This window comes from Streptomyces sp. RB17, assembly GCF_009604455.1.
Classification (GTDB): Bacteria; Actinomycetota; Actinomycetes; order Streptomycetales; family Streptomycetaceae; genus Streptomyces.
The window spans coordinates 677901-721720 of record NZ_WEGL01000006.1; the positions used below are offsets into that span (position 1 = coordinate 677901).

Genomic DNA, 43820 nt, shown 5'->3' on the forward strand with positions numbered 1-43820 from the left:
AACGCCCGGCCCGGTACAGGACGTTGCCGCGCATCTTGTGGTTGTAGGCGAGCGCGCTGGAGAGGTCCATCGCCCGGCAGGAGGCCTCCGCACGGGACAGCAGCTCCAGCGCCCGCTCGGTGTCCTTGTCGCGCACCGAGAGGATGTCGGCGAGGCCGCGCAGCGCCCAGGCGTGTCCGCGCCGGTCCTCCGCCCGCTCGGCTATCTCCGCCGCCTCCTCGAACAGCGCGTACGCCCGGTCGTGGTCACCGGTGTTGCGGTGCATCTGCGCGATCCCCTCCAGCGCCCACACCGTGTGCCGGGCCTCGCCGCGCCGACGGGCCTCGGCCAGCAGCTGCTCGTGCAGCCGGCCGACCGCCGCGTAGTCGCCCTGGATCCGGCCGGTCTCCGCGAGGCCGGCCAGCGAGTAGCCGCGGACAACGATGTCGCCGCCGCGCTCGCCGACTTCGGCCGCGAGCCCCAGCAGCCGCCAGGCCAGCGGGAAGGCCCCGCGCTGCCGGGCGAGGGTGCCGCCGCTCCACAGCGCCCACGCCATCGCGGCGGTGTCACCGGCCGCGCGGGCGGCGCGGTAACTCGCCTTCCAGGCCCGGTCCGCGTCCGCCGTGTGGCCGAGCCGCCGGTGCGCCTCGGCGACGGCGATCCCGCAGCGGGCCGCCTCCGCGGGGAGCCCGGACCGCTCGGCCTCGCGCAGCTTCTCGGTGCCCTCCGTCAGCACATCGATCAGCGAGGAATTCACGGACAGGGTGGTCAGGGCGCCCTGGTACTCCGGGGCGAAAGCCTTGCCGTACATGCGTAGCGTGCCTTTCTATACACGGTATGTATACATCGCGTGTATAGGGTCTCGAAAATGCGCCCCGGCCTGAGGGGACCGGGGCGTGTCGGTCTGTTGCCGGTCAAGACGCGGGTACGGCGACGGGGGTTGCCCGTGCGACGTGGATCACCCTGTGAAGGTTCAGTGCTGCTGGGCCTTCTGCGGGGTCAGCTCGCTCGGGCGCACCACGACGAAGCCCTCGCCCTGGAGCATCAGCTGCACGGCCTCGCCGGAACCGCCGCGCAGCATCGAGCCGATGGACTGGGAGCGGTGCAGCGAGGTCTGCAGATGTGCGGTCCAGCCGACCACCGCGTCGGTGTCGACGTACACGGGGGACTGCGCGGAGACCGGGATGACCAGCGGGTTGCCCTCGCAGACCAGACCGAGCCGGCCCTGCCCGCTGAACACGCTGTTGAACAGGCCGCCGCCGGCGATGCCCGACCCCTTCACCGTCTTGATGTCGTACGACAACGAGGCGTCGAAACACAGCACGTTGCGGCCGTTGACCGTGAACTGGTCGCCGGGCTCGACCTCGACGAGGAAACAGTTCTGCGCCTCGTGCGCGAACCAGGCCTCACCCTGCCCGCGCACCGCCATGAGGGGCAGCCCCTCGCCGGTGACCGCACGCTTCAGCATGCCGCCGACGCCCTGCCCCTTGCGCTCGAACTTCAGGTCCCCCCGATAGGCGACCATCGCGCCCTGGCGGGCGTACATCTCGCCGTCCACGGCGTACTTGATGCACTTGGCGTTCTCGACGGACATGCCCGGCTCCACGGCCGGCTGGACCACGTGCGCACTGGAAAAGAGATCACCCTTCATGCGGGGCATGGTGTCCCGGAGGATGTTGTTCCGCCAAGATCGGGGAAAGAAACCGCTCAGCCACCGAACAGCTGGGCCCAGTACGTGCCCGCCCGGCCGCCGCCCGCGAAGCCGACGCCGATGTGGCCGAACTCCCGCTTGAGGATGTTCGCGCGGTGCCCCGGACTGTTCATCCAGCCGTCCACGACCTCGGCGGGGGAGCGCTGGCCGCAGGCGATGTTCTCGCCGATCGTGCGCCTGCGGTACCCCGCCGCGGCGGCCCGGTCCCAGGGCCGCGAGCCGTCCGGCGCGACGTGGTCGTAGAAGTCGCGGGCCACCATGTCCGCGCAGTGTGCCTGAGCGGCGGCCGTGAGTTGGAGGTCCGCCGCCAGCGGGGGCAGACCGGCCCGGCCCCGCTCGGCGTTGGTGAGCGCGACGACCTCGGCGGCCGCACGCGACAGCGCGTCCGGGGTGAGCGGAGCGGCCCACAGGGCGGTCCAGTACCGGTGGCCGGCGTCGGCGTGGGCCAGGGCGGCATGCCGGAAGGCCGGGTCGAGCAGGGTGCGCCGGGAACGAGCCGATTCCAGGCAGTACTCCACGAACTCCGCCGGGCTGCGCGGCCCGGAGACGAGGTGTTCGCCGACTGTGATGTACGCGTATCCGGCGGCGCTGATCCGCTGGTGCACCGAAACCCCGTCCCGCCCCTCACCCGCGAGCCGCCCGGCCTCCGCCATGGCCCGGGCATGGGAGCGGGCGGCGGAGTCGAGCCGCGGATCGGGGGCGACCGGCGGCGAACCGGCTTGCGTGCGCACCGAGTTGACGAGACGGAGGAAGTCGCCGATTCCGGCGCCTCCGACGAACCGACGGGAGGGCACCTCGGGGCCGGTCGTGGTGGGCGGGACGGAGGGTGTGGCCGGGCCGGCGACAGTGGGGCCGAGGGACGGTGCTGGTGGGCTGGTGATGGTGGGCCGAGGGGTTGGTCCTGGTGTGCCGGTGGCGGTGGGCCGACGGAGCGCTCCTCGTGTCCCGACACCGGGTCGGCCGGACGGTGCGCGGGGGCCGGTCGTGGTGGGCGGGACGGAGGGTGTGGCCGGGCCGGTGATGGCGGGCCGCGGGGGCGCTCCTGGAGGGCCGGTGATGGTGGGGCGGCGGGGCGGTGGTGGGCCGGTGGTGGTCGGGTGGGTGGACGGTCTGGTCGGGTCGGTCGTGGTGGGCCCCGTGGCGGGGCCGTGAGATGCCGGGTGGTTCGGGGGCGTCGCGGTGGCCGTCGTGTGTCCGCCGTCGTCCGTGACCTGCACTCCGAAGTCCCGGGCGAGTCCGGCCAGCCCGTCCGCGTACCCCTGCCCGATCGCCCGCAGCTTCCAGCCGGCGCCTGGCCGCAGATACACCTCGGCGAGCAGCAGCATCGTCTCCGGGCCGGGGCGGGGCGGCGTGAACCGGGCCACCGTACGCCCGGAGCCGTCCGTGACCGCCAGCCGGGGAGCGGGCAGCCGCCCGAGCGGCGTGCCGGGCTCGGCCGCGCTCACCACGACGGTGACCCGGGAGGCGCCACCGCGCAGCCGGGCCGGTTCGACGGTCAACGTGTCTCCGCGCAGTCGTATGCCCGCTGCCCGAGGCTGGTTGTAGAACACGAAGTCGGCGTCCGACCCGACCTTGCCCTCCGCCCCGGTGACGAGCGCGGACACGTCGAAGGCACCGGCCACCCGGAGCAGCGCCACGCCACCGGGCAGCGGCACATTACCGCCAGGCGCCAATTCGCTCGTCACACAAGGGACAACGCCCGACACGTCTGAGAAGGTTCCGGGTCGTACCCGGCAACGACGAGCAAGCCCCTAGCCCTTGTCCGTCTTCCCCCCTTTCCCGCAGAACGCAGAATCCAGCGCTCCTGCCAACGCATCCGACGCCTTCCCGTTGTTGGACGTGTCGGCCATGGCCGTAAGACTCCGCGTTCCGTCCTTCGACGCGAAGGCATACGTGGAGTACCCCTGCACCACCCCCGTGTGCCCGTACACCGAGACCCCGCACGCGAGATCACGCCGCCGCAGCCCCAGCCCGTACCACGTCGTGCCGTCGACCCGCGTGAAGCGTTCCATCTCCTCCAGCCGCGCCGCGGACAGCAGTCTGCCTTCGAGCAGCGCGCCGTAGAACACGTCGAGATCCCGCGCACTGGAGATGATCGCCCCGGCGCTCTGCGCCCAGGACACCGTCTGCTCGGTGGAGTCGACCAGCGGCTCGCCCGCCTTGTCCGGGGTGAGGTATCCGCGGGCGTACCGGCCCGGGATCCCCGTCTCGGGATGCACATAGAACGTGTCCCGCAGCTTCAGCGGCTTGACGATGCGGTCCTCGTACTCGGTCCGCACCGAGTGCCCGGTGAGCCTCTCGATGAGCATGCCGGCCACCACGAAATTGGTGTTGGAGTAGGAGTACGCGGCGCCGGGCGCGTTGGTGCGCGGCTTCTTCAGCGAGAGGGCGACCAGCTGACGGTAGGTGAAAACCTTGTTCCGCACCGCCTCGAAGCCGGACACGCTGTCGGCGAACAGGTCGTCGGTGTAGTCGTACAGGCCGCTGCGATGACTCAGCAGCTGGCGCACCGTGATGCGGTCGTCCGGCAGCAGCCTGGGCAGATAGCGGTTGACCGGCGCGTCGAGCGCCAGCAGTCGTTCGTCGGCGAGCTGCAGCAGGACGACGGCCGAGAAGGTCTTGGTGATGCTGCCGACGCGGAACCGGTCGCCGGCACCGATGGCCCGTCGTGTGCTCAGGTCGGCGAGTCCGCTGGTCGCCTCGTACGTCCGGCCGTGGTCGTCGATGCGGGCCAGGGCGCCCGGCGCGCCCCGCGCCACCGCGGACCGCAGCGCCGCGGCGAGGCCCGCGGTGTCGGGTGCCGGCAGCGCCGCCCGCGGAGCCGCGGGCCGGGCGTCCGGCCTTTCCGTCTGCTCCGTCGCGGCCCACGCCGGGCCCACGAGGAGCGACAGCGCGACCGCCCCGAGAACCGCGCCCCGCCCCGTCGTTGCCGAGACCATCCGCCACCCGCCTTCAGCGTTCCGAGGAGATACGAGGTGTGATGCGACATCGGTCACATTCCGGCCTTGGAACCTAGGGGATCGAGTCCACGTCTCCACAGCCGACACACAGTTGGTCAGTCAGTGATCACTCTGTGGCGCGCATATGTAAAGGATTGTCATAGAAGGTCGCGAAATCGATCATTCCGTCTTTACGTGGACATGACTGATCCGTAAGGGTTGCGCCTTGGGGCCCGACCAGCCCCCGTGACGCGGAACAGCGTCACGTGCCAAGGCGGTTGGTGATCCCGGCTGCCTTCGAACGAAGGAACACTGACCCTTGCGTAGACCCCACATACGCAGCGTCGCCGTCGCCATCGCGGTGACGACCGCTGCCACGGGCCTGGCCGGAACGGCCTTCGCGGGTCCCTCCACGGGGGTGGAGCGGTCCTCGGCGTCCGCCACCACGAACGCCACGGCGGTGGTCGAGGCGGCGCGCACCGCGGCCTTCGCCCACGCCTCGGCGACCGGCGTCTCCCAGGGCGACGAACTGCACGCGCAGGACGTGATGCTCGACCCCGAGGGCGCCCGGCACGTCCGGTTCGTCCGCACGCACGACGGCATGCCCGTGCTCGGCGGCGACCTCATCGTCCACCTCGACCACAAGCTGGCCTACACCGGCGTGACCCGCGCCGCCGGTCACGCCGTCGAGCCGGCCAGCACCAAGGCCAAGCTGAGCGCGGACCAGGCCGCCGCCAAGGCCGCCCAGGCCGCCAAGGGCGACGCGGGCACCGCCCAGCTCGTCGTCGACGCGCGCGGCGGGTCCTCCGCCCTCGCCTACCAGGTGACCGTGACCGACCAGAACGGCACCAGCACCGTCGTCATCGACGCCGTCACCGGCAAGGTGCGCAGCAACACGCCCGACAGCGACGAGTTCCTGTCGCCGAAGGTGCTGGAGAGCCTGCGCAGGCACGGCGAGACCATCGACCCGGCCACCGGCGCCGCCTCTGCCGCCCCCGAGTCGCTCCTCGGCTCCGGCGTCTCCGGCGCCACGCGGTACCCGTCGGCCGCCAAGGGCACCGGCAAGACCCTCTTCGTGGGCAACGTGGGCCTGACCACCACGGCGACCTCGCGCGGCCACTACCAGCTCAAGGACCCGAGCCGGTACGGCACCGAGACGCGCGACGCCAAGGGCTCGTACACGGAGAAGTTCGGCTCGGGCACGAAGTTCACCGGCACGACCAACGTGTGGGGCAACGGCACGACCGGCAACCGTGCCAGCGCCGCCGCGGACGCCCAGTACGGCATCACCAAGACCCTGGACTTCTACAAGAGCACCTTCGGGCGCAAGGGCATAGCCAACAACAGCAAGGCCGCCCAGGGCATGGTCCACTGGGGCAAGAAGGTCGCGAACGCCTTCTGGGACCCGACCTGCAACTGCATGCTGTACGGCGACGGCGACGGCCAGATGTTCAAGAAGCCGCTCGTCGTCCTCGACGTCACCGGCCACGAGCTGACCCACGGCGTGGTGGACGCCACCGCCAAGCTGGAGCCGACCTACGTCGACTCCCAGGGCAACCAGTACGGCGAGCCCGGCGCGCTGAACGAGTCGCTCGCCGACATCTTCGGCTCCAACGTGGAGTTCTACGCCAAGAACTCCAAGGACACGCCGGACTACCTGATCGGCGAGAAGCTGGGCCTCGCGCAGAAGTTCCTGCGCCGCCTCGACCACCCCTCGCTCGACAAGCTCGAGGGCACGATCGACTACTGGTCGCCGGCCGTGTACGACACCGAGGTGCACGCCGGGTCCGGTGTCTCCTCGCACGCCTACTACCTCCTCGCGGAGGGCAGCGGCAGCAAGACGATCAACGGGGTCACGTACAACTCGCCGACCTACGACCACTCCACGGTCAAGGGGATCGGCCGCACCAAGGCCACCGCGATCTTCTACCGTGCGCTCACCCGCTACATGGTCTCCACGACCGACTTCCACGACGCGCGCGTCGCGACGCTGAAGGCGGCCAAGGACCTGTACGGCGCGAACAGCACCGAGTACAAGACGGTGGACAAGGCGTGGGCCGAGGTCAACGTCACCGCCGCCAACACGCCGGCCGCCCGTCACTGACGCAGCCGCCGCACCACCGGATGCCCCGCCTCGCGCGGGGCATCCGCATGTTCCGGTGCGGCCCGGATCACCTCAACCGCCTCCGGGGCTCCCGGCCGTGCGGGCGACCGCTTCCGCCACGGAACCGGGACAGCGCCCGCGCCCGACCGCCGGCCTGATGTGCCGGTCGCCGCGTCCTACCCGCACGGATCGCCAAGCCCGGCCTTCTGGAGGAGTGGATGTGCCCCGGTCGGCCTCCCCGGCGACCGCCCGCGTCCCGCCCGCCCCTCGGCGGACGGCGATATGGGGGCGTCTGCCCGATGGCCGGGGCCGGCCCGGGCCGCTCGCCGGGCCCTGCTGCCGCCCGCACCGAACCGGACCGGCCCCGAGATGCATGTTGGCGGCGGTGGCGGGACCATGACCTGCGTGGGCTACGCAGGCACGTCCCGGACGGACCGCGTGCGACCCGGCGGGTCCGTCACGCTTCGGGGCCTCGTGTGATGACCGGCCGGTTCGGACGCGTCCGCCGCGTCGCCGCCGCCCTGCTCACGGCCGTCGTCTGCCAGTCCGCGCCCGCCCGGGCGGCCGCCCTGCCCGCCACCGCCGAGCACGCCTCCGGGGTCGTCACCTGGGCGGCGAGCGCCGACCGCATGGGCGAGGGCACCGCCGGACAGGGCTACCGGCTGATCGTGCACACCAGCGTCGGCGGCGACGACCTGCGCGTCCGGCTGAGCAACGCCTTCGGCGACCGGCCGCTCACCGTCGACAGCGTCTACGCCGGAGTGCGCGGCGCGGGAGCCGCCCTGCGGCCGGGCAGCAACCGGCGGCTGACCTTCGGTGGCGTCCCCACGGTCACCGTCCCGGCGGGCGCCACCGCCTGGAGCGACCCGCTGCACCGCCGACTGAGCGCCGGCACCGATCTGGCGGTCAGCCTGCACACCCCGGCCGCGGCAGGCCCGGCGACCGGCCACTGGCTGGCGATGCAGACCTCCTACACCGGCCGGGGCGACCACACCGCCGAGGAGAGCGGCACCAACTGGACGCAGACCACGGGCTCCTGGTGGTACCTCGACGCCGTGTCCGTACGGCCGTCCCTCGGCGCCACCGGAGCTGTCGTCGCGCTCGGCGACTCCATCACCGACGGCTGGCACTCCACCGCGGACCTGGACCGCCGCTGGACCGACTACCTGGCCCGGCGCCTGAACACGGCCCACGCGCCCGTCCGAGGCGTCGCCGACGAAGGCATCTCGGGCAACCAGGTGCTCGCCGACGGCGCCGGGCAGAGTGCCCTGAACCGGCTGGACCGGGACGTGCTGTCCCTGCCCGGTGTGCGCACCGTCTTCCTCTTCGAGGGCGTGAACGACCTCAAGGCGCACACCGGCGTCACCGCGCAGGACCTGATCGCCGGGTACCGGAGGATCGCCGAGCGGGTGCACGCGGCGGGAAAGTGCGTGGCCGCCGCCACGATCGGCCCCTTCGAGGGCCGGCCCGAATGGGACCCGGCCGCCGAGGCCGTACGCCGGGCAGTGAACCGGTTCCTCCGCACCAGCGGCGAGTTCGACGCGGTCACCGACTTCGACCGCACCCTGCGCAGCCCCCACGACTCGGCACGTCTGCTGCCGTTCCTCGACGGTGGTGACCACCTCCACCCCGACGACAAGGGCATGCGGGCGCTCGCCGACACCGTCGGCCCCGGCAGCCTCGACTGCACCCGCTGACCGGACCTTCCGGCCGCCACGGTCGGAGCAACCACCCGGGCCGTCAGCGACTCAACCCCGCAACGTCTCCGCCCAGTTGGCCGGCACCCGCCCGGCAGGGCCCGGCACCGGCTGGCCGGCGGGATGACTGACGGGCGGCGCCAGCTCCGGACCCGAGGCGTACAACTCATCCGTCGCGTAGTCCCAGAACCACTCCTCGCCCGGCTCGAAGCTACGGATCACCGGATGCCCCGTGGCGTGGTAATGCGCGGTGGCGTGCTTCGCGGGAGAGTCGTCGCAGCACCCGATGTGGCCGCACTGCGCGCACCGGCGCAGATGGAACCACCAGCCGCCGGCCTCCTCGCACTCCACACAGCCGGGGCCACTGGGCGGGACGCCCGGGTCGATCGCATGGGCCTTGTCGCTGGTGCTCATACGGCTTCCTCCGCTCGCTCGAGGGATGTGTCCGGCGTTTCGGCGGTCAACGGCAGGACGACCTGGAAACGGGTGTCACCGGGCACCGACTCCACGCGCAGGCTCCCGTGGTGCTTGTTGACGACGATCCGCCAGGAGATGTCCAGGCCCAGCCCGGTGCCCTCGCCGACCGGTTTGGTGGTGAAGAACGGATCGAAGATCCGGTCCTTGATCTCGGGCGGGACACCGGGCCCGGTGTCCCGGAACTCCACCAGCAGCCGCTCGTGGTCGAGCGCGGTCCGCACGGTCAACGTGCCCGTGCCGCCCGCGCCGTTGATGGCGGACACCGCGTTGTCGATCAGGTTCGTCCACACCTGGTTCAGCTCCGCCGGATAGGCGGGCACCGGCGGGAGCGTGCGGTCGTACTCCTTCACGACATGGACACCGGCACCGATCTTGCCGGACAGCATCAGCAGGGTGCTGTCGAGGAGTTCGTGCACGTCCACCACGCGGTACGGGGCCCGGTCCAGCTGCGAGTACTGCTTGGCTGCGTCGACGAGGTGCGAGATCCGGGTGGTGGAGTCCTCGATCTCGGTCATCAACAGCTCTGTCTCGATGGTGTAGTTGAGCCAGCCGATCGCCCCGGGAAGGATCTCCTCGTCCACGGCGGCCGCGACCTGCTCCAGCCAGTCGACGTCGAGTCCGGCCTGCACGAAGGTCGGCGCCAGCTGCCAGCCCTGGCCGATGTCGTGGTCCTCCAGCCAGTCGGTGAGCATGTCCTCCCGATCGGCCGCCTCCATCGGACTGAGCACCGGGGCCTTGGCGACGCGTTCGGCGGTGCGCTCCTGGATCTCGATCAGACTCGCCAACTGATCCCGGGAGAAGGGGCCTTCGGCGATCACGGCGAGCTTGCGCCGCATCTTGGCGACCCGCTCGCGCAGCGTGGCGGTGGCCCGGACCGCTGCCGCCGCCGGGTTGTTCAGCTCGTGCGTGAGCCCGGCCGACAGCGAGCCCAGCGCCAGCAGCCGCTCCTGCTGGCCGATCGCCGCCTGGGTGCGTTTCGACCCGAAGAACAGGCCCTCCAGCAGATGCACGGCCATCGGGAACCACTCGGTCATGACGTCCGCGAAGATGTCCGCCGGCAGCACGAAGAACCGCGTCGGCTCCGTCACCCGCATCGAGTTGTTGTAGACCTGCCGCACCCGGTCGCCGATGTACGCCTGCATCGCACCCGCGTACACCCCGCGCTGCGAGCTGCGGGTGACCTCCACGTCGTCGCCGCCGACCCGGCGGGACATCACCACCGTGCCCTCGAGCATCACGAAGAAGCAGGTGGCCGGATCGCCCTCGGTGTACACCGGGCCGGGCTGGAACAGCTCGATCCGCCCCTCGCTGCACAACCGGCCCAGCTGTTCGGGGCTCAGCTTCTCGAAGAGGAACAGCGAGCCGATCTCCTTGGGACTGCACGGCATGATCTGCCCGCTCATGACTGCTCCAGACCGTCCGACTGTGCCAAATCGTTCGACTGTTCCCGATCGTTCATGACTGTTCCAGGTACCGGTGGACGAGCATCACGGCCATGGCTCCCTCTCCGACGGCGGACGCGACCCGCTTGGCGGACTCGGCGCGGGCGTCACCCGCCACGAACACGCCGGGGACGCTGGTCTCCAGGTGGTACGGCGGCCGGTCCAGCTCCCAGCCGGCCGGCGGCCGCCCGTCGGGGGTCAGATCGGGCCCGGCGAGGATGAACCCGCGCTCGTCGCGCAGCACCGCGTCGCCCAGCCAGTCGGTCAGCGGGGCGGCACCGATGAACACGAACATCCACTGCGCTTCGACCCGTTCGCTCTCCCCCGTCACGGTGTGACGCAGCGTCAGCTGCTCCAGGTGGTCCACGCCGTGCGCCGAGTCCACCACGGTGTACGGGCGCACCGAGATGTTCGGCGCCTCGTTGATCTGCTGGATCAGGTAGTGGGACATCGACGCCGACAGGTCCGCGCCGCGCACCAGCAGTGTCACCGACTTCGCGCCCCGGGACAGGTACATCGCCGCCTGGCCCGCCGAGTTGGCGCCGCCGACGATGTAGATGTCCTGCCCCTGGCACGCGGCGGCCTCGGTCAGCGCCGAGCCGTAGAACACCCCGCAGCCGGTCAGATCGACGCAGCCGGCCGCCTCGAGCTGCCGGTACTGCACACCGGTCGCGAGGATCACGCTGTGCGCGGCGATCGCCGAGCCGTCCGCGAACCGTACGACCCGGGCGGCGCCGTTGACCTCGAGTCCCGTCACCTCGCGGGCGGTCAGGATCTCCGCGCCGAACTTGGCCGCCTGCCGGCGCGCCCGGTCGGTGAGCTGGGCGCCGGAGACCCCGTCGGGGAAGCCCAGATAGTTCTCGATCCGGGAGCTCTGGCCCGCCTGCCCGCCGGTCGCCGACCGCTCCACCAGCACGGTCCTGAGCCCCTCGGAGGCGCCGTACACCGCCGCGCCGAGCCCGGCCGGCCCGCCGCCGATCACGATCAGGTCGTAGAAGTCGGCCGTCGGCGTGGTCGCAAGACCCACCCGCGCGGCCAGTTCCGGCGCCTCGGGCTCGACCAGCGTGGTGCCGTCCGGCGTGATCACCAGCGGCAGCCGCCGCCCGTCCTGCCCGGCGGCCGCCAGCAGCCGCTGTCCCTCGGGCTCCTCCACCGAGTACCAGCGGTACGGCACCTGGTTGCGGGCGAGGAACTCGCGCACGTCCGACGACCGCGCCGACCAGCGGTGCCCGACGACCTTGGTGCTGGGCACGGGCCGGTAGGCGCTGCTGCGCCAGGCCTGGAGCAGGTCGTCCAGGACCGGGTAGAGCTTCTCCTCCGGCGGATCCCAGGGCTTGAGCAGATAGTGGTCCAGATCGACCACGTTGATCGCGTCGATCGCCGCGTTGGTGTCCGCGTACGCGGTCAGCAGCACCCTGCGCGCACCCGGGTACACGTCCAGTGCCTCTTCCAGGAACTCGATGCCGTTCATCTGCGGCATCCGGTAGTCGGCCAGGATCACCGCCACCAGGTCGCCGCGCAGCTTCAGCTCGCGCAGGGCCTGCAGCGCGGACTCGCCCGACTCCGCGCGCACGATCCGGTACGACTCGCCGTAGCGCCGCCGCAGATCGCGGGCGACGGCACGGGAGACCCCCGGGTCGTCGTCCACGGTCAGGATGACGGTCCGCGCTGCGTCGGCGGCCTGTGCCATACGTCTCCCACCCCGAGCCTCGATTCCACGGGTCGGTGTCGTGGGGACCACCGCACCGGTTCGAGGCCATCGTATGTTCGATCGCCCCGGTTCGCCCTGGGATACGGCAGGCGGCGATCAGCCGGGGCGCCGCTCCCCGAGCACGCAGAACTCGTTGCCCTCGGGATCCATGAGCACCACCCACGGCCGCTCGCCCTGTCCGACGTCCGCGTGCCGGGCGCCGAGCGCGAGCAGCCGGGCCACCTCCGCCGCCTGGTCGTCCGGGCGGAAGTCGAGGTGCAGCCGGTTCTTGACCGTCTTCCGATCCGGCACCGCTACGAACAGCAGCCCGGGCAGCCGGTCGGGCGCCGGCCGGATCTCGAACTCGTCCTCGGCGTCGTTCACCACGACCCAGCCCAGCGCCTCGACCCACCAGCGCCCGAGCGCCACCGGGTCGGCCGCGTCGACGATCACCTGCTCCCACTCCACAGCCATGCCGGAAGCGTAGCCAGCCGATCACGGTGCTCGGGGTCGGCGGCGCCCGCCGGCGCGTGGCGCGGGCGGTGTCGCCGGTGAGACCCCGCCGTCGCCGAGTACGCGGCCCACGTCCTCCGCGCCGGTCCCGCCCGCCTCGCCCTGCGCGGAGGAGTTCGTCGTGACTGTGCGCGACCGTGCCCGATAGTGGGCACCAGGATCACGAGAGCGGTGACGACGAGGAGGCCCCACGCATGACACGCCCGATCACGGCAGGGGTGGACGGCACCGAGGAGAGCCGGGCCGCGCTGGACTGGGCGGCCCGGGAGGCCGTGCGCCGTGGGCTGCCGCTGCGCGTGGTGCACGCCTGGCGGTACGCCGAGTCGCTGGCCACCGCGGACCGGAACACCCAGCAGGGATGGGTGTCGGAAGGGGTGCGGGAGGCGGTGCGGGTCGTCTCCGAGCGGCATCCGGAGCTGGAGGTGAGCGTCGACGTGGTCGAGGGCGAGCCCGTGCACGCGCTGGCACGCGCCGCTTCCGGGGCCGAGATGCTGGTGCTGGGCTCGCGCGGGCACGGACCCGTCCTCGGGTTCCTGCTGGGCTCGGTCGGCCGGCAGGTGATCGCCGAGGCGGCCCGGCCGGTGGTCCTGGTGCGAGCCGGGGACCAGCCGGCGACGGAAGCCGCCGGGCGGGACGTCGTCGTCGGCCAGCACGGCGGCCCCGAGGACAGCGCGGCCACGCTGCGGTTCGCGTTCGAGACGGCGGCGGCCCGCGGCGCGGCCGTCCTGGCCGTACGGGCGTGGACCCTGCCGCCGGTCTTCGCCTACAGCCCCGGCTCGCTCAAGCTCCTCGACGACGCGGGCGGCCTCGAACCCTACGAGAAGCAGGCGCTCACCGAGGCGCTCCGGCCGTGGCGGGAGAGATGCCCGGACGTGCCCGTGGCCGAGCACGTCGAGATGGGCAGCGCCGGGCAGGTGCTGCTGTCGGTGGCCGGCCGGGCCCAGCTGATGGTCGTCGGGCGCCGGGCCCACCGTACGGCCGTGGGCGCCCGGATCGGATCGGTCGCGCACGGGATGCTGCACCACGCCGACTGCCCGGTCGCCGTGGTCCCGCACGAGTGAGCTACTCGGAGTCGGCCGGCTCCAGGGTGGTTCGCGCCGTGGGCAGGACGTTCTCCATGTAGTCCGTGACGGCCACGTCGAGGCCTATGTCGTGCTGGGCGCGCTCGGACAGGTACCAACGGTGTTCGAGGAGTTCGTGGTAAATCTCGGCCGGGTCCATGGCACCGCGCAGCTGAAGCGGTACGGCCCGCACGGTGGGCCGGAACACGTCTCGCACCCACCGGTGGGCCAGCACTTCCGGACGGGCGGCGAGGGGATCGCCGGGCGCGTAGTCGTCCTGGGTGGCCATCCAGCTCTCCAGGTCGTTCAGCAGCCGCCGCGCCTGGTTCTCCTCGGCGTCCAGGCCGGTCAGCCGCAGCAGCTGGCGCTGGTGGTGGCCGGCGTCGACCACCTTCGGCACGAAGGTGACCGTGTCGCCGTTCGAGGAGTGCTGGATCTGCATCTCGGCCACGTCGAAGCCGAGGTCGTTCAGCCGGCGGATCCGGCGTTCGATGTAGTGGTACTTGCCCGCCGGGTACACCGAGGTGCGGGTCAGCTCCTGCCACAGGCCCTGGTACCGGGTGCAGATCTCGTGCCCGAACTCCACCGGGTCGACGGACGGGTGCAGCGCGCCGGACGCCTCCAGGTCCAGCAGCTCGCCGCTGATGTTCACCCGGGCCAGGTCCAGGTCGTACTCCCGCTGCCCGGGGCTGAGCCGCGGGTGCAGGTCGCCGGTCTCGGCGTCGACCAGATAGGCGGCGTAGGCGCCCGCGTCCCGCCGGAACAGGGTGTTGGACAGCGAGCAGTCGCCCCAGGCGAACCCGGCCAGGTGCAGCCGGACCAGCAGCACGGCGAGGGCGTCCATCAGCCGGTGCATGGTCGCCGGGCGCATGGTCGTCTCGAACATCGAGCGGTACGGCATCGAGCCGCGCAGATGCCGGGTGACCAGGACCGGCTCCAGCGGGGCGCCCGAGCGGTCGGTGCGGCCGGTGACCACGGCGAGCGGGTCGACGGCGGGGATGCCCAGCCGGTCCAGGTCGCGCAGCAGCCCGTACTCGCGCAGCGCGGGCCGCTCGGCCAGCTCCTTGACGGCGATCACCTCGTCACCGGCGTGGGCGTACCGCACGACGTGCCGGGAGATGCCCCGCGGCAGCGGCACGAGGTACTCCTCGGGCCACTCCTCCAGGGGCACGTCCCAGGGCAGGGCGAGCAGGAGCGCGGGGTGCTCCGGGTTCGTGGCGCTGATCTGCAAGGCCATGGCACGAACCCTAAGGCCCCGTGCCGGTGTTCTAGGAGGCCCGGTCCCGGGCCTGCTCGGCCGCCGCGCGCACCGGACCCCGGTGGACCGGCCCGTGACCGGGCAGCAGGGTGTCCCCGTCCAGCGCGCCGATCGTGTCGAGGGAGGCCAGGACGGCGGCGCGGTCGTGGTGGAAGAAGTCGAGCAGTATCTGCGGGCCCTTCACCCGCGAGGTCGCGTGCCCGCTGACCAGGGCGTCGCCGGAGATGACGATGCCTGCCTCGGGGAGGTGGTAGACGCAGTGGCCGTCGGTGTGGCCCGGGGTGTGCACGGGCACGGGGCGGCCGGGCAGGTCCAGCGGGCCCTCGCCCGGGAACGGCTCGGGGGCGGTGACGGGGTTGTGGTCGGTGCCGCCGACACGGATCACATGGGCCGCCCAGGGCAGGACGCCCGGCCGCCAGGCGTTGCGGATCACGTCGCCGATGGCGGCCTGCTGCAGGAACTCCCGCCGCGCGTGCGGCACTTCGGCCGGGTGCAGGTACACCGGGGTGCCGTGGGCGGCGCGCAGATACTCGGCCGAGCCCAGATGGTCGTTGTGCGCGTGGGTGATCAGCACGGCGGCGACCGCCTCCGGTGAACCGCCCACCTCGGCGAGGGATTCCAGGAGACCCTGACGGTCTCCGGGATAGCCGGTGTCCACCAGGGTGACGGCGTCCCCGTCCTTCAGGATCACCCAGTTGACGTGGTTGCCGTGCACCAGAAAGGTGCCGTCGGCGACCTGGTGTACCTCTGCGCGCATGATCTCCCCGAACCCTGTGCGGCCGACCGTCCGGGACAGCCAACCAGATGTGCCGGTGCCCCGCATCCACGGGGGCGTGTCACTGCACGCCGTGCGGCCGGAACTGGATGCTGATGCGCGGCCCCGCGGCCCGGGCCGACTTCGGTACGCAGTGCTCCCAGGTCCGCTGGCAGGAGCCGCCCATCACGATCAGGTCGCCGTGCCCGAGCGGCCGGCGCAGTGTCGTACCGCCTCCGCCCGCCGGACGCAGCAGCAGGTCACGGGGCGTGCCTACGGACAGGATCGCGACCATCGTGTCCTCCCGGGCACCCCGCCCGATCCGGTCCCCGTGCCAGGCCACGCTGTCCCGGCCGTCGCGGTAGAAGCACAGCCCGGCGGTCGTGAAGGGCTCGCCCAGCTCCTCGGCGTAATGCCGGGACAGGGCGTCACGGGCGTCGTGCAGCAGCGGATGGGGCAGTGGGTCGGGTGCCGCGTAGAAGGCCAGCAGGCGCGGTACGGCCACCACGTTGTCGTACATCTTGCGGCGCTCCGCGCGCCACGGCACGTCCGACGCCAGCTTCTCGAACAGCGCGTCGGCGCCGCTCAGCCAGCCCGGCAGGACGTCGATCCAGGCGCCGGCGGACAGTTCGGTCCGGCGCAGCCCGTCGAGTTGCCCGAGCCGCAGCTCGTCGGTCTGGTCGAACAGAGAGCCCTGGAGGTGCGTGGACATGGGTCCAGCGTACTCCTTAATCGAAAATGCGTTCCCATTGGGTCGAGGTCGGTTGTCAGGGCTTTCGATACATCGGTGTATCGGATACATTCGCGTATCGAACCGGGAGGGGCGGATGGAAGAGACACCCAAGCGCGTCCCCCGGCGCCGGGTCCACACCCGCGCCAGGCTGCTCCAGGCCGCGTTCGAGGTGTTCTCGGCCAAGGGTTTCGGGCGGGTCTCCATCGAGGAGGTCTGCGAGGCCGCGGGCTTCAGCCGCGGCGCCTTCTACTCGAACTTCGACACCCTGGACGAGCTGTTCTTCGCGCTCTACCAGGAGCGCGCCGACCTCATCGCCTCCCAGGTGGCCGAGGCGCTCGCCCAGGACGGGCCCGGACTCGACGTGCCCGCCTCCGTGGACCGGGTCACCGAGGTGCTGCTGCTCGACGTGGACTGGCTGCTGGTCAAGACCGACTTCCTGGTGCACGCCGCCCGCGACCCGGAGACCGCCCGGGCCCTCCTCGACCACCGCGCCCGGCTCCGCGAGGCGATCGCCGACCGGCTGTTCCGGGCCCGCGGCCACACCGAACTGCCCGCCGTGCTCGGGGACGCGGACGGCGCCGCGCACGCCGTGGTCGCCGCGTACGACGGCGTCACCGTCCAGCTGCTGCTGGACAAGGACGTCGAGGCCGCCCGGGCCTGGCTCAAACAGCTGCTCACCGCCCTGCTCACGGACGGCAGCCGCACCGCCGCACCACCCCGCACGACCCCCGCATGAGGACCGTCAGGAAGGACACAGTCACGATGGACGCGGACGTCATCGTCGTCGGAGCGGGCCTCGCCGGCCTGGTCGCGGCGCACGAGCTCACCAGCCGGGGCCGCCGGGTGGCCCTGGTCGACCAGGAGAACGCCGCCAACCTCGGCGGACAGGCGTTCTGGTCCTTCGGCGGGCTCTTCCTCGTCGACTCGCCCGAGCAGCGCCGCCTCGGCATCAAGGACTCCTTCGACCTCGCCTGGAACGACTGGCAGGGCAGCGCCGGGTTCGACCGGCTCGACGACGAGGACTCCTGGGCGGTGCGCTGGGCCCGCGCGTACGTCGAGTTCGCGGCAGGCGAGAAGCGGTCCTGGCTCAAGGGGCACGGCATCGAGCTGCTGCCGACCGTCGGCTGGGCCGAGCGCGGCGACCTCAGGGCGGGCGGGCACGGCAACTCCGTACCCCGCTTCCACATCGCCTGGGGCACCGGCACCGGCGTGGTCGAACCCTTCGTGCGGTACGCCCGCCAGGCCGCCCGGGACGGACTGCTGACCTTCCACCACCGCCACCGGGTCGACGAGCTGGTCATCGAGGACGGCACGGCACGCGGGGTGCGCGGCACCGTCCTCGCCGACGACCGCTCGCCGCGCGGTGTGGCCTCCAGCCGCGACCGCGTCGGCGACTTCGAACTCACCGCCCAGGCGGTCGTGGTCACCACCGGCGGCATAGGCGCCGACCACGACATCGTCCGCCGTCACTGGCCCGCCCGGCTCGGCACCCCGCCGGCCGAGATGGTCACCGGCGTGCCCGCCTACGTCGACGGCCGCATGCTCGACATCAGTGCCGAGGCGGGCGTCCGGCTGGTCAACCGGGACCGCATGTGGCACTACACCGAGGGCCTGCAGAACTGGGACCCGATCTGGCCCGGCCACGGCATCCGCATCCTGCCCGGCCCGTCCTCCATCTGGCTGGACGCCCTCGGCCGCCGGCTGCCCGACCCCTGCCTGCCGGGGTACGACACCCTCAATACCCTCAAGTACCTGCGTACCACCGAGGACATCGCGGGCTACGACCACTCGTGGTTCATCCTCACCCGGAAGATCATCGAGAAGGAGTTCGCGCTCTCCGGCTCCGAGCAGAACCCCGACATCACCGCCAAGGACCGCAAGGCCGTACTGCGCGACCGGCTCCTCGGCAGCGGCGCGCCCGCACCGGTGCAGGCCTTCCTCGACAAGGGCGCGGACTTCGTGACCGCGGGCAACCTGGAGCAGCTGGTCGGGAAGATGAACGCGCTGACCGACAAGCCACTGCTGGACGCGGCCGAGGTGCGCCGCCAGATCGAGGCCCGCGACCTGCAGATGGCCAATCCCTACAGCAAGGACTCCCAGGTCCAGGGCATCCGCAACGCCCGCCGCTACATCGGCGACCGGCTCGGCCGGGTCGCCTCCCCGCACCGCATCCTCGACCCGGCCGCGGGCCCCCTCATCGGCGTCCGGCTGCACGTGCTCACCCGCAAGACCCTCGGCGGCATCCAGACCGACCTCGACTCCCGCGCCCTGGCCGCCGGCGGCACGCCGATCGAGGGGCTGTACGCGGCGGGTGAGGTGGCCGGCTTCGGTGGCGGCGGTGTGCACGGCTACAACGCGCTGGAGGGCACCTTCCTCGGCGGCTGCCTGTTCTCCGGCCGGGCCGCGGGCCGGCACGCGGCCGGGCACACGGGCTGACCTCAGCCCTGCAGCAGCTCCAGCAGCACCTGTGCGTGGCTCTGCTGCGGCGTCCTGGACGCGGTCAGCAGGGTCACGCGCTTCCCGCGGGCCGCGCCGCGCAGGCCGTCGAGGAGTCCGGCGGCCTCCGGAGCATCGAGCTCCGCCTCGTAGCGGCTCCTGAACTCCTCGTACGAGCCGCCCGCGTGGTACCACGTGCGCAGCTCGTCGGATGGTGTGAGGGCCTTCGGCCACTCGTCCACACGGGCCGCGTCCTTGGTCAGTCCGCGCGGCCACAGCCGGTCGACGAGGACACGCAGGCCGTCGTCGGCCTCGGGCGGTTCGTAGACGCGGCGCACACGCAGGCTCACGTTCGGCACCTTCGAGTCGCGGGCGGTCCCGCGAGCGTACTGCCGCGGCCCCGGCAACCCGGCCGCGAAGTGACCTGAACATGGCAGAATTGGGGCCCTCGCCGCCCCTAGTCTGAATCACCCGGCACTTCCCTCAGGAGCCGCATGTGACGCCACCCCGCAGACAGCACCTCCGACGCCGTACCGCGGTGCTCGCCACCGTCCCCGTCGCCCTCGCGGCACTCGTCGGCGCCGCCGGAGCCACGGCGCCGGGCAGCGCCGGCACCTCCGGCGCGGGCGACCCCTACTTCCCGCTCAGCGGCAACGGCGGCTACCACGTCCGGCACTACGACCTCACGCTCCGGTACGACACCTCCTCCCGGCACCTCGACGGCAGGGCCGTCCTCACCGTCCGCGCCACCCAGCACCTCAGCCGCTTCGACCTCGACCTGAAGGGCCTGAAGGTCACCGGCGTCACCGTCGACGGCACGTCCTCGGCGTTCCGGCGCGACGGTCAGGAACTCGTCGTGACCCCACGCCGAACCCTCCGCGCGGGCCGGGACTTCCGGGTCACCGTCAGCTACGAGGGCACCCCGAAACCGGTCACCGACCCCGACGGCAGCGCGGACGGCTGGATCCCCACCGACGACGGCGCCTTCGTCGCCGGCGAGCCCCAGGGCGCGATGACCTGGTTCCCGGCGAACAGCCACCCCAAGGACAAGGCGTCGTACGACATCACCGTCACCGTCCCCCAGGGACGCACGGCCGTCGCGGGCGGCACGCTGCTCGGACAGCGCACCGAGCACGGCCGTACGACCTTCCGCTGGCGCGAGAGCCGGCCGATGGCCGCCTACCTGGCCACCGTCACCATCGGAACGTTCAAGGTCGAGCAGTACACCACCCACGACGGCATCCGCGTGTACAACGCCGTCGACCCGCGCGAGGCGAGCGCGGCCGCACCGGTGCTGAGGAAACTGCCGTCCGTGCTGGCCTGGGAGAGCAAGCTGTTCGGGCCGTACCCGTTCCGCTCCGCCGGGTCGATCGTCGACCACGCCCCGGGCGTCGGCTACGCCCTGGAGACCCAGACCCGGCCGCTCTACGACTCCGCGCCCGACATCAGCACCCTCGTCCACGAGAACGCCCACCAGTGGTTCGGCGACTCCGTCTCCCTGACCGCCTGGAAGGACATCTGGCTCAACGAGGGCTTCGCCACCTACGCCGAGTGGCTGTACGCCGAGCAGCACGGCGGCGACAGCGCCCAGAAGACCTTCGACGCCCTCTACGCCCGCCCGGCGAGCGACCACCTGTGGGCTTTTCCGCCCGGCGACCCGGGCAGCGGCGGGAACATCTTCGACACGCCCGTCTACGCGCGCGGCGCCATGACCCTGCACGAACTGCGCAAGGCCGTCGGCGACCGGGACTTCTTCCGGATCCTGCGCGCCTGGACGGCCGGACACCGCGACGGCCACGGTACGACCGCGCAGTTCACACGGCTGGCCGAGCGGATCTCGGGGAAGCGGCTGGACGGACTGTTCCACACCTGGCTGTTCGGCAAAGGCAAGCCGAACAGCGCCTGAACCCTGACCGGTTCCAAACAAGTGTCGGCCAGGGTCGGCACCATGATCCATCGCAGAACCGCCGTCGCCCTCCTCGCCTCCCCGCTGCTGCTCACCGGCTGCGGCGGCGGAGCCGAGGCGACCGAGCGGCGCACACCCCCCACCCGCCCGGCACCCACGGCCACCCGCGAAATACAGGCGAAGCAGGCGGCCCAGGGCATACCCGGCCTCGGCCCCGAACGGTCGGCGGCGATACCCGAGCGCTGCGGGCAGGCCGTCGTCGTCACCGGACGCGGGAAGAACTCCCCGCTGTGCACGGTCGTCCTGCACCAGCGCACCGCCACCGGCTGGCAGGCCGGCCCCGCCTGGCCCGGCCACAACGCGCTGCGGGGCTGGAGCGCTCACCACGTGCTGGGCGACCTGCGCTCCCCGCTCGGCGTCTACACCCTCTCCGACGCCGGCGGACTGCTCCCGGACCCCGGCAGCAAGCTCCCGTACCACCACTCCGGCGGCTTCCACTCGCCCGGCACCGGCTTCGAGGGCGAACCGCTCGAGGGCTGCTTCGACTACGTCGTCGCCATCGACTACAACCGCCGGCCCGGCACCTCACCGCTGGACTGGACCCGCCCGCTCGGCCCGGAACGCGGCGGCGGAGTCTGGCTGCACGTCGACCACGGCGGGCCCACGCACGGCTGTGTCAGCGTCGCCCAGGCCGCTATGAAGGAACTGCTGTGCACCCTCGACCCCGACCGGGATCCGGTCGTCGTCATGGGACACGCCGACTGGCTCTCCGCCTGAGCCGCCTAGAATCCGAACTCGTGTGCGCACATGTACTGGTCGCCGAGGACGACGAGAAGCAGGCCGAACTGATCCGCCGCTCCCTGCTGGCCGAGGGACACACCGCCACCGTGGTGCACGACGGCGCCGCCGCGCTGGAAGCCGCCCGCGGCCTGCGACCCGACCTCGTCGTCCTGGACCTGATGCTCCCGGTCGTCGACGGCTTCGGCGTGTGCCGGGCGCTGCGCGGCGGCGCGGACCCGGAGATACCGGTGGTCATGCTCACCGCCCGCTCGGCCGAGGACGACCTGCTGCTCGGCCTCGAACTGGGCGCCGACGACTACATGACCAAGCCGTACAGCCCCCGCGAGCTGATGGCGCGCATCCGCACGGTGCTCAGGCGCAGCGGGCGCGGCGTCGGCACCCGGGACGACGACCCCGTGGTACGGGCCGCCGGGATCAGCGTCGACCCCGTACGCCACGAGGTGCGCTGCGCGGGCACGACCGTGGACTGCACGCCCGCCGAGTTCCAGATCCTGCTGGCCATGGCCGCGGAGCCGGAACGGGTGTTCACCCGGCGGCAGTTGCTCCAGTGCACCCGCGGCTTCGACCGGGCCTCCACCGAGCGGGCCGTCGACGTCCACATCATGAACCTCCGCCGCAAGATCGAGCCCGACCCGCGCCGGCCGATACGGCTGCTGACCGTGTTCGGCGTCGGCTACAAGCTGAGCGGCAACCGGTCGTGAAGCGGGGACGGTGCCGAGACGGGTGGGAGTGTCTGTCGGGTGTGGGTCGGTGTGGGCCGGGCCGGGTGTCCGTCAGGTGTCGGCTGATACGGGCCGGTTGGGGGGCGTCCGTGACGTGTCGGCGGCTTCGAGATGGGCGGAGGTACCTGTGATGCCGACAGGTCCGAGGCACACGGAGGGCCTGTGAGGCACCGGCAGCTGCGAGGCACGCGGAGGTGCCCGTGAGGTGTGGGCGGCTCCGGGGCCGGTCGGATACGGGTGTGCGGCGCGGGCCGGGCGGCGACGGCCGGAAGGCAGCCGTGAAGCGGCGGATACCCGTGCGCAAGCGGCTTCTCGTGCGGCTGCTGTCCGTCTCCGCCCTGATCGCGGTCTGCTCGGTGGCCGCCACCGCCTGGCTCGCGGTGACCACCACCACCAGTGCCCTGAAGGAGGAGCAGGGCCAGGACCTCGCGGCCGACAACAGCATCCTGGCCCGGCTCAGCGGATACGCCGCCACCCACTCCGACTGGACGGACGTCCGGCGCACCGTACGGCAGCTGGCCGCCGAGACCGGACGCCGGATCGCGCTCACCACCGCCGACCGCACCCTCGTCGCCGACTCCGCGCCCCGCGGCACCCCGCTGCCGCCCCGGCCCGCCGCCACCGTCGACCCGCTGCGCACCGACACCTACAGCGAGAGCGGCGCCCAGCTCAGCGGCATCGACCCGCGCGTGGTGGGCCCCTACCGGCTCCCGGCGCCGGAACGCGCGAAGCTCGACGCGCTGGCCGTCGAACGCAGGCAGTGCTACGAGCGCTACGGCCTCCAGCCCGGCGTCGTCCACACGGTGAGCGGGCGGCCCGTCGTCACGCTCCCGGACGGCACCGACCCGGCCGACTACGGCGCGGCGGTGTGCGAGGACGGACAGCTCAACACGCCCACACCGACGGAGCACAGGGCCCTGGCCGACCTCACGGACCTCGCCCGGCCGTGCCTGAAACAGGCCGGCCTCGACCTCGGCGGGCAGCTCTTCCTCACCCCCGACCCCAGCGGCAAGGACCCCTTCGGTGGCGGCTACCTCGTCGCCAAGTACGCCACGGCGGGCAAGGAGGCGATGGCGCGCGCCGTCCAGCACTGCATCCTGACCGCCCGTCGCACCCAACTGGAGCCGTATGTCGCGCCGGTCGCCGACCTGTTCCTCGGCATCGGCGACCAGAACACCTCCCGCTTCGACATGTCCCCGGCCAACAAGGCCAAGGTGATCGGCGCGGCCGGACTGGTCCTCGCCGTGACCGTCGCCGTGACCGCCCTCGTCGCCATCCGGCTGGTACGGCCGCTGCGCGCGCTGACCGAGGCCGCCCAGCAGCCGCCCGAACTGCACGTGCGGGTGCCGGTGACCACCCGGGACGAGACCGGCATCCTCGCCGAGGCCTTCAACGACCTGACCGAGCGCCGCGAGCGCCTGGAGGCCCAGCGCAAGGCGATGGTCAGCGACATCGCGCACGAGCTGCGCAGCCCCCTCACCAACATCCGCGGCTGGCTCGAGGTCGTCCGCGACGGAGTCGTCGAGCCCGACCCGCCGCTGCTGGACTCGCTGCACGAGGAGGCGCTCGTCCTGCAGCGGATCATCGACGACCTGCAGGACCTCGCCGCCGCCGACGCCGGCACCCTGCGCCTGCACCGCGAACCGCTCCGGGCCGGCGACCTGCTGGACCAGGTGGCCGCCGCCCACCGGGTCGCCGCCGACGCCGCCGGGGTCGCCCTGCGCACCGAGGCCGACGCCGCCGACTGGCTCGACGCCGACCCGGTGCGGATGCGGCAGGCCCTCGGGAACCTGGTCTCCAACGCGCTGCGGCACACCCCGGCCGACGGCACGGTCACGCTCGCCGCCCGCCGGGACGGCGCCGATGTCGTGCTGACCGTCACCGACACCGGCCCTGGCATCGCGCCCGAGGACCTGCCGCACGTCTTCGACCGGTTCTGGCGTGCCGAGAAGTCCCGCAGCCGCCGCACCGGCGGCAGCGGCCTGGGCCTGCCGATCGTGCGCCACCTGCTGGCCGCCCACCAGGGCACGGCCGAGGCCGCGAGCGAGCCCGGCGCGGGGGCGGTCTTCACCCTGCGGCTGCCCGCGACCGGCCCACCCGCGGACCCCACCTGACCGCCTCCGATTCCGCGTGCGGACCGGTGGGTGGAACTGTGGGTGGCCCGCCGTCTCTACGACTACGCGCACCTGCCGCACGACAAGGGGCCCCTGAGCCGCGGATCCCGGGCGCCCAGGTCAGCCGGAGCGCGGCCGGGAGCGGGCGCGGCGGTGCAGGGCCCGGCGCTCCGGCTCGGTCGTCCCGCCCCAGATGCCGATGCCCTGGCCCGTGTCCAGCGCCCAGTCCAGGCACTCCTCCCGGACGGAGCACCGGCCGCAGACCGCCTTGGCGTGCTGGGTCTGCACATGCGCCGGACCGGTGGTGCCGATGGGGAAGAACAGGTCGGGGTCCTCGTGACGGCACGCGGCATGGTCGCGCCAGTTGTCCATGGAAGTCTCCCGGATCCGATCGAAGTCGTCCGTGCCTGTGGAATGCGTACTGCGGGTTCGGGTGACCGGTCGGGGCGGTGTGAAACGACGTGTGCGACAGGGGTTCGTGCGACGACCGCGATCCGGCCACGGGCGCGCGGGGCCACGGCGGCCGCACGCGTTCAACGGGCCGGGGAACGGGGCGGACGGGCGACCGGGCCGAGGGCACCCGTACCCGACCGGGCGCCGGGGGCGCGGAGTTGGGGGCGAGAGCCGGCTGGGACCGCCGTCCGCCGCGCCACCGCCCAGCCACCGTACTCCGCAGGGCCCTTCCCCGGGCGCGAGGCGATAAGGCGTGACGTGACCGTCAGCGGCGCAGCGCCGCGGCCGCCGTCTCCGTCACCGCCTCGGCCAGTGCCGCCAGCGCGGGGGAGTCCAGCTTCCACTGCTGCCAGTACAGCCTGACGTCCATCCACTCGCCGGGCGCGAGGAGCATCAGCCGGTCCTCCGACAGCAGCGGACCTGCCTGGACCTCCGGCACCATGCCCCAGCCGAGCCCGGCGGCGATCGCGTCCAGAAAGCCCTCCGAGGTGGGCACGAGGTGCCGTAGCGGGCCGGCGGAGGCCCGGCCCAGCCGGCGTACGAAAGCGTCCTGGAAGTCGTCCTTGCGGTCGAAGACCACGACGGGGGCCTCGGCCAGTGCCTCCGGCAGTGGCCGCCCGCCCAGGTGGGCCGCGGTGAACTCCGGTGCGGCGACCGACCCGCACGGCTACCTGGACACCGTGTTCCTGCTCGGCTCCCTCGCCGCCGACCGGGGCGCGCCGCGCTGGACCTTCGGACTCGGCGCCGCGCTCGCCGGCGTGTGCTGGTTCGCCGCACTCGGATTCGGCGCCCGGCTGCTCGGCCGCTTCCTGGCCCGGCCGTGGCGGGTCCTGGACGGCCTGGTCGCCGTCACCATGCCGGCGCTGGGGGCCACGCTCATGGCCGGATCCTGAGCCCGGTCCTGGCAAATACCGTTCGGTGTGCACAGGGTCCACTGAGATAGTTAGGCTCTCGAATCGAAAAGATGTAACGAGCACTATCTATCGGCAACAGGACACCCGTGGACACGAGCGAGAGCAGCACCACCGAACCCGACGCCGCGACGGACGCGGCGGCTCCGCCCCGGCGCGGCTGGCGCCGCTGGGCGATGGACACCCGTCCGCTGAGCGTCCCGGCCTACCGGCGCCTGTGGACGTCGACCATCGTCACCGCCGTCGGCAGTCAGCTCACGGCCGTCGCCGTGCCCAAGCAGATCTACGACGTCACGCACTCCTCGGCGTGGGTCGGCTACGCGAGCCTGGCCGGGCTCGTGCCCATGGTGGCGTTCGCGCTGTGGGGCGGCGCGGTCGCCGACACCGTGGACCGCCGCAAGCTGCTGCTGGTCACCAACACCGGTATCGCGGTCACCTCGCTGCTGTTCTGGGTACAGGCCGTCACCGGTATGGAATCCGTCGTCGTCCTCATGGTGCTGCTCGCGTGCCAGCAGGCGTTCTTCGGTCTCAACTCCCCGGCCCGCAACGCCTCCATCGCCCGGCTGGTGCCCGCCGAGCAGCTGCCCGCGGCCAACGCGCTGGGCTCCACGGTGATGCAGACCGGGCTGGTCGCCGGCCCTCTGCTCGCCGGTGTGCTGATCCCGGTCATCGGGCTGCCCGAGCTCTACCTCATCGACGCCGTGGCGCTGTGCGTGACCGTGTGGGCCGTCTTCCGGCTGCCCGCGCTGCCACCGCTCGGCGAGGCCGCCGCCCGCCGGGCCGGGGTGCGCGAGATCGCCGCCGGGTTCCGGTACATCTCCCGGCACAAGGTACTGCTGCTGTCGTTCCTCGCCGACATCGTCGCCATGGTCCTCGGCATGCCCCGCGCCCTGTTCCCGCAGCTCGCGGCGCAGACGTACCACTCCTACGGCGAGGGACTCGCGCTCGGCGTGCTGTTCGCCGGCATCCCCGTCGGCGCGGTGCTCGGCGGCCTGTTCTCCGGGGTGTTCTCGCGGGCCCACCGGCACGGCTGGATGGTCATCGGGGCGGTCGTCGGCTGGGGCGTGGCCGTCGCCGGGTTCGGACTGACCCGGAATCTCTGGGTGGCCCTGGCCTTCCTCGCTGCGGCCGGTGTCGCCGACATGGTCTCGATGGTGTTCCGCGGGGCGATCCTGCTGTCGGCCGCCACCGACGAGATGCGCGGCCGGATGCAGGGCGTGTTCACGGTGGTCGTCGCGGGCGGGCCGCGCCTGGCCGACGTGCTGCACGGCACGGCCGGCTCCGTCTTCGGCCCGCGTGCCGCGGTGGCGGGCGGCGGTGCGCTGGTCGTCGTGGTGATGCTTGCCCTGGCCGCCGCCGTGCCGGCGCTGCGCCGCTACCGGATCTGAGCGGACGTGCTCCGCCGGGGTTGCCGCGATGTGCCTGCCGTCGTCCGGGAGCGGCGCCGTCGGGGCTGGTCACGCGGTTCCCCGCGCCCCTTCGGGGTGCTCGACCCCGCCTAGATCAAGCCGGGACGCCGCCCGCTCGTGTACTGGTCCATCAGCTTGCCCCGGGTCGTCTCCAGGCGGTTGGCCAGGATCTCGGCCACCGTGCGCACCAGCGAGAGCCCGAGCAGCGGGTCCTCCACGCACAGCGCGAGCACCGAGGGCCCGTCGAACTCGTAGGCGCGTACGTCGGTGAAGGCCACCGCGCCGAAGTCCCACTGGTACGGCGGGAACAGCCAGGACCAGCCGAGCATGTCGCCCGCGCCCAGCGTGGCCACGGTGACCCGCTGCCGCGAGGTCACCTGCTGGTCCAGGTGGACGGCGCCCGAACGGATCACCCAGAACCGGTCGGCGGTGCCGCCCGCCTCGAAGATGTGGGTGTCCTCGGGGAACGAGACCTCCTTGGCCAGTTCCATCAGGCGCTCGCGCTGCGCATGCGGCAGGGCGGTCAGCAGTTTTATCGCTTTGGTCATGGCGCGGGGCTCCTCGCCGAGGCGGTTCGGGGGTGCTTTCCCTAAGCCCATTTCAGCCGCTGCCGCCGCTGCGGGCACCTCGAAGGACGTGGATTTCCCGGCGCGTGCCCGGTCCGCAGCGGTTTCCGGGCAGCAAGAAGCCCTGGCTGGACGGGGGAAGCCAGCCAGGGCCGTCTGCGGTGACGCCATGGGGGGAGGAAGGACGGTTCCGGTCACCCCCGGCATCACGTATGTATGAACGATAAACCATTCGGCGATGGTTCTACCAATCGGTAGCGGGATCAGGTGACCTGTTTCACGCCCCCCGTCCCGACCGCCGGCCCACCCGGACAGACGATCTCCTCCAGCACCCCCGCCACCGCCTCGAACGCCCAGGCCCGGACCGTGGCCTCCCGCGCGCCGTCCGGATCCGTCGCCGCCAGACTCTGTGCGCGTTCCCGCCAGGCCCGCTCCTCGGCGGCCGCATGCTCCCGGCCGCGCCGGATGCGCCGCAGCAGTTCGTCCGCGTCCACGACATCGGTCATACGGGTCTGGTACCCGCGAGGCCACGGTGATGACACGGGCACCGACGGTGTTTCACGGCTCCGGAAGCGGTCAGGTGAAAAGAAGGAAGCCTGGCAATCCCGGCATCGCTCGGGGAGGAACGGATGCGCGACAAGCACCGGACCAGCTGCTCCACTGCCCTGCGGGAACCGCGCCGCCTGCCGTGCCGGCCGGCCGACGCCCGCAGAACCGTGGAGCGCGTCGTGGCCGAACGGTGCAGGGCCCGCGCCATGTCCTGCGGCGCGGCGGCCATGGAGGACGCCCTGCTGGTCACCTCGGAGCTCACCACCAACGCCATCCTGCACGGCGGCGGCATCACCGGCTTCGACGTCGCCGTCGACTCGGACGGCGTGCGGGTGTCGGTGAGCGACCGCAGCGACGAGCTGCCGGTGGCCGCCCCGCCCGTCGACGAGCGCGGCCCCACCCGCCTCGGCGGCCGCGGCTGGCCCATCGTCTGCCGCCTGTCCCAGGACGTCCGGGTCGCGCAGCTGCCCTGCGGGGGCAAGCGGATCACGGCCGTCGTACCGCTGCACTGAAGCCGTCCGGAACCTTCGCCCCTGGGGTGTTTGCTCCCCGGCGCGAGGGGCAGGCGGAATCTCGTGCTTCGGACCGGAGGCGCGCGCCCGGCAAGAACCGTACGACCGCCCGGGTCCCCCCTCTCGGCCGGACCGGGCGACCGACCCGCGGCGAACCCTGATACCACCGTTCGAGCCCGGCCGCGGAACCCATTCCGGCCGTGTGCCCTGAAACCACGTTCAGGAGCGATTCCGCATGCTGACCGACATGTCGACAAGCCGTCCCGGCACGCCCACCACGGACTCGGCCGCCGCAGCTCCCGCGCGGCGGCCCCATGACGACGCCCCCGACACCGCGGCGCTGTTCGCCCGGCTGGCGGAGCTGGACGACGGCCCCGAGCGGGACGGCGTACGCGACGAACTCGTGGCCGCCTGGCTGCCCATGGCCCACCGGATCGCCGGCCGCTTCCGCGACCGGGGCGAATCCGTCGAGGACCTCCGGCAGGTGGCCGCGCTCGGGCTGGTCAAGGCCGTCGACCGGTTCGACCCGTCCCGCGGCGCCTTCGAGAGCTACGCCGTGCCGACCATCACCGGAGAGGTCAAGCGGCACTTCCGGGACCGGATGTGGGCCCTCAGGGTGCCGCGCCGGGTGCAGGAACTGCGCAACCGGGTGCGCGTGGCCCGCCGCGAGCTCACCCAGTACCCCGGCAGCCCCGAACCCACCGTCACCGCCATCGCCACCCACACGGGCCTCACCGAGGAGGAGGTCGGCGCGGGCCTGGAGGCCCTGGAGAGCTTCAGCACCCTGTCCCTGGACGCCGAACTGTCCACCGGGGACGACGGCTACAGCCTCGCCGACACCCTCGGGGCGGCGGACTCCTCGTACGACGTCGTGGTCGACCGCGAGGCCGCCAAGGAGGGACTGCGCCGGCTGCCCGAGCGGGAACGGGCGATCCTCTACATGCGGTTCTTCGAGGACATGACGCAGAGCCGCATAGCCGACCGGCTGGGCATCTCACAGATGCACGTCTCCCGGCTGATCAGCCGCAGCTGCGCCCGCGTCCGCGACGAGGCCATGGGCCGGCGCGCATACGGCCCCGGCCCGGCATGACGGCGCGGCCGACGGACCGTCACTTCTTCTGCCGGTCCGCCCCGGTGGTGACGCCCAGCGGCCGGGCCAGGCCCGAGACCGCCTCGTCCAGCCGCTGCAGATGGCGCAGCACCCGGTCGGTGACCCGGCCGTAGCGCGGGGTGCGCAGGGTTCCCGGCTCCAGCATCGAGGCGATGCTGGGGCCGGTCTCGATCTCGGCCGTGGCATGCGGGTCGGCGACATGTGCGGCGATCGCCTCGATGTTGTGCACGATCCGGGCGCCCGCCCCGCGCAGCCGGGGATCCGCGGCGATCGACGGGTGCGTCGGCAGCAGCTCGGCCGTGGCCGCGAGCGAGCGCCCGTGGTAGGCGCAGGTCTCCAGCAGCGCCACCACGTACCGGGCGGTGTCCCGGCGGGAGCGCAGCGGGGTGATCGGATGCGTCAGCGGCTGGGTGGCAGCCCGCAGGTCGGCCAGCGCCTGGTCCAGATCGCGCGCCTGCTCCACCAGATCGGCGCCCGCCCCGCCGCTCAGCTGGTCCACGGCGGCCCGGGTGACCTCGGCCAGCCGGTCCAGGACCGTCACGAGGAGGTCGTTGGTACGCCGGTCGGTGCGGACCGGCAGCACCACCGCCGCCGCGATCACCCCGGAGGCCGCGCCGAGTGCCGTCTCCTCCACCCGCAGCACCAGCACCGCCATGCTGTACGTGTTCAGCAGCGTGTACAGCAGCCCCAGCATCGCCGTGACGAAGAACGACATCAGCGTGTACGACAGGGGCGCGGTGTAGAACATCGCGAAGATGAACACCAGCACCAGGCCGAACGCCGTCCACGTGTGATGCCCGACCAGACCGGCGAGCACGATACCGGCCACCACGCCGAGCACCGTGCCCAGCAGCCGCCGGTAGCCCTTCACCAGGATCTCACCGGTCGAGGCGGTGTTGATGAACACGATCCAGCAGGTCAGCACCGCCCAGTACCAGCGCTGACTGGACAGCAGCTCGCCGCCGGCGATGGCCAGCGCGGACCCGACGGCCACCTGGACCGCGGCCCGTGTGGTGGGCCGCTCGAGACCGCTCGGCCCCGGCTCCTCTTCCTCGGCCTCCTCGCCCGCCTCGATCGCGGCGTCCTCCGCCTCCAGTTCCTCGCGCGAGCGGGTCGTCGCCGGGGTGTCGTCGGACTCGTCCTGCGGCCCGTCCAGCGCGACCCTGAGGCCCAGGGAGGCCCGGGCGGCCTCGCCGAGCCCACGGAAGACGTCCTGCACGGCCGGCGCGGCCTTGGGCAGGTTCTCCTCCTCGCGGTAGCCGAGCAGCCGGTTGCGCACCTGGGCGAGCGCGGTGCCCCGGGCCTCGCCGACCGGCCGCAGCACCAGCAGCCGCAGCGCCTGCAGATCCCGGCGCAACGCCGCCGCGGCCTCGTCCCGCACCGGCAGCTGTCCGCCCGAGGGCAGCGCGGCGCCCGGCAGATGCAGGGTGAGGGTGTCGGTCCGCTCGGCGCTGCGCGCGGTGAGCAGCAGCAGTCCGAGCCGCTCGGAGGCGATCTCGGCGTCCGCGATCCGGCGCTGCAGCAGCCGGGCCACCGCTGGGTCGGAGGTGCCGTCCTCCAGCCGCCCCTGGATCAGCAGTGCCGTCTCGTGCAGCCGCGCGGTGGCGGTGCGCAGATCCTCCAGCGCCTTGTCCACCTCGTCCGGCCCCGCGTCCAGCAACTCGGCCTGGACGGCGATCAGCTGCGCGAGCCGGGCGCGGAACGCCCGCCGCAGCCGGTCCAGGATGCCCGCCGGGGTCCGCGGCAGCAGCACGAAACGCGCGGCGGCGCTGCAGGCGAAGGCCACGCAGATCACCCCGTACAGCGCGGGCAGCACCGAGGTGGTCGCGTACACGAACAGGGAGAGGAAGTAGATCTGAAAGCCGATCAGGCCGAGCGCCGTGCCGCGGTCGCCGAACCGGCGGCTGTAGACCGCGCAGCAGATGAGCAGGACGAAGAACAGGTCCCCGGCGACGACCCGTTGGTTCAGCAGCGCGCCCAGCGACACCGACGCCAGTGCCACGGGCAGGCCGAGCGCGAGCGTCACGGCCTGCGCGGGGCGCTGCTTCTCCTGGATGGCGAAGGTCGACACCATCGCCGCCATGGCGCCGGCGACCAGTTGGGGCACCGGCACCCGCAGGGCGGCCAGAACGGCCAGGGTGAGCGCGATCGCGGTGACGGTGCGTGCTCCCGCGGTGAGCCGGAGCAGCCCGGGATCGGACGCCGCGATCCGGTCCCACATCCGTACCCGCCCAGGTCGTGCCGCTGTGCTCACGCCGCCGCGCTCTCTCCCGTGCCGGAAACCGATCTCCGACCCAGCATCGCACGACGGCCCCGGCCTGCCTGCCCTCGGCCAGGGGCCCCGGCACGGAGGGAGGGTTGCGGCAGGCCGAGCGCCGTGGGGTTGCCTCGCCACAGCCTGGAGCGGGCCGACCGTGGCCGACCGCGCCCGCACGGCGCCGGCCGCCGATCGAAGACGGCCCCGCGAGGACCGCCGACCCCTGGCAAGCGATCGGCGGCCTCGACGAGCCGGGTCCGGCTACGGATTGTCGACGGCCGTGCCCTCCACCCGGGCCCGTACCTGTTCCGGTGTCAGATAGGCGTCGGTGAACTCGAAGTCCTTCAGCCGGGCAGGCTTGCGGGCCTGGAAGCCGGTGCGGACGAAATCGTCGCCGGCGACCGCGTTCAGCAGCCAGTTGGTCATCACCCGGGTCTTGGCGACGTTGGTGCGCAGCGCCGACCAGTGGTAGCCGCGGGCCACCGCCTGGGCCGGCACCCCGCGCAGCTCCACGCCGAGCGGCTTGGACACCGCGTCCTTGCCGCCGAGGTCGACGACGAGGCCCAGGTCGTGGTGCACGTACGGCGTCAGCGGCTGCCCCCGCAGGGTCGCGATGACGTTGTCGGCGACCTTCTTGCCCTGGCGCATGGCGTGCTGCGCGGTGGGCGGGCAGACCGCGCCCGGCTCGCCCTTGGCCTCGTCGGGCACGGCGGCCGCGTCCCCGAGTGCGAACACGCCGTCGTGACCGGGCAGGGTCATCTCGGCGGTCACCGCCAGCCGGCCGCGGACCGTCTCCGCGCCGAGCGTGGCGATCAGCGGGCTGGCGACCACGCCGGCCGTCCAGATCAGCGTGTGCGTCGGTACCACCCGGCCGTCGGTGAAGGTGACCTCCTCCGCGCCGGCCTTGTCGATCGACACGCCCAGCGACACCTCGATGCCGCGCCGCCCCAGGATCTCCTGCGCGCTGCGGCCGAGCTTCTCGCCCAGCTCCGGCATCAGCTTGGGCGCGATGTCGATCAGATGCCACTTGATCAGGCCGGGATCGAGCCGCGGGTAGCGCTGTACGGCGGCATGCGTCAGCCGTTGCAGACAGGCCGCGGTCTCGGTGCCGGCGTAGCCGCCGCCGACCACCACGAACTGCAGCCGCGCCGCCCGTTCGGCGGGGTCGTCGCTGGCGTCCGCGAGGTCGAGCTGAGTGATGACGTGATCGCGGATGTACGCGGCCTCGGCGAGGGTCTTCATCCCGAAGGCGTGCTCGGTCAGCCCCGGGATGTCGAAGGTACGGGTCACGCTGCCGGGCGCCAGCACGATGTAGTCGTAGGGCTCGTCGACGGTCTTGTCGGTGATGGTGCGGACGACACACACCTTGGACCTCAGGTCCACGCCGATGGCGCCGCCCGGGATGATCCGGGTGCGGTACTTCTTGCTGCGGCGCAGACTCAGGGCGATCGACTGCGGCGTCAGCACGCCGGAGGCGACCTGCGGCAGCAGCGGCAGATACAGCTGGTAGGAGTTCGGCGTCACCAGGGTGACGTCGGCCTCGGCGGGAGCGAGTTTCCGCTCCAGGCGGCGGACGCACGCGACTCCGGCGAAGCCTGCGCCAACCACCAGGATCCTGGGTCGTGTCACGGTGTTCATCCCTTTCTGCGGCTCCAGGCGGTCCGACTCGACGCCGTTCGCTTGCCCTGGATCGATGCGCACCAGCTTTGATCCCACCGTGCCCCGAGCCGTTCCGCCAGCCGGGTGCGGCAGGCAGACGAACGCGTGGGCACCAGCATGCCCCCGCTGGGACAGGAGTAACCGGTTGTCGCACAGATACACGTCGTACACACGCCGCGGTCACCCGCACGTCGTGGTCACCACGGCAGGAACACATGGATGTCCTTGCCCTCGTCGTCGACGACGACGCTGACCTGCGTGCACAGCGTGTGCACCAGGTGCCAGCCGATGCCGCCGCCGCCCGTGCGCGGGTGGAAGGGCCGCGGTTCCGGCCTGGTGGTGCTCGTGTCGCGCATCGTCACGTGCACCCCGTCGAAGGTGCGCCGCATCCGCAGACCGAACGGCCCGGGCGCGTACTGGATCACGTTGGCGGCCAGCTCGGTGACCACCAGAAGTATGTCGTCCCAGTACTCGGGTGCCGTGGGCGGCGCCTGGGTGGCGAGCGCACAGAGGAACCCCTCCGCGGCGAGCCGGGCCTCCGTGACGTTGCGCAGTTCACCGGTGAAGGAGAACGTGCGCTCGTACCCGTCCGCCGAGGGCGGTGTGTCGTCCCCACGTGGCTCCGTCGCCATCTCGCAATCCCCGGTCCCGGGCGGTCAAGGGCGTGGCGGGACCCTCCGCCCAGGACGGCTGTCGGTGCTGATCTCATTCTGTGCCTGCGAGTTCCCGCAGCCGGGCGGGATATCCGTGGCGGGCGTCAGCGGAAGACGTCGTCCGGCTCGTCCCAGTCGGCCGGCTCCTGCGGCAGACGCGCCGTCCGCGACCGCGCCTGGTACATCGCGTCGATCTCGGCGGCGTAGTGCCGCACGATCGCGTCGCGACGCAGCTTCATCGACGGGGTGAGCAGTCCGTTGTCCGGGGCGAACGGTTCCGGCAGCACACGGTAGACCCGGATGGACTCCGTGCGGGAGACGGCGCTGTTGGCGGTGGCGACGGCCCGCGCGATCTCCTCCCGCAGCGCGTTCTCCTCACGGCTCTCCCGGCCCGGACTGTCGCCCTGGAGCGCCAGGGTGGCCCGCCAGTGCGCGAGGAAGTCCGGGTCCAGGGTGATCAGGGCGCCGACACAGGGCCGGTCGTCGCCGATCACGACCGCCTGGTGGACCAGCGGATGCATGCGCAGCCGCTGCTCCAGCGGGGCCGGGGCGACGCTCTTGCCGCCGCTGGTGACGATGATGTCCTTCTTGCGCCCGGTGATCGTCAGGTAGCCCTCTGCGTCCAGCCGTCCGATGTCCCCGGTGGCCAGCCAGCCGCCGCGCAGCGCGGCCCGCGTCGCCGGCTCGTCGCCGACATAGCCCTGGAACACCGACGGGCCGCGCACCAGGATCTCCCCGTCGTCGGCCACCAGGACCTCGGTGCCCGGCAGCGGCCGGCCGACCGTACCGGACTTCTCCCGGCCGAGCGGCTGCATGGTGATCCCGCCGCAGGCCTCGGTGAGGCCGTACCCGTCGTGGACGAACACCCCGATGCCCTCGTAGAACAGGGACAGTTCGCGGCTGAGCGAGGAACCGCCGGAGGTGCCGCGCACCACCCTCCCGCCGAGCGCCGCGCGCAGCCTGCGGTACACCGTCCGTTCGTACAGGGCGTGTTGCACCCTCAGCTCGAAGCCGGGTCCCGGCCCGGTGCCCAGCCGGCGGCGCTCCTCGGCCGCCGCGTAGTCCCGAGCGGTCTGCGCGGCCCGCTCGAACAGGGCACCCCGGCCCGCCTGCTCGGCCGCCTGCAGGAACTTCGTGTAGAGCTTCTCGAACACCGACGGCACGCCGTACAGATACGTCGGCCGGAACGTGGCCAGCGCCGAGGTCAGCGACGCCTGCGTCAGTTCCGGCTGGTGCGCCATCAGGACGCCGCCGCGCACGCACATCAGCATGATCATGAGGCCGTACACATGGGAGAACGGCAGAAACGCCAGCACGGACGGCTGTACGCCCGGCGGGGCCGCCGTGTGCAGCCAGCCGGCCAGCAGTGTGTCGCAGGGGTAGGCGAGACCGCCGTGGCTCAGCGCGCAGCCCTGGGCGCGGCCGGAGGTACCGGAGGTGTAGACGACGGCCGCGGTGGCGTCCGGCAGCACGATCCGGCGCAGCGACTCCACGGTGGTGTACGGCACGATCGCGCCGTGCTCGACGAGTTCGGGCAGCGCGCCCGCGTCCAGCTGCCAGACGTGCCGCAGCCGCGGCAGCCCGGCGCACACCGTGCCGACGGTCATGACGCCCTGCTCGTCCTCCACGACCACGGCCACACAGCCGGCGTCCCGCAGGATCCACTCGACCTGGTCCCGCGAGGAGGCCGGATGTACCGGCACGATCTCGGCGCCCACGGCCCACAGGGCGTGGGCGAACACCGTCCACTCGTAGCGGGTGCGGGACATCAGGGCCACCCGGTGACCGGGGCTGATCCCGGCGGCGATCAGCCCCTTGGCCAGGTCGACCACCTCGTCGCGCAGCTCGACGGCCGTCACCTCGTGCCACACGGTGGCGGCGGAATCCAGACGGTGGGCGAGCACCGGCAGGGTGGGACTGCGCTCCGCGGTGTCGAAGACGCTGTCGGCGAGGCCGCCGGTGAGCGGCGGGGCAACGGCGGGAGCGAGGGCGACGTCGCGCATGCGCTGCTCCTGGATGTACAGAGGGTCACTCCGCCGATCGGCTCAGTGTCGGCGGTGCTCGAATGTAGCCCAGCGGACCGCGTTCGGTGCCGGGAACGGGGAAGTCGTGATCGGCTGATGATGTGGCCGTGTCCTGGGGACTCGGCGGACATGAGTCAGGTGCCCCGATCCGGAGCCCGAGCGGACCACCGGGCTGGAGCCCGGCGGCGCGGTACCGCCCGGCGAGACGCCGCCCGCCGGGAGCAGCCTGCCGGAGGCGGGGCCCCACGAGACACACAGCCCGCCCTGGGGCTGGGCCAATGATCGTCTGGCCGCGGACGGTCAGCCCTGGGTACGCCGGACGCATTCGGTGACGACATCCCGCAGATCGCCGCCGTGCTCCAGCAGCCGGCGCTGCTCGCGCGCGCCGTTGCCGCGCCGCAGCAGCTCGGCGATGCCCTGCTCGGCGCGGTCGGCGTCGCCGGTGGCGGTGAGCGCGTCCCGGGTGTACGAGAGCAGCGACCGCAGCACCTGCGGGGCGGGCTCGGGCCGCATGGTCGGCGGGTCGAGCAGGTTCCCCTCCAGGCCGAACCGGGCGGCCTGCCAGTCGGCGAGCCGCAGCAGGCTCACGCTGTGGCCGGGCGCCGGCCGGCCCGCCCGCCAGTCCCGCGCGGCCGTCTCCACGAGCGCGCGGGTCAGCGTCGCGATCAGCACGGCGGTGTCCGCACCGAGGCACACGTCGGCCACCCGGACCTCCACGGTCGGATAGCGGACGGACAGCCGCGCGTCGAAGTAGACCATCCTCGTGTCCAGCAGGGCACCGGTGGCCACCATGTCCGCCACCCGCCGGTGGTACCGCTCCGCCGACTCGAACGGCTCGGTCGGCCCGGCCGACGGCCAGCGGTTCCACACCCGGCTGCGATAACTGGCGTAGCTGGTGTCCCGGCCCTGCCAGAACGGCGAGTTCGCACTGATCGCACGCAGCACCGGGAGCCAGGAACGGATCCGGTCGAGGACGGCGATGCCCTCCTCGTCCGACTCCACGCACACATGGACATGGCAGCCGCACACCAGCTGCTCCCAGGTCGGTATCCCGTAGTGCTCGGCCAGCCACTCGTAGCGGTCGTTCACGCTGAGGGAGGGGCTGACCGGCAGGGGAGAGGTGGCCAGCGCCGCGACCGCGCAGCCGAGCTCCCCGGCGTGCCGCGCCGCCTCCTTGCGGCAGCGCACGATCTCCTCGCCGAGGTCCGCCATGTCCGCCTGCGGATGCGTGGCGAACTCCAGCATCTGCCGGAACAGCTCCTTCTCGAAGACGTGCTGCCCCGGATCGTCATGGGCGACCCGGGCGAGGACGGCCGCCGCCAGCGCCTTCGGTTCGCCGCTGTCCGGGTCGACCAGAAGGAGCTCCTCCTCCACACCCACGGTGCGCACGTGGTGCCACCTTCCGTGTCCGTGCCACGAGGGGCAGTCAAGGCTCTGTACGACCCCCGACTGCCCCTGGGCGGGCCGCCGACACCTGTGGTTTTTTCAGTGCTCCGGCGTCAGCCAGACCGTGGCGAGCGGCGGCAGCGTGAGCTTCAGGAACCCGTCCTCGGGCTTCAGCAGCCCCTCGTCGCCGACTCCGCCGCCGCCGTAGCGGAGGTCGTCGGTGTTCAGTTCCTCCTGCCAGGCGGGGACCTCGTCGCCGGCCCACACCCGGTAGTCGTGCCGGACGACGGGGGAGAGGTTCGACACCGCGAGCAGGGGGGAGCCGTCGGCGGCGTACCGCAGGAACGCGAAGACGTTGTCGTCCGCCGCGTCGCACAGCACCCACCGGAAGCCGCCCGGGTCGGAGTCCCGCTGCCACAGCGCCGGCGTCGCCCGGTACACGGTGTTCAGATCCCGCACCAGATCCCGCACGCCCCGGTGGTCCCCGGCCGAGTGGTAGTCGTCGCCGAGCAGCCACCACTCGGGGCCGTGCGCCTCGGACCACTCGGCCCCCTGGGCGAACTCCTGCCCCATGAACAACAGCTGCTTGCCCGGGTGGGCCCACATGAAGCCGAGATAGGCGCGGTGGTTGGCCCGCCGCTGCCACCAGTCGCCGGGCATCTTCGACACCAGCGCCTGCTTGCCGTGCACCACCTCGTCGTGGGAGATGGGCAGGACGTAGTTCTCGCTGTAGGCGTACACCATCGAGAAGGTCATCTCGTTGTGGTGGTACTTGCGGTGCACGGGTTCCTTCTGGATGTACTGCAGCGAGTCGTGCATCCAGCCCATGTTCCACTTCAGCCCGAAGCCGAGCCCGCCGCTGTCCGTCGGCCGGGTCACCCCGTCCCAGGCGGTGGACTCCTCGGCGATGGTCACCACACCCGGACAGCGCCGGTAGACGGTGGCGTTCATCTCCTGCAGGAAGGTGACCGCGTCCAGGTCCTCCCGCCCGCCGAACACGTTCGGCTGCCACTGGCCGGAGTCCCGCGAGTAGTCGAGGTAGAGCATCGAGGCGACGGCGTCCACCCGCAGCCCGTCGATGTGGAACTCCTGGCACCAGTACACCGCGTTGGCGACGAGGAAGTTGCGCACCTCGGTGCGGCCGTAGTCGAACTCGTACGTCCCCCAGTCCGGGTGCTCGGCGCGCGTCGCGTTTCCGGGCTCGTACAGCGCATCCCCGTCGAACCGGGCCAGCGCCCAGTCGTCCTTGGGGAAGTGCGCCGGCACCCAGTCCATGATCACGCCGATGCCGGCCCGGTGCAGTGCGTCCACCAGGTACTTGAAGTCGTCCGGGGAGCCGAGGCGGGGCGTCGGCGCGTAGTAGGAGGTGACCTGGTAGCCCCAGGAGCCGCTGAACGGATGCCCGGCCACCGGCATCAGCTCGACATGCGTGAAGCCCATCTCCTTGACGTAGCAAGGCAGTTCGTCGGCGAGCCGGCGATACGTCAGTCCCGGTCGCCAGGACGGCAGATGGACCTCGTACACCGAGAACGGCGCCTGGTGCACGGGCACGTCGCCCCGGTGCGCCATCCACTCCGCGTCCCCCCACTCGTGCCGCGAGACCGCGACGACCGACGCCGTGTCCGGCGGCACCTCGGTGCACCGCGCCATCGGGTCGGCCTTGAGGAAGCGGTGGCCGTGACGCGAGGTGATCTCGAACTTGTAGCGGGCGCCCTCGCCGATCCCGGGCAGGAACAGCTCCCACACGCCGGACGCGCCGAGCGACCGCATCGGGTACTGCCTGCCGTCCCAGTACGTGAAGTCGCCGGCCACCCGCACCCCTTGGGCATTGGGCGCCCACACGGTGAACCGGGTGCCGGTCACGCCCTGGTGCGTCAGCGGCTCGGCGCCGAGCGCCTGCCACAGCTGCTCGTGCCGGCCCTCCCGGATCAGATGCAGGTCCAGCTCGCCCAGCGCGGGAAGGAACCGGTACGGGTCGTGCACCTCCTGCACGGCGTCGTCGTAGGTCACCAGCAGCGTGTACGACGGGATCTCCGGGTACGGCAGCACTCCCGCGAAGAGACCGTCGCCCTCCGAGCGGAGGGGGCTGCGCATCCCGTCGACCACGACGTGCACCGCGCGCGCGTTCGGGCGCAGGGCCCGGAACAGGGTGCCGCCCGGCACCGGGTGGGCGCCGAGCAGGGCGTGCGGATCATGGTGGGCGCCGCCGAGCAGCCGGCCGCGGTCGGCAGGGCCGAGCGGGACTGCGGTCGCCGGCGCGGGGCCGGCCGCCTCGGGGAGCGAGGTGTCGCGCAGAGCCATGACGTCATCCTCCCCACACGGCGAGCCGCTTGATCGCCGCCATCGGTACCGGCAGCCAGTCGGGCCGGTGTCTTGCCTCGTACAGCACCTCGTAGACCGCCCTGTCCGTCTCGTGCGCGCGCAGCAGCGCGTGCTTCTTTCGTGGATCCCAGCCGGCGCGGGCCGCGTAGCCCGCGCAGAACGCCTCCCGGCAGCGGCGCGCCCATTCGGGTCGCCAGGGGCGGCGCTGCCGGGCCGCGTAGTCGAAGGAGCGCAGCATCCCCGCCACGTCCCGCACCGGGGACTGCGGGACACACCGCTCGGCGAGCGGCCGGGACGGCTCGCCCTCGAAGTCGATGACGAACCAGTCGCGGCCGGCCCGCAGCACCTGCCCGAGGTGCAGATCCCCGTGGATGCGCTGGGCGGGCGGCCCGGTGTCGCAGGTGGCGAGCGCCGCGAACGCGGCCTTGAGCCCCGGCACGAAGGGCAGCAGGCCCGGAACGGCGTGCGCGGCCGCGTCCAGCCGGGCGCACATCGCCTCGGCCGTACGGCCGTTCTCGCCCGGCCCGGCCGGGCCGAACGCCTCGGCCAGCGCGAGGTGCACCTCGGCCATGGCCCGGCCCAGTTCACCGGCCTCGGCGGTGAACTCGTCGCCGGCGGCGAGCGCACGCAGCGCCAGCGTCCAGCCGTCGGTCGCGTCCGGCAGGAACGGCTGCAGCACACCCAGCGTGGCCGGCTGCGGCGCCGTCGTACCGAACCAGGCCACCGGCGCCGGCACCCGGGTGCAGCCCTGGGCGGCCAGCGCGGCCGTCACCTCCAGGTCCGGGTTCACGCCCGGCTGGATCCGGCGGAAGACCTTCAGGATGTACGCGTCGCCGTACACGATCGACGAGTTGGACTGCTCGGCGTCCAGCAGGCGCGGCGGCAGACCGCCGGGCAGGTGGGCGGCCGGGTCGGCCTCGAACCGCAGCGGACCGGCCGCGCCGGGCTGCCGCAGCCGCTCCAGCAGCAGGTTCGCCGAGCGTGGGTCGTGCAGCGCGTCGTACACCGCGAGCCCGGCGAACGGGCCCTCATCGGCCCGCCCGATGTACGCCCGCTCCAGCCGAGGGGCGAGGTGTTCGCGCAGCCCGAGCAGCAGCTGGTAGCAGTCACCGGGCGGGGGAGTGCCGCCCGGCGTGGGCACGGGCGCGTGCGAGGCGTGCACCAGCAGATGCAGACATCCCGGGAACAGCTCGGTCAGGGAGACCACGGTCAGATCGGTGACGGGCCGGTCCTTGCCCGCGAACCAGCGTTGCCTCGGCAGCCACTCGCGCAGCAGCTCGCCCAACGAGACCAGGGGACCGTCGAGCCCGGCCGCCGTGCTCGGTCGGACAGTGATGGTCTTCGGCATGGTGACGCGTCCTTTCCTCGGCGCCGGTCGTTCAGCGACGGCGGCCGATCCGGGATGCGACTCGGGTGAGCCGGAACCAGTAGAAGCCGTGGCCCTGCAGGGTCAGCAGGTAGGGAAGTTCACCGATGGCGGGGAAGCGGACGCCGCCGATCAGCTCGACCGGGTGCCGGCCGTCGTAGGCCCGCAGGTCGAGCTCGGTGGGCTGGGCGAAGCGGGAGAAGTTGTTGACGCACAGCACCAGGTCGTCGCCGTACTCGCGGAGGAACGCCAGGACCGCCGGATTGGAGGACTGCAGTTCGGTGAACGAGCCGAGACCGAAGGCGGGGTTCTGCTTGCGGATCTCGATCATGCGGCGGGTCCAGTGCAGCAGCGAGGACGGCGACGACATCGACGCCTCGACGTTGGTGACCTGGTAGCCGTAGACCGGGTCCATGATCGTCGGCAGATACAGCCGCCCCGGATCCGACGTCGAGAAGCCGGCGTTGCGGTCGGGGGTCCACTGCATGGGGGTGCGGACGGCGTCGCGGTCGCCGAGCCAGATGTTGTCGCCCATGCCGATCTCGTCGCCGTAGTAGAGGATCGGCGAGCCGGGCAGCGCGAGCAGCAGGGCGGTGAAGAGCTCGATCTGGTTGCGGTCGTTGTCGAGCAGGGGTGCGAGGCGGCGCCGGATGCCGATGTTGGCGCGCATCCGTGGGTCTTTCGCGTACTCGGCCCACATGTAGTCGCGCTCTTCGTCGGTGACCATCTCCAGGGTCAGCTCGTCGTGGTTGCGCAGGAAGATGCCCCACTGGCAGCCGGAAGGGATGGCCGGCGTCTTGGCGAGGATCTCGGAGACGGGGTAGCGCGACTCGCGGCGTACGGCCATGAAGATGCGCGGCATGACCGGGAAGTGGAAGGCCATGTGGCACTCGTCGCCGCCGGTGGAGTAGTCGCCGAAGTAGTCGACGACGTCCTCCGGCCACTGGTTCGCCTCGGCCAGCAGCACGGTGTCCGGGTACATCGCGTCGATCTCGCGGCGTACCCGCCGCAGGAACTCGTGGGTCGCCGGCAGGTTCTCGCAGTTGGTGCCCTCTTCGGCGTAGAGATAGGGGACCGCGTCGAGCCGGTAGCCGTCGATCCCGAGGTCCAGCCAGAACCTGAGGGCCGCGAGGATCTCCTCCTGCACGGCCGGGTTCTCGTAGTTGAGGTCGGGCTGGTGCGAGAAGAAGCGGTGAAAGTAGTACTGGCCGCGCACCGGGTCGAAGGTCCAGTTGGAGGCCTCGGTGTCGACGAAGATGATCCGGGCGTCCTCGTACTGCTTGTCGTCGTCGGCCCACATGTAGTAGTCCCCGTACGGGCCGTCGGGGTTCTTGCGGGACTCCTGGAACCACGGGTGCTGGTCACTGGTGTGGTTCATGACGAAGTCGATGATCACGCGCATGCCGCGCTGGTGGGCGGCGTCGACGAACTCCACGAAGTCGGCCAGGTCACCGAAGTCCGGGAGTACGGCGGTGTAGTCGGAGACGTCGTAACCGCCGTCCCTGAGCGGCGACTTGAAGAACGGCGGCAGCCACAGACAGTCCACGCCGAGCCACTGCAGATAGTCGAGCTTGGCGGTCAGGCCCTTCAGGTCGCCGATGCCGTCGCCGTTGCTGTCCTGGAAGGAACGGACCAGGACCTCGTAGAAGACGGCGCGCTTGAACCACTCCGGATCCCGGTCCTTGGCAGGGGTGTCCTCGAAGGTGTCGTGTACGGGTTCGTTGACGGTCATGAGGCCGCGGGCCCTCCGTTCTGGGGCATCGGACGCCCGACGTGGAGCACGTGCGCCGGCGCGCTGCCGGGCGTCAGGCGCACGTAGTTGGTCCTGCCCCAGCGGTACGTCTCACCCGTCAGTTCGTCGTGCACGGACAGGGCGGAGTTCCAGTCCAGGCCGAGTTGCGGCATGTCCAACGAGACCGTGGCCTCCTGGGTGTGGTGCGGGTCGAGATTGACGACCACGATGACCGTGTCGGTACCTGTGCTCTTGCTGTAGGCGAGCACGGCAACGTTGTCGGTCTGGTGGAAGCGGAGGTTGCGCAGGCGCTGTAGCGCGGGGTGCTGCCGTCGGATGGTGTTGAGCCGGGTGATGAGCGGCGCGATGGTACGGCCCTCACGCGCGGCCGCCTCCCAGTCCCGTCGCTTGAGCTGGTACTTCTCCGAGTCCAGGTACTCCTCGCTGCCCTCCCGCAGCGGGGTGTTCTCGCACAGCTCGTAACCGCTGTAGATGCCCCAGGCGGGCGAGAGGGTCGCGGCGAGCACGGCCCGCACCTCGAAGGCGGGCCGGCCGCCGTGCTGGAGGTAGGCG

36 protein-coding genes and 3 pseudogenes (1 of these 39 only partly in view) are annotated in these 43820 nt (G+C 72.2%); 14 read left to right on the plus strand and 25 right to left on the minus strand.

Going from position 1 to position 43820, the window contains the following annotated elements:
- The 4 genes from SRB17_RS28320 to SRB17_RS28335 all read right to left on the minus strand — a co-directional run.
- A protein-coding gene (locus tag SRB17_RS28320; protein WP_153542913.1) for a tetratricopeptide repeat protein crosses the window boundary here: on the minus strand, positions 1–790 show its 5' portion. The gene continues 251 nt to the left of window position 1, outside the view; the window shows 790 of its 1041 coding nt (coding positions 1–790); the start codon lies at positions 788–790; the stop codon falls past the left edge of the window.
- A 162-nt stretch (positions 791–952) separates the two neighbouring features.
- The gene (locus SRB17_RS28325; protein ID WP_153542914.1) at positions 953–1630 is read right to left on the minus strand and encodes an AIM24 family protein; all 678 of its coding nucleotides are present in this window, start codon (positions 1628–1630) and stop codon (positions 953–955) included.
- Between the two features lie 56 nt (positions 1631–1686).
- Positions 1687–3375 carry a CAP domain-containing protein gene (locus SRB17_RS28330; RefSeq protein WP_323376336.1) on the minus strand — a complete coding sequence of 563 codons (1689 nt, stop codon included), beginning with the start codon at positions 3373–3375 and terminating at the stop codon, positions 1687–1689.
- Positions 3376–3441: 66 nt separating this feature from the next.
- Positions 3442–4629 carry a serine hydrolase domain-containing protein gene (locus SRB17_RS28335; RefSeq protein ID WP_153542915.1) on the minus strand — a complete coding sequence of 396 codons (1188 nt, stop codon included), beginning with the start codon at positions 4627–4629 and terminating at the stop codon, positions 3442–3444.
- A gap of 319 nt (positions 4630–4948) precedes the next feature.
- Here SRB17_RS28335 and SRB17_RS28340 point away from each other — a divergent pair, with 319 nt between their 5' ends.
- Positions 4949–6733 (plus strand): M4 family metallopeptidase, encoded by a 1785-nt coding sequence (locus SRB17_RS28340; protein WP_153542916.1) that lies wholly within the window; start codon positions 4949–4951, stop codon positions 6731–6733.
- A gap of 479 nt (positions 6734–7212) precedes the next feature.
- Positions 7213–8430 carry an SGNH/GDSL hydrolase family protein gene (locus SRB17_RS28345; RefSeq protein ID WP_153542917.1) on the plus strand — a complete coding sequence of 406 codons (1218 nt, stop codon included), beginning with the start codon at positions 7213–7215 and terminating at the stop codon, positions 8428–8430.
- Between the two features lie 51 nt (positions 8431–8481).
- Here SRB17_RS28345 and SRB17_RS28350 read toward each other — a convergent pair whose 3' ends face one another.
- The 4 genes from SRB17_RS28350 to SRB17_RS28365 all read right to left on the minus strand — a co-directional run bounded on the left by SRB17_RS28350 (position 8482) and on the right by SRB17_RS28365 (position 12513).
- The gene (locus SRB17_RS28350; protein ID WP_153542918.1) at positions 8482–8844 is read right to left on the minus strand and encodes a UBP-type zinc finger domain-containing protein; all 363 of its coding nucleotides are present in this window, start codon (positions 8842–8844) and stop codon (positions 8482–8484) included.
- A complete protein-coding gene (locus tag SRB17_RS28355; RefSeq protein ID WP_153542919.1) occupies positions 8841–10310 on the minus strand; it encodes an ATP-binding protein in 1470 nt (489 codons plus the stop codon). The genes SRB17_RS28350 and SRB17_RS28355 overlap by 4 nt, the downstream gene beginning before the upstream one ends.
- Positions 10311–10362: 52 nt before the next feature.
- On the minus strand, positions 10363–12039 hold the full coding sequence (locus SRB17_RS28360) for an FAD-dependent oxidoreductase (RefSeq protein WP_153542920.1): 1677 nt from the start codon (positions 12037–12039) through the stop codon (positions 10363–10365).
- A gap of 117 nt (positions 12040–12156) precedes the next feature.
- Entirely contained in the window at positions 12157–12513 is a 357-nt protein-coding gene (locus SRB17_RS28365; RefSeq protein ID WP_153542921.1) for a VOC family protein, read from the minus strand.
- A 233-nt stretch (positions 12514–12746) separates the two neighbouring features.
- On the opposite strand from SRB17_RS28365, the gene SRB17_RS28370 reads away from it, so the two are divergent.
- Positions 12747–13613 (plus strand): universal stress protein, encoded by an 867-nt coding sequence (locus SRB17_RS28370; protein ID WP_153542922.1) that lies wholly within the window; start codon positions 12747–12749, stop codon positions 13611–13613.
- 1 nt (position 13614) lies between these two features.
- Here the strand turns inward: SRB17_RS28370 and SRB17_RS28375 are convergent, their stop codons facing one another.
- The 3 genes from SRB17_RS28375 to SRB17_RS28385 form a co-directional block, all read right to left on the minus strand.
- Positions 13615–14850, minus strand: a complete 1236-nt coding sequence (locus tag SRB17_RS28375) for a DUF4032 domain-containing protein (protein ID WP_153542923.1) — start codon at positions 14848–14850, stop codon at positions 13615–13617.
- Positions 14851–14881: 31 nt separating this feature from the next.
- Complete coding sequence (locus tag SRB17_RS28380) at positions 14882–15628, minus strand: MBL fold metallo-hydrolase (protein WP_153542924.1); 747 nt, start codon at positions 15626–15628, stop codon at positions 14882–14884.
- A 79-nt stretch (positions 15629–15707) separates the two neighbouring features.
- Entirely contained in the window at positions 15708–16337 is a 630-nt protein-coding gene (locus SRB17_RS28385; protein WP_153542925.1) for an alpha-ketoglutarate-dependent dioxygenase AlkB, read from the minus strand.
- 115 nt (positions 16338–16452) lie between these two features.
- Here SRB17_RS28385 and SRB17_RS28390 point away from each other — a divergent pair, with 115 nt between their 5' ends.
- Positions 16453–17094, plus strand: a complete 642-nt coding sequence (locus SRB17_RS28390) for a TetR/AcrR family transcriptional regulator (protein WP_153542926.1) — start codon at positions 16453–16455, stop codon at positions 17092–17094.
- A 26-nt stretch (positions 17095–17120) separates the two neighbouring features.
- Complete coding sequence (locus SRB17_RS28395; RefSeq protein WP_153543057.1) at positions 17121–18794, plus strand: FAD-binding dehydrogenase; 1674 nt, start codon at positions 17121–17123, stop codon at positions 18792–18794.
- 2 nt (positions 18795–18796) lie between these two features.
- On the opposite strand, the gene SRB17_RS28400 is transcribed toward SRB17_RS28395, so the two are convergent.
- Entirely contained in the window at positions 18797–19144 is a 348-nt protein-coding gene (locus SRB17_RS28400) for a DUF488 domain-containing protein (protein ID WP_323376337.1), read from the minus strand.
- 146 nt (positions 19145–19290) lie between these two features.
- On the opposite strand from SRB17_RS28400, the gene SRB17_RS28405 reads away from it, so the two are divergent.
- The 4 genes from SRB17_RS28405 to SRB17_RS28420 all read left to right on the plus strand — a co-directional run bounded on the left by SRB17_RS28405 (position 19291) and on the right by SRB17_RS28420 (position 24337).
- Positions 19291–20700 carry a M1 family metallopeptidase gene (locus SRB17_RS28405; protein WP_323376338.1) on the plus strand — a complete coding sequence of 470 codons (1410 nt, stop codon included), beginning with the start codon at positions 19291–19293 and terminating at the stop codon, positions 20698–20700.
- Between the two features lie 42 nt (positions 20701–20742).
- The gene (locus tag SRB17_RS28410) at positions 20743–21477 is read left to right on the plus strand and encodes a L,D-transpeptidase family protein (protein WP_153542927.1); all 735 of its coding nucleotides are present in this window, start codon (positions 20743–20745) and stop codon (positions 21475–21477) included.
- Between the two features lie 20 nt (positions 21478–21497).
- Positions 21498–22202, plus strand: coding sequence for a response regulator transcription factor (locus SRB17_RS28415; protein WP_323376339.1), 705 nt, complete (start codon positions 21498–21500; stop codon positions 22200–22202).
- A gap of 299 nt (positions 22203–22501) precedes the next feature.
- The gene (locus SRB17_RS28420) at positions 22502–24337 is read left to right on the plus strand and encodes a HAMP domain-containing sensor histidine kinase (RefSeq protein WP_323376340.1); all 1836 of its coding nucleotides are present in this window, start codon (positions 22502–22504) and stop codon (positions 24335–24337) included.
- Positions 24338–24457: 120 nt separating this feature from the next.
- On the opposite strand, the gene SRB17_RS28425 is transcribed toward SRB17_RS28420, so the two are convergent.
- Both SRB17_RS28425 and SRB17_RS28430 read right to left on the minus strand, forming a co-directional pair.
- Positions 24458–24709 carry a WhiB family transcriptional regulator gene (locus tag SRB17_RS28425; protein ID WP_153542928.1) on the minus strand — a complete coding sequence of 84 codons (252 nt, stop codon included), beginning with the start codon at positions 24707–24709 and terminating at the stop codon, positions 24458–24460.
- A gap of 346 nt (positions 24710–25055) precedes the next feature.
- Positions 25056–25445 (minus strand): annotated as a pseudogene (locus SRB17_RS28430) (LysR substrate-binding domain-containing protein); the annotation flags it as partial.
- Between SRB17_RS28430 and SRB17_RS28435 the strand changes: the two are divergent.
- Together SRB17_RS28435 and SRB17_RS28440 are read left to right on the plus strand one after the other, a co-directional pair.
- Positions 25372–25683 (plus strand): annotated as a pseudogene (locus SRB17_RS28435) (LysE/ArgO family amino acid transporter); the annotation flags it as partial. The pseudogenes SRB17_RS28430 and SRB17_RS28435 overlap by 74 nt on opposite strands.
- Positions 25684–25790: 107 nt before the next feature.
- On the plus strand, positions 25791–27089 hold the full coding sequence (locus SRB17_RS28440; protein WP_323376341.1) for an MFS transporter: 1299 nt from the start codon (positions 25791–25793) through the stop codon (positions 27087–27089).
- Positions 27090–27199: 110 nt separating this feature from the next.
- Here the strand turns inward: SRB17_RS28440 and SRB17_RS28445 are convergent, their stop codons facing one another.
- A complete protein-coding gene (locus SRB17_RS28445; RefSeq protein WP_194294164.1) occupies positions 27200–27658 on the minus strand; it encodes a cyclic nucleotide-binding domain-containing protein in 459 nt (152 codons plus the stop codon).
- A 281-nt stretch (positions 27659–27939) separates the two neighbouring features.
- Complete coding sequence (locus tag SRB17_RS28450; RefSeq protein WP_153542929.1) at positions 27940–28182, minus strand: hypothetical protein; 243 nt, start codon at positions 28180–28182, stop codon at positions 27940–27942.
- A 123-nt stretch (positions 28183–28305) separates the two neighbouring features.
- On the opposite strand from SRB17_RS28450, the gene SRB17_RS28455 reads away from it, so the two are divergent.
- Complete coding sequence (locus SRB17_RS28455) at positions 28306–28737, plus strand: ATP-binding protein (RefSeq protein WP_153542930.1); 432 nt, start codon at positions 28306–28308, stop codon at positions 28735–28737.
- A gap of 235 nt (positions 28738–28972) precedes the next feature.
- Complete coding sequence (locus SRB17_RS28460) at positions 28973–29827, plus strand: SigB/SigF/SigG family RNA polymerase sigma factor (RefSeq protein WP_153542931.1); 855 nt, start codon at positions 28973–28975, stop codon at positions 29825–29827.
- A 19-nt stretch (positions 29828–29846) separates the two neighbouring features.
- Here the strand turns inward: SRB17_RS28460 and SRB17_RS28465 are convergent, their stop codons facing one another.
- From SRB17_RS28465 to SRB17_RS28480, 4 genes are all read right to left on the minus strand, one after another.
- Positions 29847–32069, minus strand: a complete 2223-nt coding sequence (locus SRB17_RS28465) for an FUSC family protein (protein WP_153543061.1) — start codon at positions 32067–32069, stop codon at positions 29847–29849.
- Positions 32070–32366: 297 nt separating this feature from the next.
- Positions 32367–33743, minus strand: a complete 1377-nt coding sequence (locus tag SRB17_RS28470) for an NAD(P)/FAD-dependent oxidoreductase (protein WP_153542932.1) — start codon at positions 33741–33743, stop codon at positions 32367–32369.
- 218 nt (positions 33744–33961) lie between these two features.
- Positions 33962–34396, minus strand: a complete 435-nt coding sequence (locus SRB17_RS28475) for an ATP-binding protein (RefSeq protein ID WP_153542933.1) — start codon at positions 34394–34396, stop codon at positions 33962–33964.
- A gap of 125 nt (positions 34397–34521) precedes the next feature.
- On the minus strand, positions 34522–36420 hold the full coding sequence (locus tag SRB17_RS28480) for an AMP-dependent synthetase/ligase (RefSeq protein ID WP_153542934.1): 1899 nt from the start codon (positions 36418–36420) through the stop codon (positions 34522–34524).
- 193 nt (positions 36421–36613) lie between these two features.
- Between SRB17_RS28480 and SRB17_RS48590 the strand changes: the two are divergent.
- Positions 36614–36733, plus strand: a pseudogene (locus SRB17_RS48590) (DUF6480 family protein); the annotation flags it as partial.
- Between the two features lie 8 nt (positions 36734–36741).
- Here SRB17_RS48590 and SRB17_RS28485 read toward each other — a convergent pair.
- From SRB17_RS28485 to SRB17_RS28505, 5 genes are all read right to left on the minus strand, one after another.
- Entirely contained in the window at positions 36742–37830 is a 1089-nt protein-coding gene (locus tag SRB17_RS28485; RefSeq protein ID WP_323376342.1) for a glutamate--cysteine ligase, read from the minus strand.
- A gap of 96 nt (positions 37831–37926) precedes the next feature.
- A complete protein-coding gene (gene glgB, locus SRB17_RS28490) occupies positions 37927–40128 on the minus strand; it encodes a 1,4-alpha-glucan branching enzyme (RefSeq protein WP_153542935.1) in 2202 nt (733 codons plus the stop codon).
- Between the two features lie 4 nt (positions 40129–40132).
- On the minus strand, positions 40133–41497 hold the full coding sequence (locus SRB17_RS28495; RefSeq protein ID WP_153542936.1) for a maltokinase N-terminal cap-like domain-containing protein: 1365 nt from the start codon (positions 41495–41497) through the stop codon (positions 40133–40135).
- A 31-nt stretch (positions 41498–41528) separates the two neighbouring features.
- Entirely contained in the window at positions 41529–43247 is a 1719-nt protein-coding gene (treS, locus tag SRB17_RS28500) for a maltose alpha-D-glucosyltransferase (protein WP_153542937.1), read from the minus strand.
- Positions 43244–43820: DUF3459 domain-containing protein (locus tag SRB17_RS28505; RefSeq protein ID WP_153542938.1), on the minus strand; the 577-nt coding region annotated here is incomplete at its 5' end. The genes SRB17_RS28505 and treS, both read right to left, overlap by 4 nt.

What these genes read in the sequence shown, in the direction of transcription:
- SRB17_RS28345 (WP_153542917.1), top strand. Translation starts at nt 7,213, where the DNA reads ATGACCGGCCGGTTCGGACGCGTCCGCCGCGTCGCCGCCGCCCTGCTC.
- SRB17_RS28395 (WP_153543057.1), top strand. Translation starts at nt 17,121, where the DNA reads ATGGACGCGGACGTCATCGTCGTCGGAGCGGGCCTCGCCGGCCTGGTC.
- SRB17_RS28350 (WP_153542918.1), bottom strand. Translation starts at nt 8,844, where the DNA reads ATGAGCACCAGCGACAAGGCCCATGCGATCGACCCGGGCGTCCCGCCC.
- SRB17_RS28460 (WP_153542931.1), top strand. Translation starts at nt 28,973, where the DNA reads ATGCTGACCGACATGTCGACAAGCCGTCCCGGCACGCCCACCACGGAC.
- SRB17_RS28465 (WP_153543061.1), bottom strand. Translation starts at nt 32,069, where the DNA reads ATGTGGGACCGGATCGCGGCGTCCGATCCCGGGCTGCTCCGGCTCACC.
- SRB17_RS28335 (WP_153542915.1), bottom strand. Translation starts at nt 4,629, where the DNA reads ATGGTCTCGGCAACGACGGGGCGGGGCGCGGTTCTCGGGGCGGTCGCG.
- SRB17_RS28370 (WP_153542922.1), top strand. Translation starts at nt 12,747, where the DNA reads ATGACACGCCCGATCACGGCAGGGGTGGACGGCACCGAGGAGAGCCGG.
- SRB17_RS28355 (WP_153542919.1), bottom strand. Translation starts at nt 10,310, where the DNA reads ATGAGCGGGCAGATCATGCCGTGCAGTCCCAAGGAGATCGGCTCGCTG.
- SRB17_RS28375 (WP_153542923.1), bottom strand. Translation starts at nt 14,850, where the DNA reads ATGGCCTTGCAGATCAGCGCCACGAACCCGGAGCACCCCGCGCTCCTG.
- SRB17_RS28455 (WP_153542930.1), top strand. Translation starts at nt 28,306, where the DNA reads ATGCGCGACAAGCACCGGACCAGCTGCTCCACTGCCCTGCGGGAACCG.
- SRB17_RS28425 (WP_153542928.1), bottom strand. Translation starts at nt 24,709, where the DNA reads ATGGACAACTGGCGCGACCATGCCGCGTGCCGTCACGAGGACCCCGAC.
- SRB17_RS28390 (WP_153542926.1), top strand. Translation starts at nt 16,453, where the DNA reads ATGGAAGAGACACCCAAGCGCGTCCCCCGGCGCCGGGTCCACACCCGC.
- SRB17_RS28410 (WP_153542927.1), top strand. Translation starts at nt 20,743, where the DNA reads ATGATCCATCGCAGAACCGCCGTCGCCCTCCTCGCCTCCCCGCTGCTG.
- SRB17_RS28480 (WP_153542934.1), bottom strand. Translation starts at nt 36,420, where the DNA reads ATGCGCGACGTCGCCCTCGCTCCCGCCGTTGCCCCGCCGCTCACCGGC.
- SRB17_RS28365 (WP_153542921.1), bottom strand. Translation starts at nt 12,513, where the DNA reads ATGGCTGTGGAGTGGGAGCAGGTGATCGTCGACGCGGCCGACCCGGTG.
- SRB17_RS28475 (WP_153542933.1), bottom strand. Translation starts at nt 34,396, where the DNA reads ATGGCGACGGAGCCACGTGGGGACGACACACCGCCCTCGGCGGACGGG.
- SRB17_RS28360 (WP_153542920.1), bottom strand. Translation starts at nt 12,039, where the DNA reads ATGGCACAGGCCGCCGACGCAGCGCGGACCGTCATCCTGACCGTGGAC.
- SRB17_RS28495 (WP_153542936.1), bottom strand. Translation starts at nt 41,497, where the DNA reads ATGCCGAAGACCATCACTGTCCGACCGAGCACGGCGGCCGGGCTCGAC.
- SRB17_RS28450 (WP_153542929.1), bottom strand. Translation starts at nt 28,182, where the DNA reads ATGACCGATGTCGTGGACGCGGACGAACTGCTGCGGCGCATCCGGCGC.
- glgB (WP_153542935.1), bottom strand. Translation starts at nt 40,128, where the DNA reads ATGGCTCTGCGCGACACCTCGCTCCCCGAGGCGGCCGGCCCCGCGCCG.
- treS (WP_153542937.1), bottom strand. Translation starts at nt 43,247, where the DNA reads ATGACCGTCAACGAACCCGTACACGACACCTTCGAGGACACCCCTGCC.
- SRB17_RS28385 (WP_153542925.1), bottom strand. Translation starts at nt 16,337, where the DNA reads ATGTCCACGCACCTCCAGGGCTCTCTGTTCGACCAGACCGACGAGCTG.
- SRB17_RS28380 (WP_153542924.1), bottom strand. Translation starts at nt 15,628, where the DNA reads ATGCGCGCAGAGGTACACCAGGTCGCCGACGGCACCTTTCTGGTGCAC.
- SRB17_RS28445 (WP_194294164.1), bottom strand. Translation starts at nt 27,658, where the DNA reads ATGACCAAAGCGATAAAACTGCTGACCGCCCTGCCGCATGCGCAGCGC.
- SRB17_RS28325 (WP_153542914.1), bottom strand. Translation starts at nt 1,630, where the DNA reads ATGAAGGGTGATCTCTTTTCCAGTGCGCACGTGGTCCAGCCGGCCGTG.
- SRB17_RS28470 (WP_153542932.1), bottom strand. Translation starts at nt 33,743, where the DNA reads ATGAACACCGTGACACGACCCAGGATCCTGGTGGTTGGCGCAGGCTTC.